This is a genomic window from Nakamurella alba, assembly GCF_009707545.1.
GTDB classification, from domain to species: Bacteria; Actinomycetota; Actinomycetes; order Mycobacteriales; family Nakamurellaceae; genus Nakamurella; species Nakamurella alba.
This window is the reverse complement of sequence record NZ_WLYK01000001.1, coordinates 1317295-1374355: the sequence shown is the minus strand read 5'-3', so window position 1 is coordinate 1374355 and position 57061 is coordinate 1317295. Positions and strand designations below refer to the sequence as shown.

Genomic DNA, 57061 nt, shown 5'->3' with positions numbered 1-57061 from the left:
TGGTGCGGGCGGCCCGCAGCGACTCGGTGAGTTCGGTGACCCGGGCGACTGCGGTGTCCACCGCCGCCTCGGCGGCCTCGTGCGCTTCGTCGAGGTCGACCTCGCCCGCATCCAGTTCGCCGACGGATCCCTGCAGGGTGTCGAACTCGGTCTGCGCCTCGCCGGCCCGCCGCCGGGCGTCCGCCACCGCGGCCGCCAGCCGGGCGACCTCGTCACCGGACGCGGCGAGCCGCGACCGCACCGCGTTGACCTGACCGGACAGTCGGGCCAACCCCTCGCGGCGGTCGGCGATCGCCCGGGTGGCGGTCATCAGTTCCTGCTCGGCGGCGCGCAGCTCCTGCTCGGACTCGGTGCGCTCGGCCACGGCGGATGCGAGCTGCTCGCGCGCTTCCTCGACCAGCTCCTGCTTCTCGATCTGGTCCTGCTCGGCCTCCTCGGCCGCCGCCTCCAGTTCCTCCGGATCCCGGCCGGTCCCGACCGGACCGGTCGGCGCCGAGAGGTTGCGGGCGCGCTCCTCGGCCAGGGAGATCGTGCCGCGGTACCGCTCGGCCAGCGAGGACAGCCCGAACCAGGTCTCCTGCGCCTCGTCCAGCGCCGGCGTCGCCGCAGCGACGGCCTCGGCGGACACCTCCGTCTCCGCGGTCACCTCCGCCAGCAGCCGCTGCACCCGCGTCCGGTTCTCCTGCGCGGCCTGCTCGTCGCGCGCCTCCTGCTCCAGGGTCCGGATCAGGTTGGCGAGGTCGTCCGCGAGCAGCCGGGCCCGGGCGTCCCGTAGGTCGGCCTGCACCCCGGCCGCGCGCCGCGCCACCTCGGCCTGCCGGCCGAGCGGCTTGAGCTGGCGACGCAGTTCCCCGGTCAGGTCGGACAGCCGGGTCAGGTTCGCCTGCATCGCATCGAGCTTGCGGAGCGCCTTCTCCTTGCGCTTGCGGTGCTTGAGGACGCCGGCGGCCTCCTCGATGAACGCCCGCCGGTCCTCTGGCCGCGCGGACAGCACCGCGTCCAGCTGCCCCTGGCCGACGATGACGTGCATCTCGCGGCCGATACCGGAATCGGACAGCAGTTCCTGGATGTCGAGCAGGCGGCAGGTCGACCCGTTGATCTCGTACTCGCCGCCGCCGTCCCGGAACATCCGGCGGGTGATCGAGACCTCGGCGTACTCGATGGGCAGGGCGCCGTCGGCGTTGTCGATGGTCAGGGTGACCTCGGCGCGGCCGAGCGGAGGCCGGTCCGCCGTGCCGGCGAAGATGACGTCCTCCATCTTGCCGCCGCGCAGCGCCTTCGCGCCCTGCTCGCCCAGCACCCAGGCGATGGCGTCGACGACGTTGGACTTACCTGACCCGTTGGGTCCGACGACGGCGGTGATGCCCTTCTCGAACCGCAGCGTGGTGGACGAGGCAAAGGACTTGAAGCCCTTGAGAGTGAGGGACTTCAGGTACACAGCTGCCCGTCCCTCCCGTTCGCCGGCATGGTTCACCGACCGGTCACGTGCCGGTCGCCCGTGGAGCCTACCCGCCGACGGTGGGCGTCCGATTCGTCACACGATGCGGTCGGCGGGACCGGAATACCTCCGACGTTGCTTGCGCTTTCAAGTACCGAACGGCCCGCATCCCGCGGGTGCGCGTCGTGAAGGAGTTGCCACCATGACCATCACCATCGCCGGCGCCGCCGGCCAGTTGGGTGCCGCTGTGATCGACGGGCTGCTGGACACCGTCCCTGCGGCCGACGTCATCGCCCTGGTCCGTACCGACGAGCGCGGCGCCGAGCTGGCGGCCCGCGGTGTCACCGTCCGGGTCGCGGACTACGACGATGCGCCCGCGGTCACCGCCGCGTTGGCCGATGCCGATCGCTTCCTGCTGATCTCCGGCAGCGCCGTGGGCCGCAGGTTCGAGCAGCACCGCCGGCTGATCGACGCAGCGGTTGCGGGTGGCGCCTCGCTGATCGCTTACACCAGCGTGCTGTCCGCCACCGGGTCGATCAACCCGGTCGCGCCGGAGCACCAGCAGACCGAGGCGTACCTGGCCGAGGTCGGCGTGCCGCACGTGCTGCTGCGCAACGGCTGGTACTCGGAGAACTACGCGCCGACCGTCGAGCAGGCCTCGGCCACCGGCGTGCTGCTGACCAGCGCCGGTGACGGCCGCGTGGCCAGTGCCTCCCGCGCCGACTACGCCGGTGCCGCGGTGGCCGTACTGACCACCGACGGACACGCCGGGCGCACCTACGAGCTCTCCGGTGACCTCGCCTGGACCCAGGACGAGCTCGCCGCCACCATTGCCGAGGTCACCGGCAAGCCTGTTGCGGTACAGCAGGTCTCGGGCGCCGAGCAGCAGGCCGCACTGGTCGCCGCCGGACTGCCGGACGGTGTGGCCGGGTTCGTCGTCGGGGTCGACGCCGCGATCGCCAAGGGCGAGCTCGGGCTCGTCACCGGTGATCTCTCCGCCCTCCTCGGTCACCCCACCACCCCCCTCGCCGACACCCTCAAGGCGGTCGTGGCCTCCTGACCCACTGCGGTTGTTTCCGTTCGGTACGGGAACGACCGACCGCGCCTTGACCGGCGCCGGCTGAGTGGGTGCCCGGATCCGGGACCGAAACCGTTGCGTGGCAATGGAAACGATCCCGGATTCGGTCATTCTGGGGTCGAACCGCCAACTGCACCCGGAAGGGGCGGGCCGGGAGGGGAGACCTGTTGCCGAGCGCTCAGATCCGGGACCGAAACCATTGCGTGGCAATGGAAACAGTCCCGGATTCGGTCGCCCTGGGGCCGAACAGCCACGCCGCCTGAAAGGCCAGCCGACCCGGTAGGCGGGCTGGTCGCCGAGGGCCGGATCCGGGACCGAAACCATTGCGTGGCAATGGAAACGGTCCCGGATTCGGTTGTTCGCGCCGGGGACGGAGATCAGCGCTCGAGGAAGCCGATCTCACCGCGGGCATTGCCCCACTGCTCGGCGACGTGGTCGACCGTGCCGGGGGTGGCGCCGCCGCGGAGAAGATCGAGCAGCGCCTCGCAGGCCTCACGTGACCCCTCGGCGACCACCTGCACCCGGCGATCGGCGAGATTCGTTGCGCTGCCGGTCAAACCGAGCTCCAGAGCCCGCGCCCTGGTCCACCAGCGGAAGCCGACGCCCTGCACACGACCGGCGACGAAGGCGGTGAGCCGGACGACCGCGGCGGGCTCTCCGCCGCCGTCGTCGGCCGGTTCCTGCTGGGCAGTCCCGCCGACCGATTCCTCGCTCACGGCCGGTAGACCGTCAGCAGCTCCGGATCGACCTCGAAGGTGATGGTGGTGGAGGCCTCGCCGACCTCGCCGTCGTGGGCCGGGATCTCCGGACCGCCGTGCGCGATGATCGTCACCTTCTCCGCGTCGACCGCGTGGAAGACCGTGCTGCGCTCGACCATGCCGATCAGCGAGTAGATGACGCCGCGGGTGCGGGCGAGCTTCTTGTCTGCGCGCAGGTACTGGACGTCGAGCAGGCCGTCGACCAGGTCCTCCCGCCACGCCGGGGCCAGCCCGCGCGGCCGGTAGACGCCGTTGCCGACGAACACCACCCACACCGGTGCCCGGTGGCCGTTGATCTCCAGGTCCATCGGCGTGTGCCGGCGCAGGGTGCGGATCAGCGCCAGCGCGGTGGCCGGCCACTTCCCCATTCGCTTCGTGTACCGGTCGCGGCGGATGACCATGTCCGGGTAGCCCCCGATGCTCGCGGTGTTGAGGAACAGGTCGCCGTTGATCCGGGCGATGTCCACCCCGCCCGCGGTGCCGGCCTCGACCGCGTCGATCGCCTGGGCGTGGGTGTTGAGCCCGAGCGCACCGGCGAAGTGGTTGAGGGTGCCGAACGGGAAGACCGCCAACGGCAGCCCGCGCTCCTGGGCGATCGTCGCCACCGATGCCACGGTGCCGTCGCCGCCGGCCACGCCGAGCGCCTTCATCCCGGTGCCAATGGCGTCCTCGAGCGACTGGTTCTCCGGATCCCACTGCACGATCCGCGCCTTCGGCAGCGCCGCTGACAGCTCGTCCTCGGCACCGTCGCTGCTGCCGGACTTCTCGTTGAGCACGATGGTCAGGCCTTCGCCCTCCGACAGCGCCGGCGCGTCAGCGGGAGCGGTGTTCGCCGGGCCCCACGGCTTCACCGGCCACAGCCAGCGACCGGCCAGCGCCACGGCGACGCCGATGGCCGCGCCGGTGATCACGTCCGAGCGGTAGTGCACGCCGACGTGCACCCGCGAGTACGCCACCGCTGCGGCGAGCGGGGCGAGCACCGGCAGCGCCGCCGGCATCTCCAGCGCCGCGCCGGTGGCGAAGGCGGCGGCGGAGGCCGAGTGCCCGCTCGGGAACGACGAGGTCCACGGGGTCTTGCCGATCCGGCGGGCGGTGACGGTGCGTTCGATGTCCGGCCGGCGGCGGCCGACCAGCGGCTTGATCACGGTGTTGGACAGGAAGCTGGACACGGCCAACGATCCGACGCCACGCAGCGCCGCCCGCCGCCCGCGCTTGCCGGTCAGCGCCCCGATCGCCGCCACTCCGAACCACAGCACGCCATGGTTCGCGCTGGTGGTGAGCAGTCGCAGGGCCTGGTCGACGGGCCGGGCCACCGGATGGGCGGCCGGCACGGTCATCGGGTCGGGGGTCTCGTCCGTGGTGCGCACGCCCCTGAGCCTACGGATGCAGAGGATCGGGTCCGTGCCCACCACGAGGGAGGAGGCGATGACCGGCGGAGAAGGCTGCCGTATCGGCGTTTTTCCGCGCGGAAGTCACCTCCGGGGAGACGATGCCTGCATGACGTTGACGTTCGGTTCGATGCTGCAGAGCGCCGACATCGATCCCGCGGCCGCGCTCGTGCTCAGGCATGCCCACGTCCAGAGCCATGACGACGGTGGACTTCCCGGTCTGCACGCCGACTCCACACCTGCGGAGATCCTGGCGTACACCGCCGAGCAGGCCAGCGATCCGCGGCTCTTCCCTGCCCAGCCACCCCCACTCTGGATCGTGTTCGTCCGGGAGGGCGGTGACCGTGCGCGACTGTGGTCCGTGCTCGAGAACCGCGGTGAGATCACGAACGACGGGAAGCTACGGACCTTCGACCTGGTTGAGTCGGACCGACTCTCCGACCTCAGGGACCGGTTGGTGATCGGTTGGCCGTCTCCCCGGAACTGGCGGATCAATGCGGGGACCGCGGCCACCTATCCGGTGCTGGAAATCGCAGATGCCGCACCACCGCGGTTTCCCGGCTTCGACAGCCTCGTCCTGGATCACGCGCGTCTCCGGGCCGTGATGCGTGAGCATCGCTACGCCGCATGGCGAACCGCTCTCGAATCGGTCATCGGCATCTACCTGATCACCGACACCAGCGACGGACGGCAGTACGTCGGGAAGGCCGACGGGCTGGATAGCATCCGGCAACGGTGGTCCGAGTACGCGACCAACGGCCACGGCGGGAACGTCGAACTCCGCGGCCTGGACCCGTCGCATTTCCGGTTCTCATTGCTGCGGGTGTTCGATCCGAGCAGTCCCCGCCGTGTCATCGACGAGGCCGAAAGCCACTTCAAGAACGCCTTGGACACCCGTCGACACGGCCTCAACCGGAACTGAGGACGGGAGCGCACGTCGTTCAGCGGCCGCGGGGCGGGCGCTGGCAGACCGGGCAGAAGAAGGAGGAGCGGTTCATGAAGGGGTCGCGGCGGATCGGGGTGCCGCAGCGATCGCAGGGTTCGTTCTCGCGGCCGTAGGCGTGCAGGGAACGGTCGAAGTAGCCGGACTCGCCGTTGACGTTGACGTAGAGCGAGTCGAAGGACGTGCCGCCGGCGGCGAGCGCGTCCTGCATGACCTCGGTCGCCGCGTTCAGCAGACCACCGGCCACCGCCTTGGTGAGGCCGCCGGTCGGCCGCGCGTAGTGCAGCTTGACCCGCCACAGGGACTCGTCGGCGTAGATGTTGCCGACCCCGGACACCACGGTCTGGTCCAGCAGCGCGCGTTTGACCTCCGTGCGCTTGGCGCGCAGCCGGGCGATGGTCAGGTCGCGGTCGAAGTCGGGGTCGAGCGGGTCGAGGGCGATGTGTGCGATCGGGTCGGGCAGCTCGGCGCCCCCGGGCACGAACTGCATCCCGCCGAAGGTGCGCTGGTCCAGGAAGTCGAGGTCCGGGCCGCCGTCGTCGAAGGTGAACCGCACCCGCAGGTGCGGGTGAACGGCCCCACCCGGCGTCCCCACCCGGAACTGGCCGCTCATCCCGAGGTGCGCCAGCACGGCGTCGCCGTCGTCGAGGGCGAACCAGAGGTACTTGCCCCGGCGGCGCAGTTCGTCGATTCGGTGACCGGTCAGCACGGCCTGGAAATCAGCGGGGCCCTCGATGTGCCGCCGCACGGCGCGGTCGTGGAAGACCTGCACGCCGGAGATGCGCCGGCCGGCCGCGTGGGCGGTCAGCCCGCGGCGCACCACCTCGACCTCGGGCAGCTCGGGCACGTCGGCTCAGGAGGCCTGTTCGTCGGAGTCGGGAACCGCGCCGTCGGCAGCATCGGCCTCGTCGCCGGGACCGGCCTGCGCGCCGCTGATCTGCTCGTAGGCGGCGGAGGCGGCCTGCTGCTCCGCCTCCTTCTTGGTGCGCCCGGCACCCTCGCCACGCTCGATGCCGCCGAGCAGCACGGTGGCGGCGAAGGTCTTGGCGTGGTCCGGGCCGTCCTCGGTGATCCGGTACTCGGGTACGCCGAGGCCCTGGGACGCGGCCAGCTCCTGCAGCGAGGTCTTCCAGTCCAGGCCCGCCCCCATCCGGGGGGCCTGGACCAGCAGCTCGCCGAACAGGCGGTGGATCACGCCGCGGGCAGGCTCCAGCCCGTGCTGGAGGTACACCGCGCCGAGGACCGCCTCGACCGCGTCGGACACGATCGACGGCTTGTCGCGACCGCCGGTCAGCTCCTCGCCACGTCCGAGCTGGAGCATCCCGCCCAGCCCGATGGCGCGGCCGACCCCGGCCAGCGCGTACATGTTCACGATCGACGCGCGCAGCTTCGCCAGCCTGCCCTCGGGCAGGTCGGGGTGGGTCCGGTACAGCGCATCGGTGATCACCACGCCGAGCACGGAGTCCCCGAGGAACTCCAGCCGCTCGTTGGTGGGCAGACCGCCGTGCTCGTACGCGTACGACCGGTGGGTCAGCGCCAGCACGACGAGCTCGGCATCGAGTTCGATGCCGAGCCGGTCGGAGAGCACAGCCGGGTCAGGACCACCCGTGCCGCCGGAGCGGCGCGAGGTCGCGTCGGACACGTCGGTCAGACGCCGACGACCTGGCGACCCTTGTACTGCCCGCAGTTCGGGCACACCGCGTGCGGCGGCTTGAGCTGACCGCAGGCGCGGTTCGGGCAGGCAGCCAGGGTGGGGACGGTCGTCTTCCACTGCGAGCGCCGGGCGCGGGTGTTGCTGCGCGACATCTTCCGCTTCGGGACAGCCACGGGTTACTTCTCCTCGGTGTTGGGGGTGGTGCGGACCGCACCGGGGACACCGCGTCGAGCGGGACCCGGAACGGGAGCGGGAACGGTGCCACCGGCCGGCCCGGAGGCCTGCTCGGTGTCTGCGCCCTCTGCGAACCGCCCGGCGAGGGCGGCCCAGCGAGGATCGATTGTCTCATGCCCGTGACCCGGTTCGAGATCATCGAACCGTTCGCCGCAGGTCGGGCAGAGGCCGGCGCAGTCGGGGGTGCACAGCGGGACCAGCGGCAGCGCCAGCACGATCTCGTCGGTGACCAGCGGGAGGATGTCGATCAGGTCGTCGACCAGCCGCGGGACCTCGTCCTCGTCGGTGGTCTCGGCGGTGGTCGAGTCCGGGTAGGCGTACAGCTCGCGCAGCGGCGCGTCGACCTCCTCGCGGACCTCGGTCAGGCAGCGGGAGCACTCCCCGACTGCCACCGCCCGGGCCGACCCGGACACCAGGACGCCCTCGGCGACGGACTCCAGCCGCAGGTCCAGCAGCACCTCGCCGCCGGCCGGGACCGCGATGACGTCCTCGATGCCGATCGGCAGGTCCACCGGGACCGTCGCCGACCAGGTCTTCATCGAGCCCGGCCGACGCCCCAACGCCCGGGTGTCGATCACCCAGGGAGAGGCGGGATTCGGGCGCGTGGAGGTCATGGCTGCTTTCCGTGTACATGCCGCGCGGGCACGAAGAAGAGGTCACCCGGTTCGGGCAACCGTTCCAGAGTAGTCGAGTTCCGCCGCTGATCCCAACCGACGGGACAACGGCGGTCAGTCCCGGTAGTCCGCCATCGCGCCGGAGCGCAGCGCGTTCCGGCCGCGGGCGACGGTGCGCAGCGTCTTGGTCAGCGTCTCCTCCATGCCGGCAAGCTTGGAGTCGATGTAGGAGTCGCAGTCCGCGCGCATCCGGTCGGCCTCGCCGTGCGCCTCGTCGACGATCCGCGCCGACTCCAGGTGCGCGGCCTGCACGACCTCGGACTGGGAGACCAGCCGCGCCTGCTCGGCCCGGCCGTCGGCGACGGACCGCTCGTAGGTGGCCCGGCCGGCGGCGACCAGCCGCTCGGCCTCGCCGTGACCGCGGGAGACCAGGGCGTCGTGCTGGTCCTGGCCGTTCTGGATGGTGCGGTCGGCGTCGGCCTGCGCCCGCGCCAGGATCGCCTCGGCGCGGGCGGTGGCCTCGTCGACCAGCCGGTCGGCCTCGGTCTGTGCGCCGGCGACGGTGGCGTCGGCCTCGGCGCGGGCGGCGGCGACCAGCCGGTGGGCCTCGTTCTGCGCGTCGGTGACGGTCCGGTCCGCGCTGTCCTTCGCCTCGGCGAGCATGCCGTCGCGGTTGTCCAGGACGTCCTGTGCGTCGTCCATCTCGCCGGGCAACGCGTCCCGGACGTCGTCGAGCAGTTCGAGGACGTCACCGCGGGGCACCACGCAGGACGCCGTCATCGGCAGACCGCGTGCTTCCTCGACGATCGTCACCAGTTCGTCGAGTGCCTCGAAAACCCGGTACACCTGAACAACTCCTCTGCGCTTCCGAACCCGGAGCCCGCCGATCCTGGTGCCGGCCCGCTCCCCCGGCCAGTCTGCCAACGGGCGGCGGCCAACCGGGTCAGGCTCGCCCGAGCTTGGCCAGCAGCGCGGTCAGCACGGGGGCCGGGACGTGCTCGCTCACGTCGCCGCCGAACTCGGCCACCTGCTTGACGAGCGAGGAGGACAGGAACGAGTACTGCGGGTTCGTCGGCAGGAACAGGGTGTCGACACCGGTCAGCCCGTGGTTCATCTGGGCCATCTGCAGTTCGTAGTCGAAGTCCGAGACGGCCCGGATGCCCTTCACGATGGCGCTGATGTCGCGCTCCCGGCAGTAGTCGACGAGCAGCCCGCTGAACGAGTCCACCCGGACGTTCGGCCACTCGGCGGTCACCCCCGCCAGCAGCTCCAGCCGCTCCGCGACCGGGAACATCCCGCTCTTGTTGGGGTTGACCAGCACGGCCACCGTCACCGTGTCGAACAGTCCGGCCACCCGGCCGATCACGTCCAGATGCCCCAGCGTGGGCGGGTCGAAGGAGCCCGGGCACACCGCGTGTGTCATGGTTCCGGACGGTAACAGGCAGGTCAGACCCCGGGTCCCCCGCCCCGGCACGGCTCCCGGCGGATCAGGCAGGCCCGACGCCCGGCGCCTCGCCCCAGTGCAGCACCGTGTCGCCGTAGCGCTTCTCGCGCCTCGCGGTCAGCGGTGGCGGCCAGTCGAGGTCCCCGGACCGCACCGACCGCTCGATGACGACATCCGCCCCCGGCGCACAGCCACCGGCGGCGACCAGAGCGGCCAGTACGGCGGTGAGGTCCGGGCCGGCCAGGTCGTAGGGCGGATCGGCCAGCACGATGTCGTACGGCTGCGGATGCGGTCCGCCGGCGAAGGCCAGCGCGGAGGCCGGGACCACCCGCACTGCATCGGCCAGGTCCAGCCGGCGCACGTTCTCCCGGGCCGCGGTCAACGCGGCCCGGTCGCTGTCCACCAGGTCGACGGACGCGGCGCCGCGGGACACCAGCTCCAGCCCGAGTGCGCCGGACCCGGCGTAGAGGTCCAGCACCCGCGCCCCGGCGAGCCCACCGGTGGACTCCAGTGCATTGCCCAGAGCCGCCCGCACCCGCTCGCTGGTAGGGCGGGTGGTGGTCCCGTTCGGGGTGCTCAGCACCCGGCCGCCGAACCGTCCGGCCACGATCCGGGTCATCTCAGCCCATCTCCAGGAAATCCTGCTGGTCGTCGCCGATCAGCGACCGGACCATGTCGGCGAGTCCCGGGTACAGCGCCAGGGACGGGTCGGCGTCGACCAGCCGGGTCGCGTCGACGCGGGCCAGCTCGATGGTCTCCCGGTGGTCCTTCAGCACCAGCTGACGTAGGCCGGAACGGTTGCCGGACTGGCTCGTCCCGATCACGTTCCCCTCCCTGCGCAGCTCGAGATCCCTCTCCGCCAGTTCGAATCCGTCCAGCGTCGAGGCCACCGCCTCCAACCGCTGCATCGCCGGCGAGCGCTGACCGTACTCGGTGATCAGCAGGCAGATGCCCGGTGCGCTCCCGCGTCCCACCCGGCCACGGAGCTGGTGCAGCTGGGACATGCCGAACCGTTCGGCGTCCAGCACCACCATCATCGTGGCGTTCGGCACGTCGACACCGACCTCGATGACGGTCGTCGACACCAGCACCTCGGTCTCGCCGTTGGTGAAAGCGCGCATGGCGGCGTCCTTCTCGGTCGGCGGCATGCGGCCGTGCAGGATCCCGATGCGCAACCCGTGCAGCGGGCCCTCGGCGAGCTCCCGCGCCACGGCGAGCACGGCCAGCGGCGGGCGCTTCTCCTCCTCACCGTTCTCGTCCGGTGGCTCGTGGGTCTCCCCGTCGTCCTCGCCCTCGTCGTCGTCACCGATTCGCGGGCACACGATGTACACCTGGTGGCCCTTGCCGACCTCTTCGTGCACCCGCTCCCAGGCCCGGTCGACCCAGCCCGGCCGGGCTTTCGCCGGCACCGCCGTGGTGGCGATCGGCGACCGCCCGCGCGGCAGCCCGATCAGGTTGGACACCTCCAGGTCCCCGTACACCGTCATCGCCACCGTGCGCGGGATCGGGGTGGCGGTCATCACCAGCACGTGCGGCGGGTTGCCCTCCGGATGCCGCTGCCGGAGCACGTTGCGCTGCTCCACACCGAACCGGTGCTGCTCGTCGATCACGATCAGCCCGAGACCGGCGAAGTAGACGCCCTCCGACAGCAGCGCATGGGTGCCGACCGCGATGCCGGCCTGCCCGGACACGATGTCCAGCAACGCCTGTCGCTTCGCCTTCGCCGTCATCGACCCGGTCAGCAGGGTGATGGCGATCGCCTCCGGCGGCGCACCGAGCTCGCCGCCGCGGGCGTACGGACCCAACACGTGCCGCAGCGACCGCGCGTGCTGCGCAGCCAGTACCTCGGTCGGCGCGAGCAGCACGGCCTGCCGGCCGTTGTCGATCACCTGGAGCATCGCGCGCAGCGCCACCACGGTCTTGCCGGACCCGACCTCCCCCTGCAGCAGCCGGTTCATCGGGTGGATGGTCGACAGGTCCTTCGTGATCTCCTCGCCCACCCCCTGTTGACCGGCGGTCAGGGTGAACGGCAGGTTCTTGTCGAACGCGGCGAGCAGGCCGTCCGGCCGCGGCGGGCACGGCTCGGCCGGGTACTGCCGGGCCAGCTCCCGGCGCCGGGCCAGCACCAGCTGGACCGACAGCGCCTCGTCGTAGCGCAGTCGCTTCTTCGCCTTCTCCAGGTCCTCGTCCGACTGCGGCCGGTGGATGTTGCGCAGCGCGGAGTCCAGACCAACCAGGTCGTGCAGCTCCCGGAACGAGGACGGCAGCGGGTCGTGGATCTCGTCGAGCTGGTCCAGGACCATACGCACCGCCGACTGCACGACCGAGATGCTGATCCCCTCGGACACCGGGTAGACCGGGATCGACCCGCCAGGAAACTCCTCGATGGTCGCCAGCTGGTCCTTGGCCTTCGAGCGACCCACCGATCGGAGATCGGGGTCGCCGAGCGTGGTGTCGTTCTCGTGCCCGACGATCATCACCTGCGGCGAGGACAGCTGGGACTCGCCGTTGAACTTCCCGACCGTCCCGGCGAACATGGCGTTCGTCCCCGGGCTGAGCTGCTTGGACATCCAGGGCTGGTTGAAGAAGGTGCAGGTGATGTCCGTCTTGCCGTCCGACACGGTCACCTTCGTGATCGACCGGACCTTGGACCCGGGTCCCGGGTATCGGGTGTCGGCCCGGCGGACCGTGCCCCAGACAGTGACCTTCTCACCCTCTTTCAGCTTGCTGATATCGGTGAGGTCACCGCGCTTGTCGTACTTGCGGGGGTAGTGGCGTAGCAGGCCCCCGACGGTGACGATCTTGAGCTTGTCCTCGAACTGGTTGGCCAGACGCGCGCCCACCACGTGCCGCAGCGGGGTGGCCATGTCGGTCGCGGAGCCCATGCGGGTCATTCTGCCGACCCCGGGCGACAGTCGGCGGCAGGCAGCGGTGCGTGTGGACGACGGAGTGGAAGGTCGGGACCGACGGGCGGTGCGATGCCCTAGGTTCGGCGGATGAACAGCACCGGGTCCGTGCTGCTCGGTCCCGCGCTGGCGGTCGTGCTCGTGGTGCTGGCCGGACTCGCCGCCCTGGTCGTGCGTTTCTCCGGGGTCGGCCGATGGCGGGACGTGCTGACCGCGGCGGTCCGCGCCGTCCTGCAGCTGGCCGCGGTCAGCGCGGTGATCGGGCTGGTGCTGCGGTCGATCTGGGCCACCGCGGGTTTCCTGCTGCTGATGACGGCCGTCGCGGCGGGCACCTCCGCGCGGCGGATCACCGGGTCGGTACGTGGTCGCGGCTGGTGGACGGCGCTACCGATCGCGGTCGCAGTGCTGCCCACACTCTCGCTGATCCTGGCCAGCGGCGCGCTCCCGCTCTCCCCCGTCGCCCTGCTGCCGTCCGCCGGGATCCTCATCGGTGGCGCGATGACAGCCACCTCGCTGGCCGGCCGCCGGCTCACCGAGGAGCTGCACGACCGGCGCGGCGAGTACGAGGCCGCGCTGTCGATCGGGTTGGTCCGGCGGGATGCGGTGCGGCTGGTCGGGCGGCCGGCCGCCGCGCTGGCGCTGGTCCCCGGCCTGGACCAGACCAGGACCGTCGGACTGGTCACCCTGCCCGGCGCGTTCGTCGGCGTGCTGCTGGCCGGCGCGTCGGCCTGGCAGGCCGGCGCGACCCAGCTGCTGGTGCTGTTCGGGCTGCTGCTGGTGCAGAGCACCGCGGTGTTGGTCACCGTGGAGCTGGTGGCCGCCGGGCTGTTGCCACCCGGCGGCACCGTCCTGCCTTCCTGAGAGCGCCTCTACTGCAACAGGTTCCCGCCGAGGCTGCGCCAGCCGACACCCGGGACTCCGGTACGGGCGTCGACCATGTACAGCGCGCCGTTGGTGCCGCGCCCGAAGGCCGCGAACCCGTAGGCGCTGGTGCCGGTGGTCAGCGCCACCGCCCCGGTGATGCCGCCGCGCAGGCCGTAGTTCATCCCGTTCTTGCCGACGTCGACGGTCCGGTCGCTGCGCACGTAGCTGCGGGCCAGGTACGCCCCGGAACCGGAGTAGCCGGGTGCCGTGCAGATGCCGAACCCGCGATCGACGAAGCCGCTGGAGGGCAGACCGTTGGCGCCGAACGTCATCTCGTACAGCTTGCCGTTCGGGTGCCGGAAACCGACGCGGGCGTTCGTGCCGGACAGCGCCCCGGGTGAGCCGGACAGGCCGCCGCCGAGTTTCGTCCACGCCGACCACGCGCTGCCGTCGAACCGCTTCATCCAGAGCGCACCGTCGGCGCCACGGGCGAAGACGTTGAGCCGGCGGTCACCGGTCGACATCGCCGCGGGGGCGCTGTACGCCTTGAACCCCAGGTTCTCCCAGGCCGACCAGGTGCTGCCGATCCGCCACCTGTGCAGCACGCTCCGGTCGCCGGCGATCGCGAACAGGTCGATGCGCTGGTTGTCCCAGCTGGTCGCGGACGGCCCGTAGATGACCTGTGCGCCCAGGTTCACGAAGGCGCCGGCGAGGTCGACGTTCTTGTAGCGCACAGTCCGGTCGGTGGCGACCACGAACGCGTAGTAGCCGGTGGCCGTACGCACCGCCCCGACCGGCGCGGTGGGCGAGGTCCGGCTGCCCAGGCAACTGCTGTCGCCGGTGGTGCGCTGCGGGACGACGCGCAGGATCTGGTCCTGCCCGTCACCGTCGGAGGTGGTCACGTACAGCGCGCCGTCCGGGCCGAGCTGCGGTGAGCGGAGGCGCCCGTAGGAATTGTCCAGCTGCGGGATCGACTGCTGCGACACGAGTGTGCCGGCGGCGGTGATGGTGAGCGCGCGCAGCGAGGTGTCCTTCAGCGCAGCGGCGACGAACGCGCCGTCCAGCGATCCCCACTGCGCACCGGTCAGCCAGGTGCCGCCGGACAGGGCCAGTGTCGGATCCCCGGTCGTGTACACCGCGGCGGTGGCGTTCGGCAGCGACAGGTCCGTCATCGGGACGCTCTCGTTGTAGCCGGGCACCGGGTTGTAGCCGTAGTTCCGGCCGGCGCCGAGCTTGTTGACCTCGTCGTCGCGCCCGGTGCCCTGCTCCACCGACCACATCTCGTTGGTGCCGGGCCGCAGGGCCAGGCCCTGCACGTTGCGGTGGCCGTAGGTGAAGATCCGCCGGGTCACCGCGTTGCTGCTGTTGTAGTACGGGTTGCCGGGGGCAGCGGCGCCGGTGGTGGTGATCCGCAGGACCTTGCCGTTCAGGACCTCGCGGTCCTGCGGCCACGTGCCGACCGCGGCGTCACCCGTGCCGATGTACAGCAGGCCGTTGCGGTCGAACCGCAGCCGGCACCCGCCGTGCCGACCACTGGTGGCGCCGATGCCGGTGAGGATCGGGTTGCCGACCCGGGAGGCGCCGGTGTAGCCGGCGTTCATCTGCCACTTGATCACCCGGACGTCGTGGTTGTCCCCGGACTCCCAGCCCTGGCAGGTGTAGAAGTACCGGTTCGTCCGGAAGCCCGGGTCGACCACCATCCCCATCAGGCCGGTCTCGCCGGACACCCACAGGTCGTCCTGGTTCATCGACACCGGGCGGGTGGTGCCGTTGGTCAGCCTCGCGCGGACCGGGCCCGACTTCTGGTTGTAGATCATCGTGCCGTCGGGGGTGAAGGTCAGGTCCCACGGCTGGTTGAGGCCGGTGATCAGCTCGGTGACCTGCAAGGCCGGCAGTGCGGCGGCGGCGGCGGGTGCGGGCTGCGGGGTGGACTCCGGGGCCGGCGGTGCCGCGAGCACCTCCGGCGAGCTGCCGAGCACCAGGGCCATCACCGCCCCGGCCGTGACTGCCGCCCGGCGCGCGCGCCGACGTCCGGGATGGATGGGGACGGATCCGGCCATGGTGAGCTCCCTGGGTCGACGGCCACACTGCCTGCCCGATCCTTACCCGGCGCGCAGCCGGGGCGAACTCACCCGGCGGCGTGTCCCCTTTCCAACTTTGCGGCCGCTGCGACAGGTGTTCAGTCGCGCAGCGTGATCCGCAGGTCGAACGGTGTCGCCATCAGATAGGCCTGCTCGACCACCGGACCCGGGTCCTCGGTGTGCAGGTGGAACAGCTGGCGGGATCCCTCCACCCACAGCTGGACCTCGGCGACCCCGGACAGCTCGACCCGCAGCGCCTCCGCCGCGGCCGGGTCGCCGTGCAGGGTGAAGGTCACCTCGGCCGGGAACGGCACGCCGCAGTTGTCGCCCGGGAAGCCGCCGCAACTGGTGGAGTCCGGACCGGTGCGGTGGCCGGCGGTCCCGGCCGCGCCGACCGCGAGCGCGCCGAGCAGCTGGGCGAGCAGCAGGTGCAGTCGCAGTTCGGGCAGGTCCTCGGTGGGCAGCCAGCCCTGCCGTGACGCCTGCTCGGCCACCCGGGCCATCTCGGTGAGATCGGCCCCGGTGATCACCGCCTCGGCGGCCGCGACGCCGGCGCGGTGCGCGGACTCGGACACCGTCGGCACGGCGCTGGCCACGGACTCACCGGTCCGCACGGCCGCGTCGGTTGACGTCGGGCCGGCACCGAGCGCGGCGGCGCCGGCGATCATCCCGGCGACCAGGTGCAGGGGCGCCGCCGTGCCGTCCTGGTACGCGTCGGTGAGGCGGGCCTGCGCGACACCGGCGACCAGACCGGTGAGGTACCGCAGCAGTCCGGATCCGCCGGCCGGATCGGCCACGATGACCTCCTGCCCGTCCAACGCGGCGAGCAGCCCGTAGCGTGCCGATTCCAGGGCCGCCCGCTCGTCGGCCGTCGGCCGGATCCGCAGGTGCGGGGCCTGGTCGGTACCGTCGAGGGCGACCTCGAACCAGCGCTGTACGGTTCCCGGGTCGAGCACGTCCACCCGACCATCGTGCCCCGCGACACCCCCGGTCGGTGGGATTTGGCCGGTCGGCGCACTGTCGGTAGTCTGGAACGGTTGCCCGGTCCCCGGCCGGGCTGCATCCATGTCTTGTACAAGTAGATGACGGACGTTCCGCCCGATGGGTCGGTGGCTCCGTCCGATGAGGAAGTGAGCCGATCGTGGCTGCCGTGTGTGACGTCTGTGGCAAGGGCCCGGGCTTCGGGATGAGCGTGTCCCACTCCCACCGTCGGACCAACCGTCGTTGGAACCCGAACATCCAGCCGGTGCGGGCGCAGGTCGCCCCCGGCACCGTGAAGAAGATCAACGCCTGCACCTCGTGCCTGAAGGCCGGCAAGGTCGTCCGGGGCTGATCCCCTTGCGGCCGCCCGTGAGGCGGCCGATCGAACGAAGAAGAGCGGCAGGTCACCGACCTGCCGCTCTTTCGTCGTCCCCGGGGTGCTGCGATTCCTCGCCCTGCCCCAGGTCGACCGACCTCCGGTGCCGTTCCGTGGCCTCGGGACGACGCTCGTTGTCGTCCGTGGAACTGCAACGGCAGATCCCCGGAGGACCTCCTCGACGGCAGCGGGAACAGCACCTCGCCGGCGGGCCGGACATGCGACCGCCCCCTGACCGATGGCCAGGGGGCGGTCGCGGTCGACTTCGCGGACCTCAGTCCAGGTGGACCATCCAGCCGTGCGGGTCGGGGCGGGTGCCGCGCTGCAGGGCGACGAGCTCCTCGCGCAGCTTGAGCGTGATCGGGCCGGTCGCGCCGCCGTTGATGTCGAAGGCACCGCCCTGGTGCTTCACCGAGCCGACCGGCGTGATCACCGCGGCCGTCCCGCAGGCGAAGACCTCGGTGAGCTCGCCGTTGGCGGCGCGCTCCGCCCACTCATCGGTGGAGATCCTGCGCTCGGTGGCCTTGTGGCCGAGGTCCTCGGCCAGCCGCAGCAGCGAGCTCCGGGTGATGCCGGGCAGCAACGACCCGGACAGCTCCGGCGTCACCACCTCGGCGTCGTCGCCCTCGCCGAAGACGAAGAACAGGTTCATCCCGCCCATCTCCTCGACGTAGCGGCGCTCGATCGCGTCGAGCCACACCACCTGGTCGCAGCCCTTCTCGGCGGCCTCGGCCTGGGCGGCGAGCGAAGCGGCGTAGTTGCCGCCGGTCTTCGCGGCGCCCATCCCACCCGGCGCGGCCCGCACGTAGTCGTGCGACCACCAGACGCTGACCGGGTTGATGCCGCCGGAGAAGTACGGACCGGCCGGCGAGGCGATCACCGAGTACAGGTATCGGTTCGACGGGCGCACCCCGAGGCCGACCTCGTTCGCGAACATGAAGGGCCGCAGGTAGAGCGAGGCCTCCTCGCCGGTGGGCACCCAGGCCCGGTCCGCCGAGACGATCTCGCGCAGCGAGGCCATGAACAGCTCCTCCGGCAGCCGCGGCATGCCGAGGCGGTCGGCCGAGGCGGCCAGCCGGGCGGCGTTGGCCTGCGGGCGGAACGAGGCGATCCGGCCGTCGGGCTGCGTGTAGGCCTTCAACCCCTCGAAGATCTCCTGCGCGTAGTGCAGCACCATCGACGCCGGGTCCAGGGTGAACGGCCCGTACGGTACGACCCGCGGATCCTGCCAGCGCCCGTCCACGTGGTCGATGAGCACCATGTGGTCGGTGAAGTACTTGCCGAAGGAGGGCGCCGCGATGATCTCGGCGCGCCGCTCGTCGGACACCGGATTGGGATGCGGGAGCCGCGCGAAGTTGGTCGATGTAGCCGTCACCCGCACAGGATAAACCCGATTCTCGGACGTCCTACTGTGTTCTTGGGCCGTGGCCGGCCGTGCCATCGGGCCGGGGCGGCCGTGCCATCGGTCGTTGCCGGCCGAACGGCTCCTCAGGATCGCGGCGAGCTGCGTCCGCCAGCCAACCTGCGGCACCCGCAGGGTCAGCCGACCGGCGTCAGCGGCTCCCCGCCGGCCAGCACCGCCAGCGCATTGTCGACGGCCTTGTCCACCATCGCGGCCCGCGTCGCCTCGGTCGCGGACCCGATGTGCGGCAGCAGCACCAGACCCGGGATCTCCTCCAGCAGCGGCGATCCCGGCACCGGCAGCGGCTCGGTGTCGAAGACGTCGAGGCCGGCCGAGTGCAGCCGCCCCGCGCGCAGCGCCTCAAGCACGGCCGCCTCGTCGACGATCCCGCCGCGGGCGGTGTTGACCAGGGTCGCCGTCGGCTTCATCCGGGCCAGTTCGGCGGCCCCGATCAGGTTCCGGGTGTCCGGCGTGCGCGGCACGGTCAGGCACAGCACGTCCGACTCGGCGAGCAGGGTGTCCATGTCGACCGCGGTCGACATGGAGTCACTCGGCGCGGACGCCCGCTGCAGGTGCAGGATCCGCATCCCGAACCCGGTGCCGCGGCGGGCCACGGCCTTGCCGATCTGCCCGTACCCGATGATCCCGAGCGTCGCGCCGTGCACGTCCTGCCCGAGGAAACCGTCCATCCGGAACCCGGTCCACTCCCCCGCGCGCAGCGCCCGCTCGGCGTCGGTCAGCCGGCGCCGGGCCGACAGCACCAGCCCGAAGGTGAGGTCGGCGGTGGTCTCGGCGAGCACGTCCGGGGTGTTCGTCAGCGCGATCCCGCGGTCCCGCAACGCCTTCCGGTCGACCAGGTCGTAGCCGGCGCCGATCACCGCGACCAGTCTCAATCCCGGGCCGGCGGCGTCGAGCAGCGCCTCGTCGACCGGGTCGGTGGGTGGCGCGAGGATCACGGTCGCGCCGGGCGCGAGTGCCTGCAGGTCGGTCGGCGACGGCGGCTCGACGATGGGCTGCACCACCTCGGCGGCGGCCAGCAGCCGGTCGAGTCCGGTGCCGGGCAGCGCACGGCGGGTGACGAGCACCCGGGGCAGGCCGGTCATCGGACGTGCGACGGGACGAAGGGCGGCTTGACCACGCGCACCGGCAGAGAGCGGCCACGTACGTCGACGGCGATCTCGTCACCCTCAGTGAGCCCGGCGACGGTATCAAGCAGCGCCAGCCCGATCCCCTGCTGCAGCGTCGGCGAGAAGGTGCCGGAGGTGGTCTCGCCGATGGCCGTGCCGGCGGCGTCGACGACCGACATGTGCGGCCGGATCACCCCGCGCCCCAGCGCCAGCAGACCCCACAGGGTGCGTACCGGGCCGTTCTCCCGCTCGGCGAGAAGCGCTGTGCGGCCGAAGAACTCGTCCTTCTTCCAACCCACCGCCCAGGAGGCGCGGGCCTGTACCGGGCTGATGTCCGGGCCGAGGTCCTGCCCGTGCAGCGGGTAGCCCATCTCGGTGCGCAGGGTGTCCCGGGCGCCCAGCCCGGCGGCCCGTCCACCGAGGTCCGCCGCCTTCTCCAGCAGCGCGTTCCACAGCGGCAGCGACACGTCCCAGGCCGGCAGCAGCTCGTAGCCGTGCTCGCCGGTGTACCCGGTGCGGCAGACCCGGACGGGCAGCCCGTCGTAGGTGCCGTCGGCCCAGCCCATGTAGTCCAGGTCGGTCGGCAGTCCGACGGCGGCGACCAGTTCCGCGGACCGCGGGCCCTGCACCGCGATCACCCCGAACTCGCGGTGCCGTCCGACCACCTCGATGCCGTCGGGCGCAGCGGCCTGCAGCACCGCGACGACCGCGGCGGTGTTCGCCGCGTTGGGCACCAGGAAGACCTCGTCGTCGGACACCACGTAGGCGATCAGGTCGTCGATCACCCCGCCCGACTCGTCACAGCAGAGCGTGTACTGCGCCTTGCCCGGGCCGATCTTGCGCAGGTCGGCGGTCAGGCAGCGGTTGACGAAGCCGGCCGCACCCGGTCCGGTGACCGTGGCCTTGCCCAGGTGGGAGACGTCGAAGACGCCGACGGCCTCGCGCACCGCGGTGTGCTCGGCGACGACGCCGCCGCCCGCGTACGAGATCGGCATCTCCCAGCCCCCGAAGGGCGCCATGGTCGCGCCGAGTGCCACGTGCGCCTCGTGCAGGGGTGAGGTGAGCAGTGCGTCCGGGGACCCTGGGGTATGCATGATGAGCACGTTATCGGCCCGGCGGCACTGTCCCCGCGTCGCGCCGACCACCCGCACCGACCCTGAAGGAGTCCTCCCCGTCATGACCGAGCTGACCCTGTCCTCCGCCGACCCGACCGCAGCGCGCGCGGATGCGCTGGTCGTCGGGCTGTACAAGGGCGAGGACGGCCCGGTCGCGACCGACGAGCGGTTCGCCGCTGCCGCGGCAGCGCTGGCCGTGGTGGGCGCGACCGGCAAGGCCGGTGAGGTGACCGTCACGGGCGGGGCGGGTGTCGTCGGCGCCGGGCGACTGGTCGGGATCGGGCTCGGCGACGCCGACGCGGCCGGGACGCCCGCCGGTGCGGAGACGGTCCGGAAGTCCGCGGGGATCGTCACCCGTTCGCTGGCCGGCCTGAAGCGGGCGGTGTCGACGCTGGGGTCCGTCGACCTCGCCGCAGCCGCGCAGGGTCACCTGCTCGGCGGGTACGTCTTCGATCGTTACAAGGAGCCGGCCAAGGCACCGGTCGGGACCGTGGTGCTGGCCGTCCCGCGCAACGACAAGGCGGCGAAGGCGGAGCTGCGGACCGCGCTGATCACCGCCGAGGCCGTGCTGCTGGCACGCGACCTGGTCAACACCGCGCCCAACGACCTGCCGCCCGAGGTGTTCGCCGCGCGCGCGTCGACCGCGGCCGGCGAGGCCGGTCTCGAGGTCACGATCTGGGACGAGAAGCAGCTGGCGGACGAAGGTTTCGGTGGGATCCTGGCCGTCGGCTCCGGATCCTCCCGGCCGCCGCGACTGGTCCGCATCGCCTACACCCCGGCCGACGCGGTCACCTCCGTGGCGCTGGTCGGCAAGGGCATCTGCTTCGACTCCGGCGGGTTGTCGATCAAGCCGGCCCAGGGCATGGAGAACATGACCAGCGACATGTCCGGCGCCGCAGCGGTGGTCGCGACGGTGATCGGCGCGGCGGCGCTGGAGCTGCCGGTCGCGGTGACCGCCTGGGCGGCGCTGGCCGAGAACCTGGTGTCCGGCACCTCCTACCGGCCCGGCGACGTGCTGCGCCACTACGGCGGGAAGACCGTGCACGTGCTGAACACCGACGCCGAGGGCCGCCTGGTGCTGGCCGACGCCATCGTCCGAGCGTCCGAGGAGGAGCCCGACTATCTCATCGAGACCTCGACGCTGACCGGCGCGCAGGTGGTGGCACTGGGCAACCGGACGATGGGGATCATGGGCGAGGAGGGGCTGCGTGACCGGGTGGCACAGATCGCCCGGGAGGTCGGGGAGGGCGGCTGGGCCATGCCGCTGCCGCCGGAGCTGCGCGAGGGACTCGACTCCCCCATCGCCGACCTGCAGAACGTCAACTGGAACCGGGTCGGCGGCATGCTGACCGCCGGCCACTACCTCGCCGCCTTCGTCCCCGACGGCCTGCCCTGGGCCCACCTCGACGTCGCCGGACCGGCCTACAACACCGGCAGCACCTACGGCTACCAGCCCCAAGGCGCCACCGGCGTCCCCGTCCGCACCCTCCTCGCGGTGCTCGAGGACCTTAGTTCCTGAGGTTCGGGTGGTCGGGGTGGGTGTGCTTCCCACTCCGACCAGCCGGGCCCGCCGGGTTCTCGAGCCGGCCTGGGGTCAGCGGGGTGGTCGGGTCAACGATCGCCCTGACCAGCGGGAATGTGCTGCGGTAGCTGGGTTCGCGAGCCGGCCTGGCGGTCAGTGAGTGGTCGGGTTCACCGATTGCCCTGACCAGCGGGAATGGCGGGCGGAGGCCAAGTTGTCGGGCCGACCTGCGGTCAGTGGGTGGTCGGGTTCAACGATCGCCCTGACCACCGGGGACCAGGTCGTCGAGCTGGCCTGCGGTCAGTGGGTGGTTGGGTTCACCGATTGCCATGACCAGCGGGAATGGCCTGCGGTGGCCGGGTTGTCGAGCCGGGATTGCGGTCGCGGCGGTCGGCTTTACCGATTGCCCTGAACCGCGGGAACGTGCTGCGGTGGCCGGGTTCTCGAGCCCGGAGGTCGGTCGGGTAAGCAGGTCGAGCTCTGTGCGATCTCCTTCCCGGTCCTTGTGGCTACACCACGTGTAGCCAGAAGGACCGCCAACGGAAGGACCTGTGGTCATCGTCCTTCCTTGGCCGTGCACGACAGGGAATCCGGCCCTGATCATCTCCGCTGCCGCTCGTTGGCCCAAATTCCGTCCGTCGCACGGATTTTCGGCCAACGAAGGCCGGGAGTGCCCGGACCCGACCCGTGGGCGGTGACATTTCGATGCCCTGGAGGAGCGCAGCGTGGAGATGGCGAGTTCCCGGTCCGCCTGGCCACACAGACGGTAGGCAGACGGCCCCGGAACCGAAACACCTGCGGAGCTGAACCCCCTCGACCGCCGGCCGGCGGACCAACCCCACCCGTTCCTACCCGCCGCTGTCCGGGCGCAGTTCAGAACACCCACGAACCGCCACCCGGCAACACGACGGCACCACCCGCCCACCGACCCTTGTCCCGGCCGCAGTTCAACACCGTCGCGAACCGTCACCCGGCCGCCCGCCGGATCGCCCGCCTACCGGCCCTGGTCTGGCCGCAATTCAACTCTGCGGCGAACCGTCACCCGGCCGCCCGTCTACCAGCTCTGGTCCGGGCGCGGTTCAGCACCAACCGGGAACCGCCGGCCGGCTGACCGACCCCGCCTGTTCGTACCGGCAGCCGTCCCGGCGCAGTTCAACTCAACACCCCTCCCGGGCAGCCACCCGGCCGCTCCACCGGACAACTGCTCCTGTCCCGGGCGCAGTTCAACTGCGTGGCGAACCGTCACCCTGCTGCCCGTCGGGCCGAAGGGACACCGTCCGGCATCTCCAACCCGGCGACGAACCCCGGATGACCGCCGACGACCTACCGCCCGTCCAACCGCTCCTGCTCGGCCCTTCGGGCGAGGAGGGTGGTGCGGCGGGAATAGTCGCGCATGCGCTGGGGATAGCCGACGACGGTCGCGTCGTAGATGGGCAGGCCGTGGTCACGGGCGAAGTCACGGGCCTTGGCGGGGGTGTCGACGAGGCGGCGGGTGAACTCCCCGTCGTGCGCGACGAGCACCATGCTGACCCCGGTCACCGCGGTCTTCGGCTCCACGAACACCTCGACGCCGCGGCGCTCCTGCACCCAGGAGTCGAGCCGCTCCCTGGTCTCCTTGCGCTCGGATCGCTTCTTGCCGAGCCCGAACATCCCCATGATTCCTCCGCCTGCCTCCGCCGCCACCGGGCGACCGCCCCTGGGATACCCGCCGTGTCCGTTGCGTCCATCTTCCCCCGGAACCACGCGGACGTGTGGCAGCCCGACCGGCAGGCGCAACGCCACCACACTTCCGGCGTACCGGAGGCCGGTTTCGCCACGAGCGCAGCGTCCGGGGTCCACCCGCTCCGCGCGTGTCGGAGCGTAGTGCCAAGATGGAGCCCGCACCCGCGTGCCCGCGATCCGGGCATCCGGGGTGGACAAGCTGCTAACGATGCGCGAGGAGTTCGGTCACCGATGTCAGACACCACGGTCGATCTTGTTGTTCTGGGCGGAGGGTCGGCCGGGTACGCGGCGGCCCTGCGCGCCTCCGAGCTGGGGTCCTCGGTGGTGCTCGTCGAGAAGGACAAGCTCGGCGGCACCTGCCTTCACCGCGGCTGCGTGCCGACGAAGTCGCTGCTGCACGCCGCCGAGGTCGCCGACGAGGCGAAGGACGGCGCGGCCCTCGGCCTGAAGACCTCCTTCGACGGCGTCGACGTCCCGGGCCTGCTGAAGTACAAGGACGGCGTCGTCACCCGCGCGTTCAAGGGCCTGACCGGCCTGGTCAAGTCTCGCGGCATCACCATCGTCGAGGGCACCGGCACCTTCGTCGGCCCGAACACCGTGGTGGTCGGCGAGGACCGCTACATCGGTACCAACGTCGTGCTGGCCACCGGTTCCTACTCGCGCAGCCTGCCCGGGCTGGCCATCGAGGGCCGGGTCATCACCAGCGAGCAGGCGCTCGGCCTCGAGTGGATCCCGGAGAAGGCGATCGTGCTGGGCGGCGGCGTCATCGGCGTCGAGTTCGCCTCCGTATGGGCCTCCTTCGGCACCGAGGTGACCATCGTCGAGGCGCTGCCGAGCCTGGTCCCGGCCGAGGACCCGTGGGCGCAGAAGCACCTGGAGCGCGCCTTCCGCAAGCGCAAGATCGGCTTCAAGACCGGCGTGAAGTTCTCCTCGGTCACCCAGGACGACTCCGGCGTCACGGTCACCCTGGAGACCGGCGAGACCCTGTCCGCCGACCTCCTGCTGGTCGCCGTCGGCCGTGGCCCATCGACCGCCGGCTGCGGCTTCGAGGAGGCCGGCGTCACCATGGACCGCGGCTTCGTCATCACCGACGAGCGGCTGCGCACCAACCTGCCCAACGTCTACGCGATCGGCGACATCGTCCCCGGCCTGCAACTGGCGCACCGCGGCTTCCAGCACGGCATCTTCGTCGCCGAGGACATCGCCGGGCTGAACCCGAAGGTCATCCCGGACGCGGACATCCCGAAGATCACCTACTGCGACCCGCAGATCGCCTCCGTCGGGCTCACCGAGGCCAAGGCGCAGGAGGTGCACGGCGAGATCGACACCTTCGTCTACGACCTGGCCGGCAACCCGAAGTCGAACATCCTCAAGACCGCGGGCGGCGTGAAGGTCGTCCGGGTGAAGAACGGGCCGATCGTGGGTATCCACGTGGTGGGTGCGCGGATGGGCGAGGTCATCGGCGAGGCGCAGCTGATCGTCGGCTGGGAGGCCTACCCGGAGGACGTCGCCCCGCTGATCCACGCCCACCCGACCCAGTACGAGGCGCTGGGCGAGGCCATGCTGGCCCTGGCCGGCAAGCCGCTGCACGTGCACAACTGACCGGCCGCCCGGAATTCTGGAAGAGGTAGCAGAGGAATGTCCCACTCCGTACAGATGCCGGCGCTCGGCGAGAGCGTCACCGAGGGCACCGTCACCCGCTGGCTGAAGGCCGTCGGTGACGAGGTCGCGGTCGACGAGCCGTTGCTCGAGGTCTCCACCGACAAGGTCGACACCGAGATCCCGTCCCCGGTGGCCGGTGTGCTCGAGAAGATCGTCGTCCAGGAGGACGAGACGGCCGAGATCGGCGCCGAGCTGGCCGTCATCGGTGACGGGTCCGGCGCAGCGGCCGAGGCGCCCGCCGCCGAGGCCCCCGCGGCCGAGCCCGAGCCGGAGCCGGAGGCCGTCCCCGAGGCGCAGGAGAGCACCCCGGCCGAGGCGCCGTCCACCGAGACCGAGGCACCGGCCGAGAAGCCCGCCGCCGGCACCGCCCCGGCCGCGTCCGGCACCGAGGTCACGCTGCCCGCGATGGGCGAGTCCGTCACCGAGGGCACAGTCACCCGCTGGCTCAAGGCCGTCGGTGACGAGGTCGCCGTGGACGAGCCGCTGGTCGAAATCTCCACCGACAAGGTCGACACCGAGGTGCCGTCGCCGGTCGCCGGCACCCTGCTGGAGATCAGCGTCGGCGAGGACGAGACCGTCGAGGTGGGCGGCAAGCTCGCTGTCATCGGCGATGCCGGTGCCGCCTCCGCGGCCGCCCCGGAGCCGAAGGCGGCAGAGCCCGCGCCGGAGCCGAAGCCCGAGCCGAAGCCGGAACCCACGCCGGCACCGAAGCCGGAGCCGAAGGCCGAGGCACCTGCTCCCGCTCCCGCTCCCGCTCCCCCGGCGCCCACCACCCAGCCCGACGCCGCCGCACCGGCAGCCGCAGCCGCCACTCCCGCAGCCGCCGCACCTGCGGCGTCCTGGCAGCCGAAGGCCGCGGAGCCGGCCGGCGTCTACGTCACCCCGGTGATCCGCAAGCTGGCGGCCGACAACGGCGTGGACCTGGGGTCGGTGAAGGGCACCGGGGTCGGTGGCCGGATCCGGCGCGAGGACGTCCTCGCCGCCGCCGAGGCGGCGAAGGCCGCGAAGGTCGCCGCCGAGACCCCGGCACCGGCCGCAGCGGCAGCCCCTGCCGCCGCACCCAAGAGCGGCGGTGCGCCGAAGCCGGACGCCGCGGCGACCGCGCTGCTCGGCACCACCCAGAAGCTGCCGCGCATCCGCCAGTCGATCGCCAAGAACATGCTGTACGGCCTGCAGACGGCCGCCCAGCTGACCACGGTGATCGAGGTCGACGTGACCCGGGTCGCGGCGCTCCGTGCCAAGGCCAAGGCCGGTTTCGAGGCCCGCGAGGGCGTCAAGCTGTCCTTCCTGCCGTTCTTCGTGAAGGCCGCGGTCGAGGCGCTCCGGGTGTACCCGGTGATCAACTCCTCGCTGTCGGACGACCTGAAGGAGATCACCTACCACGGCAACGTCAACCTGGGCATCGCGGTGGACACCCCGCGCGGCCTGGTGGTGCCGGTGGTCAAGCAGGCCGAGGACCTCAACCTCGGCGGGATCGCCCGCAAGATCGCCGATCTCGCGTCCCGCACCCGCGACAACAAGATCACCCCGGACGACCTGTCCGGCGGCACCTTCACGATCACCAACACCGGATCGGTCGGGGCACTCTTCGACACCCCGATCTTCGTGCCGCCGCAGTCGGCGATCCTCGGCACCGGCGCGATCGTCAAGCGCCCGACGGTGATCAGCGACGCCGACGGCAACGACGTCATCGCGATCCGGTCCATGGCCTACCTGGCGATGTCGTACGACCACCGGAACATCGACGGGGCGGACGCCTCCCGGTTCCTGCAGGTGGTCAAGAAGCGCATCGAGGCCGGCGAGTTCGAGGGCGACCTGGGGCTCTGAGACCGTGTCTCGCATCGTGGCGGCGGGGGTCAGCGGGTTCCTGGGGAGCCGGCTGACCTCCGCGCTGCGCGCCGCGGGGCACGACGTCGTCGAACTGGTCCGCCGCCCACCCGTTGAGGGCCAGGTGCAGTGGGACCCCGACAGCGGGTCCTTCGACGACTCGGTCCTGGACGGCGCCGCGGCGGTGGTCAACCTCTGCGGGGCCGGCGTCGGCGACAAGCGCTGGACCGACGACTACCGGCGGCTGATCCGCACCTCCCGCGTCCGGCCGACCGAACTGCTGGCCCGCGGCTGCGCCGCGCGCCGGGTCCCGGTGCTGCTCAACGCCTCGGCGGTCGGCTTCTACGGCGACCGCGGAGACGAGGTGCTGGAGGAGACGGCCGGCCCGGGATCGACGTTCCTGGCCGGGATCTGCCGCGACTGGGAGGCCGCCACCGCCCCGGCGTCCGAAGGCGGCACCCGCGTGGTGCATCTGCGCACCGGCTTGGTCATCGGCCACGAAGGCGGTGTGCTGAAACAGCTGTCGCTGGTCAGCAAGCTGTTCCTCGGCGGGAAGCTGGGCAGTGGCCGCCAGTGGTGCCCGTGGATCTCCGCCACCGACCACATCGATGCCATGCGTCACCTGCTGGTCGCGGACGTCACCGGTCCGGTGAACCTGACCGGACCGGTCCCGGTGCGGAACAAGGAGTTCGTCGCGGCCATCGGACGTGCCGTGCACCGGCCGACCCCCTGGTGGGTGCCCGGCCCGGCGCTCGAGCTGGTGCTCGGCGGCTTCGCCCAGGAACTGCTCGGCGGTCAGCGCGCGGTGCCGGTGGTGCTGGCCGACTCCGGGTTCGCCTTCACCCACCAGACCCTGCACGACGCCCTGGTGTCCGAGGTGCCCGGCGCCCGCTGACCCGGTGCGCCGCCGGTCGGCTCAGTGCTCGTTCAGATCCGACGCCTGGTCGACCGGATGTCCGAGGTGCCCGGCGCCCGCTGAGGGGAAGCCGCCGTCGGCTCAGTGCTCGTACGGATCCGACGCCTGGTCGACCGGATGTCCGAGGTGCCCGGCGCCCGCTGAGGGGAAGCCGCCGTCGGCTCAGTGCTCGTACGGATCCGAGGGCTGGTCGACCGGGGTGATCGAGGTGACCGTCACCGTCGGCACGTAGCCGTTGTCCTGCCCCGCGGTGTCCGGCACGGCGGTGACGACGGCGGTCACCCAGGTGTCGGTGGGCAGCGGGGCATCACCGTCGACGTGGATCTGCATCGGGTTGGCGTCCGCCGCGCAGCAGCTGATCACCAGCCGGGCGATCGAGTAGCCGCTGGTGAACCCGGTGCCCGCGGGGGCGATGAAACCGGTGACGGTGACCGGGGTGTCGACCACCGAGTCCTCCCCGTCGTACAGCGCGCGCAGCACGAACTCGCGCAGCGGGATCGCCGGGTCCTCACCGGTCGGCAGCGGGTCGAACTGCATGGTGGGCCGCTGCCGGGCGAACGCCTCGGTACCGACCCCGCGTCCGGATCCGTCGTTGAAGGCGTAGCCGCCACCGCCGCCGGCCGCGTCCTTGCCGCCGGTGTCGGTGTTCGCCGACGTCGAGCCGGAACCGGAGTCGGTCGCTGCCAGCTCCTCGAGTCCGGCCACCGCCTGGGACCCGGCGGACCGGGCCACCGCGTCGGCACCCAGCGCGGGCGGCGCGGCGACCAGCAGCACCAGCACCGGCGCCAGGATCAACCAGGGCGCCTTGGACCGGCTGTGGTCGTGGCCGTGATGGTGGTCCTCAGGGTCCGCCTCGACCACCGCGGCGCTGACCGGCAGCGGCTCCGGCCGCAACTCGCCCTCGTCGACCTGCCGGTGCCGGCCACCGCTGTCACCGCCGGCCCCGCCACCGTCCACTCCGGCGCTGTCGGCGGGGGTCCGCAGCACGCCGGTGAACTCGGCCATCGCGAACGGCCGGCCCTCGCGGAGCGCGGTCTCGTCGGCCGGGACCGCGGCGAGCAGCGCCTTGCGGGCCTTCTCCTTCGCGACGTCCCGGCGTACCGCGGTGACCAGCGAGACGATGCCGACGCCGATCAGGATCGCGCCGGAGATGATCAGCAGCACGCCGAACTCGGGCCGCACGTACGAGGTGTACCGGCCGCTGATGGTGATCGAGAGCAGCAGGCCGCCCATCAGGACGACGATCACCGACTGCGCTTCCTTGTTCATCCGCTCACCCGCTCCCGTTCCGTCACCATCATCCGCCCGACCAGCTGCTCACGACCAGGATCCGGGTTCACGACCAGCCGCCCCAGAACAGCAGCCCCACACCCACCGCGATCACCATCGCCACCAGGAAGGTCAGCGGCGCGAACCGCACCGCGAACCGGCGGCCGAAGGTGCCGGACTGCATCGCGAACAGCTTGATGTCCACGGCCGGGCCGACGGTCAGGAAGACAAGCTTCCCGACGACCGGGATGGTCGAGAAGGAGGCCGCGACGAACGCGTCGGACTCGGAGCACAGCGCCAGCACGACCGCGAGCAGCCCCATCACCAGCAGACTGAGCAGGATCGACGACCCGACATGCTCCATGATGCTGCGCGGCACCACGGTGTTCAGCGTGGCGGCCGCGGCCGCACCGATGACCAGGAAGCCGGCGGCCTGGGTGAAGTCGGACCGCATCGACGGCACGAGCACCTTCCAGCCGCTGCCCTGCTGCTCCTCGTCGCGGTCCCGCAGCCGCGGCTTCATCCACTCCGGTCGGCCGATCTTCTCCCAGATCAGCCCGACGACGACGGCGGTCAGCAGGCCGGCGACCAGCCGGGCCCACACCATCCGCGGCTCGGCCTGGAACGCCACCGCGGTCGCCACCAGGACGATCGGGTTGATCGCCGGCGCGGACAGCAGGAACGCCAGCGCCGCCGACGGCCGGACGCCGCGGTCCATCAGCCGGTCGGCGATCGGCACCGACCCGCACTCGCACCCGGGCAGCGCGACCCCGCAGACGCCGGCGACCGCGACCGCGGGCGCCGCCTTCTTCGGCATCACCCGCCGGAAGAACGAGGCCGGCACGAAAGCGGCGATCACCCCGGACACCAGCACGCCGAGCACCAGGAACGGGGTGGCCTGCACGCAGATCGCCACGAAGATGGTCGCCCAACTGCTGGGCAGCACCCGGTCCACGAAGTCGGCCAGCGGTCCGCGGAAGACGATGGCCAGCACCAGGACCAGCCCCAGCACCTCCAGCGATCCGGGCCGGTACGGCTTCTTCTCCGTGTCCGGCACCGCGGGGGCGCCGGTGTGCACGCCGGTCATACGGCCGTTCCTCCACTCGCGGTGTCGCCGGTCGGACCCGGCAGCACCCCGCCGAAGCGGCGTGTCCGCCCGGCGTAGATCTCGCACGCCCGCCACAGGTCACGGCGGTCGAAGTCGGGGAAGAGGGTGTCCAGGAAGACCATCTCGGCGTAGGCGGACTGCCACAGCAGGAAGTTGCTGGTCCGCTGCTCCCCCGACGACCGCAGGAACAGGTCGACATCGGGCATGTCCGGCTCGTCGAGGTGGCGGGCCAGCATCTTCTCGTCCACCTTGCGCGGGTCGATCCGGCCCTGTGCCGCCAGCTCGGCGATCGCCCTTGCGGCATCGGCGATCTCGGCCCGGCCGCCGTAGTTCACACACATGGTCAGGGTCAGCACGTCGTTGCCGGCGGTCAGCTCCTCGGCGACCTCCAGCTCGTTGATCACGCTGCGCCAGAGCCGCGGCCGGCGGCCGGCCCAGCGCACCCGGACGCCGAGCTCGTGCATGCCGTCCCGGCGCCGCCGGATCACGTCGCGGTTGAAGCCCATCAGGAAGCGGACCTCCTCGGGCGACCGCTTCCAGTTCTCGGTGGAGAAGGCGTAGGCGGACAGGTGCCGGACACCCAGCTCGATCGCGCCCTCGACCACGTCGAACAGCGCGGCCTCCCCGCGCTTGTGCCCCTCGGTGCGGGGCAGTCCGCGCTGCTTGGCCCAGCGTCCGTTGCCGTCCATCACCAGTGCGACGTGCTGCGGCACCGCATCCCGCGGGATCGCCGGCGGCACCGCGCCGGACGGGTGCGGGGTCGGCGGGCGGACGGCCCGGTTCACGGGGCCACCGGCAGGTCGAAGGCGACCTGCACGGCCGCGGCCGGCTCGACGCGGTCGATCAGCGGCAGCGACCGCAGACCGCGCTCCATGTGCCACTGCAGCAGGGCGGCCACCAGCCCGGACGCCTCCCGCCGGCACTGCCCGGTCGCCGCCTCGGCCACGGTCCAGTCCCCACCGACCAGCGCGGCCATCAGGCCGATGGTCGCCGGCGCCGGCCGCGCCACACCCGGGCCACGGCAGCCGGCGCAGAGTGCGCCGCCGGACGGGACGTGGAAGGCGGCGTGCGGGCCCGGGGTGCCGCAGCGGGCGCACTCGGTAAGCGCGGGCGCCCAACCGGCCAGCGCCATCGCGCGGAGCAGGAAGGCGTCGAGCACCAGCGACGGATCCCGGCCGGTCTCGTCCATCGCCCGCAGCGCCGACACCAGCAGCAGGTACAGCCGCAGCGCCGGCTCCTTCTCCTCCGCCGCCAGCCGCTCCGCGGTCTCCACCATCGCGGTGGCCGTGGTGTAGCGGGAGTAGTCGGCCGCGAGCCGGGCGTGGAACGGGTCGACCGTCTCCGCCTGGGTGACGATGTCGAGGTTGCGGCCGGCGTAGATCTGCAGGTCGACGTGGCTGCACGGCTCCAGCCGCGAGCCGAAACGACTCTTCGTGCGGCGCACGCCCTTCGCGACGGCCCGCACCTTTCCGGTACGACGGGTCAGCAGGGTCACGATGCGATCGGCCTCGCCGAGCTTCGTGACCCGCAGCACCACACCCGTGTCGCGGTACACCGTCACGCCCTCCATGCTCCCACCCCGCACCGTCAGGAACCGGTAACGGCCGGATGGGCGGACTGTCGGGAGGCCGGGTGCGACCGGCGCGAGCGGCGCGGGTGCAGGATGGGGGGATGTACCGCCGCGCCCCCGCCGCCGATGTCGACGAGTCGGACCTGCAGGTCACCGCCCCCGAGCACCACGCCGCCGGGATCAAGGCGGTGACCGTCGCCCTGGAACGCACCATCGGCCAGGCCGGTGTGGTGCGCACCGCACGCGCCCTGGGCCGGCTCAACCACAAGCACGGCTTCGACTGCCCGGGCTGCGCGTGGCCGGAGCCGGACGGGCTGCGGCGGCCCGCCGAGTTCTGCGAGAACGGCGCGAAGGCGGTGGCCGAGGAGACGACGCTGCGCACCGTCGGCCCGGAGTTCTTCGCCGCGCACCCGCTCGCGGAGCTGGCGACGAAGACCGACTACTGGCTCGGCAACCAGGGGCGGCTGACCCACCCGATGGTGCTGCGCGAGGGCGGCACCCACTACGAGCCGATCACCTGGGACGGCGCGTTCGGCCTGATCGCCGACCGGCTGCGGGCCACCACGCCCGACCGGGCCGTGTTCTACACCTCCGGCCGCACCTCCAACGAGGCCGCGTTCGTCTACCAGCTGCTGGCCCGCAGCCACGGCACCAACAACCTGCCCGACTGCTCCAACATGTGCCACGAGTCCAGCGGCTCCGCCCTCACCGAGACCATCGGGATCGGCAAGGGATCGGTCAGCCTGCAGGACGTGCAGGACGCCGACCTGGTGCTGGTCGTCGGCCAGAACCCGGGCACCAACCACCCGCGGATGCTGACCGCCCTCACCCACACCAAGCAGCACGGCGGGCACATCGTCGCCATCAACCCGCTGCCCGAGGCCGGCCTGTTCAACTTCCGCGACCCGCAGACCGTTCGCGGCATCCTCGGCACCGGCACCGACCTGGCCGACGACTTCCTGCAGATCCGGGTCGGCGGCGACCTGGCGCTGTTCCAGGCGCTGGGGCACCTGCTGGTGCTGGCCGAGACCGCGGCACCCGGCACCGTGGTGGATCACGACTTCGTCCGCCGGCACACCCGTGGGTACGAGCAGTACGCGCTCGCCCGGCAGGAGATCGACTGGGCCGTCACCGAGGCCGCCACCGGCCTCGGTCGGGCCGAGATCGAGGAACTGGCAGCGCGTTTCGCAAGTGCGCAGCGGATCGTCATCTGCTGGGCGATGGGGCTGACGCAGCACCAGCACTCGGTGCCGACGCTGCGTGAGGTGGTCAACGTGCTGCTGGTCCGCGGCATGATCGGCAAGCCCGGCGCCGGCGTCTGCCCGGTGCGCGGGCACTCCAACGTGCAGGGCGACCGCACCATGGGCATCTTCGAGAAGATGCCGGAGAGCTTCCTGGCCGCGCTGGACGCCGAGTTCGGCATCAGCTCGCCGCGGGAGCACGGGCACGACACCGTCGCGACCCTGCGGGCGCTCCGCGAGGACGCCGTCGACGTGTTCGTCGCGATGGGCGGCAACTTCGTCTCCGCCACCCCGGACACCCCGACCACCGAGGCGAACATGCGCCGGGTCGGGCTGACCGTGCAGGTCTCGACGAAGCTCAACCGCTCGCACGTGATGGCCGGCCGGGAGGCGCTGATCCTGCCGACCCTGGGCCGGTCCGATGCCGACACCGGTCATCCGGGCGGCGCCCAGTTCGTCAGCGTCGAGGACTCGATGTCCGCGGTGCACGCCTCCCGCGGACGGCTCACCCCGGTCTCCGACCAGCTGCTCGCGGAGCCGGTCATCGTCTGCCGGCTGGCCCGCGCCGTGCTGGGTCCGCAGCACCCGGTGGCCTGGGAGGCGATGGCCGCCGACTACGACGTCATCCGTGACCACATCGCCTCTGTGGTACCGGGTTTCGACGACTTCAACCGCCGCGTGCGGGACAAGGCCGGGTTCGTCCTGCCACATCCACCGCGCGACTCGCGCACCTTCCGGACCGCCAGCGGCAAGGCCGAGATCACCGTCAACGAACTCACCTACCCGGAGGTCCCCGCGGGCCGGCTGCTGTTGCAGACCTTGCGGTCGCACGACCAGTACAACACCACGATCTACGGCCTGGACGACCGCTATCGCGGCATCAAGGATGCCCGCCGGGTCGTACTGGTGCACCCCGACGACCTGATCGACCTGGGCCTGTCCGACCGGCAGCTGGTCGACATCGTGTCGGAGTGGCCGGACGACCCCACCGGGGTCACCGAGCGGCGCGGCGAGGAGTTCCGGGTCGTCGCCTACCCGACGGCCCGCGGCTGCGCGGCCGCGTACTACCCCGAGGCCAACGTGCTCATCCCGACCGACAAGGTGGCCGACGTATCCGGCACCCCCACGTCCAAGTCGGTGATCGTCCGGCTCGAGCCGAGCTGACCGCGGCGACACCGAACCGGACAATCCGCCAACCGGGGGACGTGCGGGGGTGCGGGATGGCACCCTCACCCCCATGACGACGCCGTACGGACAAGGACCCGGCCAGCCACAGGGCCACCCGCAGGGACAGCCCCAGGGGTCACGGGAGTCCCAGCCGTACCCGCCGGGTGGCTACGGACAGGCGGGCCAGGGCTACGGGCAGGGGGGTTCGGGCTACGCCCAACAGGGCTACCCGCAGCAGGGATACGGGCAGCAGGGCGCCGGTACGTCGGCCCCGGCCGGACAACCCGCGGCCGCCACGGCCTCCCGTCGGAGCGGTCCGCTGCTGGCCGGGATCGCCATCGGCGTGGTGGTCGCGGTGATCGCCGGGGCGGTGCTGGTGCTCACCAACGTGCTGTCGTTCGGTAGCGGCACCGACGATCCCGACACCACACCGATCGCCATGCCGGCCACCGTCGGCGGCTACGACGACCTGCTCACCGTTCAGGAGAAGAAGGGCGCCAAGGCGGAGCAGCTCGATCGGCAGCGCACCACCCAGCAGCACACCCGCGACCTGACCGTCGCGGCGTACTCGGCCGCCTTCGGCGGGGCGGGGGCGGGTTTCCAGGCCTACGGGTCCGACGACCTGATGTTCCTGCCCAGCGTGATCGCCGTCCGCGCGCACGCGCCGGGCATGGTGATCGGCCCGGTCACCGATCCGGCGGACCTCGGGCTGGCCTCCAACCGGCAGGAGGTCCAGTCCTTCGGCGAGGTGCAGTGCGTCGCGGTCAACCTCCGGACGGCGGCCGAGGGCACCGAGATGACCGACGACGACCTGGTGTGGCCGACCTGCATGCGCACCGGGGAGGAGCTGACCGTGTTCGTCAACGGCGGCAACTCCGAGGGCACCGAGGGCCGGGAGAGAATGATCGCTCTCACCAACGCGGCGTACGACGCCATCGCCGGCACCGCCTGACCTGCGACGACCGCCACCCACCCGGCAGCGGGCACCGCTCCCGCCCGGTCGCAGCGGGAGGGCTGGGACAACGCCGACTTCACTGTGCACTAGCCTGGGCAGGCATCACGGGCGGGTGGTGCCGCCGGACACCGGCGGCCCGGATCCCCTCCTGGTGCAGCGCATCACGAGTGCGCAGTGCGGCGCACACACATCAGTGTGCGATGCACCCGGGACGGAGCCGAGGAGGCCGGATTGAGCACGTACACCGTGCGGGAGGCTCGGCCGGAGGACGCCCTGGCCTTCACCGAGTGCCACGTCGCCTGCTGGCGCGAGGCCTATGCGGGCATGTGGGACGACGAGCGGCTGGCCGGGCTGGACGTGGCCAAGCTGGCCGAGCGGCGGCGGGTCGAGATCGAGTCCGGGATCGCGGTGCACATGCTCGGCGTGACCGAGAGTGGTGAGGTGATCGGGATCGCGATCGCCGGCCCGAGCCGCGACGAGAACCCGCCCGCGGAGACCGAGCTGTACGCCATCTACGTGCGGCAGAGTCAGCAGGGCAGCGGCGTCTCCGACGACCTGCTCGACGCCGTGCTCGGCGACCGGCCGGCCTCGCTCTGGGTCTACCGGGACAACCCGCGGGCCGCCGCCTTCTACGTCCACCACGACTTCATCCCGGACGGCGAGGAGCAGCTCGACGCCTCGGGCATCCTGGAGATCCGGATGGTCCGCCGCTGACGCGGTGACGCCATTGCCGGTCGCCGGCGCGTCCGGGTTGTTTCCACCCTTACACAGCCTTTACGGTGTGGGCTCACGTGGTGCTGTGGGCACCGCGGCATCAAGGGGTGGGAAATGCGTCGTGTCGCAGCGTTGATGGCTGTCGTGATCATGGGCCTGCTGGTCGCCGGGCCGGTGCAGGGGGCCGCCGCCGACCCCGGTCCGACGATGAGCACCGACAAGGAGCTCTACGATCCCTTCACCGACATCACGGTGTCCGGGACCGGGTGCCTGCCGATCGGTGACGAGCCGGTGCAGGTGATCCTGGCCGTGATCTGGGACCAGGAGCAGGGAACCGGGGACAGGGGCACATTGTTCGTGCAGCCCGCGGCGGACGGCAGCTGGAGCAAGTCCTTCGACATCAACTATGCGCACGAGGTGCACGTCCACGGGATCTGCGACCAGTACGTCGATTCCTTCCGGTATCCCATGGTGACCGTGTACGCGGAATCCTCGTCCGACGATTTCCCACCGGCAGCGACCATCGGCGACCCGGTGCTCTCCGGGTGCTCCGTGTCCGTTCCGGTGACCTGGCAATCCACGCACTACTACCAGGTCGCGCCGGTGATCACGGACGTGGCGGCGGGAACGACCGGCACCGAGAGGGTCATCGGACCGTTCGACCACCCCACCACCTTCACCTGGCCGATCAGTGCCGACGCCCTGGCGGCATCGCCGGCCGGGTTCGAGGTCCTATCGGTCGACGGAGCCGTGCTGGACAGCGTGCCGTGGAGCGCCCTGCCCGCCGCGGCCGTCGATTCCTGTCTGGCGGCGCCGACGGGCACGGCGGGTACCGGTGCCGGTGGGCCGTCGCTCGCCGCGACCGGATCACCCGTCGGCTCCATGCTCGGGTTCGCCGGTGTCGCAGCACTTCTCGGCGGCTCCCTCCTGGTGCTCGCGCGTCGGCGGCAGGTTCACTGACCCCTGAGGCCGGTCCGGCGTCCTCAGAGGCCGGCGAGGTGCTCGACGAACCGCTGCGTCTGCGCTCGCGAGCTCAATCTGACGACCGGAGTACCGGTCCGGTCGGACAGCCACGCCCGCTCCGCCTCCCGGGCCCGGCGTCGCTGGGCGCCGAAGTGCACGTGCGCCCACAGCAGGATGTTCTGTTCCGGGTCGGTGCACAGCAGGTTCCGCCACCGCTCCGTGTTGCCGTTCCACAGCTCTTCCCGGGTGGCCATCCGGCGCAGCGTGCGGGCGAGCAACTGGACCAGCACCACCGGCCGCGGCAGATCCAACGCGACCAGCAGGTCCACCCGGTCGTCGATGATCCCGGCCAGGTGGGTGCGGTAGTTGCCGTCGACGACCCAGCCGGGACCGTCGGTGAGCACCAGCACCTCGGCGCGGAAGTCGTCCGGATCCGCCGGTGTCCAGTCGGGTCCGTGGTGCAGTGCATCGAGTTCGATCCACGGCACACCGAGTGTCACCGACAGCTGGCGGGCGAGGGTGGTCTTGCCGGATCCGGAGATACCGGTGATCTTGATCCGTCGCGCGGGCACGCGGCCGATGCTACGGGCGTGCGCACCCGCCCGGCCCGCGGTTCTGGGATGCTGCAGGGGTGAGCCGAGTGATCGCGCGGGCGAAGGTCCGGCACTGGAACGGCACCGGCTTCGTCAGCCGCCCGGACAGCGTCGCGGGCGAGGAGCCGCTGGAGATCAGGGTGGCCGGCGCGCCGTTCACCGTCACCATGCGCACGCCGGGTCATGACATCGAGCTGGCCCACGGCCTGCTGCACGCCGAGGGCATCGTCGCCGGCCGTGCCGATGTGACGGTCATGCGCTACTGCGACGGGGTCGACGAGCAAGGGCGCAACACCTACAACGTGCTCGACGTCGCGCTCTCCCCCACCGCCGCCGACCCGGCCGCGGTCGCCGCTGCTGCCCGGTCGCTCACCACGACCTCGGCCTGCGGTGTCTGCGGCAGCGCCTCCATCGACGCCCTCGCGAAGCGGCAGCGGTACCCGCTGCCCGTCGACGGTCCGGTGTTCGACCCGGCCGTGCTGGCCCGGCTGCCCGAGCTGCTGCGGCCACGGCAGCAGGGGTTCCGCACTACCGGCGGTCTGCACGCCGCTGCGCTGGCCACCACCGACGGCCGCCTGGAGTTCGTGCGCGAGGACGTCGGCCGGCACAACGCGGTCGACAAGGTGATCGGCGCCGCGATGCTGGAGGGCCGGTTGCCGCTGGGCGACCGGGCGCTGCTGACCTCCTCCCGGGCGTCCTTCGAGCTGGTGCAGAAGGCGGTGCTGGCCGGGATCCCGGTGCTGGTCGCGGTGTCCGCGCCCTCCTCGCTGGCGGTGGAGCTGGCCGAGTCGACGGGCCTGACTCTCGTCGGCTTCACCCGCCACGACGGCTTCAACCTCTACACCGGCCACCACCGCGTCCGCGGCGCCTGACCGGCCCCCTTCCCTGCGTGGATCATGTCGCTCCGCAGGGACGAACCCGGCGACTCCTGTCACTTCCGTCCCGTTTCCTGCCTCCGATGACCTGCGGACGCTCTTGATCCATGCAGGGGGCGGGGCGGAAACCGGGGCGCCGGAACCGGAACACGCCCAGCAGCGACCGTGTTGCACCTGAAGGACAGTCGTACGCAGCGCCCGGAGGAGAACCCATGAGCAACCCGCAGATCGCCGGCAGCACACTCGGCTCCTCCCCGGTCCCGCTCTCGGTGCTGGACCTGGCCGGCGTCGGAACCGGGCAGACCGTGCGGGAAGCGCTGGAGAGCACCACCGCCCTCGCCGCGGCCGCGGAACGTTGGGGCTACACCCGGTTCTGGGTCGCCGAGCACCACGGGATCCCCGCGGTCGCCAGCGCCGCTCCCCCGGTGCTGCTGGCCCATCTCGGCGCCGCCACCCACTCCATCCGGCTCGGCTCCGGCGGCGTCATGCTGCCGAACCACGCGCCGCTGGCGGTCGCCGAGCAGTTCGGCACCCTGGCCGCGCTGCACCCCGGCCGGATCGATCTCGGGCTCGGCCGCGCGCCGGGCAGCGACCAGCTGACCTCCTACGCGCTGCGCCGCCGGATGCAGAACCCCGACGAGGACATGGCCGACCGGCTCACCGAGCTCCGGCATTTCCTGCGCGGCGACTTCCCCGACAACCATCCCTTCGCGGCGATCCAGGCCACCCCGGTGTCGCCGGTCCCGGTCTGGCTGCTCGGTTCCTCCGACTGGTCCGCGCGGCTCGCCGGGAAGCTGGGCCTGCCGTTCGCCTTCGCCCACCACTTCGCCGGCGCCGGCGGGAACACCCTTGCGGCGCTGGACATCTACCGGCAGTCGTTCCGGCCCTCCGACGAGCTGGACGAGCCCTACTCGATGATCGGCGTCAGCGTGGTCGCGGCCGACACCGAGGAGGAGGCGCAGTACCAGGCGCGGCCGGGTGCGCTGTCGATGCTGTTGCTGCGCCGGGGTCAGTTGCAGCGCACGCCCTCTCCGGAGGAGGCGGCCGAGTACCCCTGGACCCAGCAGGAACTCGACCTGACCGCCGCGATGCAGAGCACCGAGGTGATCGGCGATCCGCAGCAGGTGGCCGCCGGGCTCCGCGAGCTCGTCGAGGACTTCGGGGTGCAGGAGCTCATGGTGAGCACCCGGGTGCACGGCCACCAGGCCAAACTGCGCTCCTACGAGCTGGTTGCCGAGGCCTTCCGCACCGCGCCGGTCGGCGTCTGAGCGACCCGTCACGCGATGGCGTGACCGGCGGGAACTGCGCGCCCGGTGACGTGCCCGGCATCCGGCGTCCCCGGACCTGCCGTGACTGTCGCATGGTGGCCGCCGACGTGCGGACGCAGCTGAGCAGCCCTGCCGTGGTGTCGTTCCCTGGCCACCCGACAGCGCTCCCGAACGTGCCCAGCTTCCGCACTGCCCGGAACCAATGTGACCGTCGCCGGAGTGCGTCGGGAACTCCGGGCCCGACCGATCACCCCGGGCGTGACCCGGCTCACCCGTTGCATCCGTCCGGTATCACCGCCCGAGCCATCCGCTCCTGCTGCCCGGCGACACACCAGGTGTCGCAACCGCGTTCGCGACATGCACTCCTCTGTGCCGCGATTCGGCGCGGGTCCGACAGCAGATCCGGTCAGGTGTTCCAGATGCGTTTCCGTGCAGGTGTTCTCGTCCCGCTGCTGACTGCAGCACTGGTGCTCGCCGGGTGTACCGGCGGCAGTGATGCCGGCGACCCGCCACCCGGCATCGGGATCGGAGCCGGACCGATCGGCCAAGGACCCGCAACGATCGAGGACAGCACCGAACCCACCGAGGGCCCGACCGGCCCGACCGAGGAGCCGACGCAGGACACCGGCGGCGGGATCATCGGCGACCAGGGCACGTGCATGACGGTCGCCTCCGCGTACGGATCCGTCTCGGGCCTGCTGATGCAGGCCCTCTACGCCGGCGACCTGACCGGCGACTTCGACGCGGCACCGGTGCTGGTGGCCGTCGACCAGGCGATCGAGGTGCTGCCCGCCGAGCTGGCCCCGACCTTCCAGGCGCTCGGGGAGGCCGTCCGCTCCGTCGACGGGCAGCCGGTGGTCGATGCGCAGAAGGTGGTCGACGACCCGGTGATGAGCACTGCCATGCGTCAGGTCGAGGATTGGGTGGCGACCCACTGCAACGGCGGCTGACCTCGCGCGTCAGAGTGATGCCGGATGGATCGCCCGGGGTATCACCGGGTGACGGCTAACCTCTTCACCGACACGGCGCGAGCACTGCGCCGCCGACGCATCAAGGAGCCTGTCATGGCGATCCGCACCCGCCTCGTCGTCCTCGCCGCCGCGGCCGCGCTGGCGCTTACCGGTTGTTCGTCCTCGCAGAGCGGGGCGCCGACCATCGGCCTGCCGAACCTGGCCGGCAACGGCGCGGCAGCCACCGCCGGCGCCGGAGCGGCAGGATCCACCGACGCCCCCGCGCCGACCGGCGACGGCGGCGGTGCCGAGGCTCCCGGATCGACAGAGGTCACCGAGGGCGGGAGCACCGACGGCGGAGAGACCACGGACGGCGGTGAGGGTGGCGAGAGCACCGACAGCGGCGGAGCCACCGACTACACCGGGGTGCCCACGGACATGGGGATCCCCACCGATCTCGGCATCCCGACGGATCTGGGCTTCGGCGGCGACTGCCTGACCGTGGCCGGCGCGTACGCCACCATCAGCCTCTCCCTGCTCAGCCTGCTCGGCGGGACCGAGGGCACCTACGACGCCTCCGAGCTGACCGCCGCGATCGACAGCGCGATGGCCTCGGTGCCGGACGAGCTGAAGCCGGACTTCGAGGTCCTGGCGACCGCCGCGAAGAACGCCCAGGGCAAGTCGCTGGCCGAGGCCGGCGCGATCCTCGACGACCCGACGGTCACCGCGGCCACGGACAAGATCTCCGCCTGGCTCGACGCCAACTGCGCCGGCTGACGCCCGGTCGGCCCGCCCCTGCTGCCACCGGTCATCGCGACCGGCGGCACAGCGGCAGCGGCACCCGAGAAACGAGAAGAAGCCCGGCCCCGAAAGGGGCCGGGCTTCTTCGTCTGCGCTTCGTCTGGTGTTGGTCGTCCGCCGGACCTGCAAGCGGCGACCTCCCGAGGGAAGGCACTGGCTCAGGCCGACTTCTCCCGCGGCAGCTTCTTCGGCTGCTTGGGCACGATGGTCGGGTACACGTTGGACCGCACGGTCTCCGCGGTCACCACGACCCGCTCGACGTCGTCCCGGCCGGGCACCTCGTACATGGCGGGCAGCAGCACCTCTTCCATGATGGCGCGCAGACCGCGGGCACCGGTGCCGCGGAGGATCGCCTCGTCGGCGATCGCCTCCAGCGCGTCCGGCTCGAACTCCAGGGTCACGCCGTCCATGTCGAACAGCCGGACGTACTGCTTGGACAGCGCGTCCCGCGGCTCGGTCAGGATTTTGACCAGCGACTCCTTGTCCAGGTGCGTCACCGAGGCGACCACCGGGAGCCGGCCGATGAACTCCGGGATCAGCCCGAACTTGATCAGGTCCTCCGGCATGACGTCGGAGAAGATGTCCGAGGCGTCGATGTCGAACTTGCTGCGGATCTCCGCGCCGAAGCCCAGGCCGCGCTTGCCGACCCGCTCGCCGACGATCTTCTCCAGTCCGGCGAAGGCACCGGCCACGATGAACAGCACGTTCGTCGTGTCGATCTGGATGAACTCCTGGTGCGGGTGCTTGCGGCCGCCCTGCGGCGGCACCGACGCCTGCGTGCCCTCGAGGATCTTCAGCAGCGCCTGCTGCACACCCTCACCGGACACGTCGCGGGTGATCGACGGGTTCTCCGACTTGCGGGCGATCTTGTCGACCTCGTCGATGTAGACGATGCCGGTCTCGGCGCGCTTGACGTCGTAGTCGGCGGCCTGGATCAGCTTCAGCAGGATGTTCTCGACGTCCTCGCCGACGTAGCCGGCCTCCGTCAGCGCGGTGGCGTCGGCGATGGCGAACGGTACGTTCAGCATCTTCGCCAGCGTCTGTGCGAGGTAGGTCTTGCCGCAGCCGGTCGGGCCGAGCATCAGGATGTTGGACTTGGCCAGCTCCACCGGCTCGGGCCCGCGGTCCGGGCCGGCCTGGATGCGCTTGTAGTGGTTGTAGACGGCGACGGAGAGCGCGCGCTTCGCGCTGTCCTGCCCGATCACGTACTGGTCCAGGTACTCCCGGATCGCGGTGGGCTTGGGGAGCTCGTCGAGCTTGACCTCACCGGTCTCCGACAGCTCCTCCTCGATGATCTCGTTGCAGAGGTCGATGCACTCGTCGCAGATGTAGACACCGGGACCGGCGATGAGCTTCCGGACCTGCTTCTGGCTCTTCCCGCAGAAAGAACATTTCAGCAGGTCGCCCCCGTCACCGATGCGCGCCATGTGCCTCTCGATCTCACTCGTCGGAACCGAACCCGTGGCGGGTGCGTTGTCCTGTTGGGGCAGGCCGCGAACTCGTCGCGTCCGGTGCCCGGTACTGCCCGACCGTACCTGCTGTCCGCATCGGCGGCGCGGGATTGCGCGCCGCGACACGGGCCGGAAACCGGGTACCGCCCGGTCCTGCCGGTCGTCCACCAGGGTAGCGGCCGACCGCGGCGGCGGCAGGGGATATGTCCGTTGCGCCGGGTGAATCGCCACCCCGGGCGGGTGACCCGGCAGGCGTCGTCCCGCCGGTCGCACCGATCGGTACCGATGCCGTCACCCAGGGTGCCCGGCCGGCCCACCGATCGGCGGAGGCCGCACGACGCCGCCGGGAGCCCCGGCGACGTTGTGCGGCCCGCGATCCGGAACCGGATCAGACGTCGATCTTGCGGTAGGACAGCACGTCGTCCACCAGGCCGTACTCCTTGGCCTCGGCGGCCGTCAGGATCTTGTCGCGGTCGATGTCCTGGCGGACCTCCTCCGGCGACTTGTTGGAGTGGCGGGCCAGCATCTCCTCGAGGGTGGCCTTCATCCGGCCGATCTCGCGGGCCTGGATCTCCAGGTCGGACACCTGGCCGTAGACGCCCTCGGTGGCCGGCTGGTGGATCAGGATGCGCGAGTTCGGCAGCGCCAGGCGGCGTCCGGCGGAACCGGCTGCCAGCAGCACGGCGGCCGCCGAGGCCGCCTGGCCCAGGCAGACCGTCTGGATGTGCGGGCGGACGAACTGCATCGTGTCGTAGATGGCCGTCATCGAGGTGAACGAGCCACCGGGCGAGTTGATGTACATGGTGATCTCGCGATCGGGATCGCTCGACTCCAGCGTCAGCAGCTGTGCCATCACGTCGTTCGCCGAGGCGTCGTCGATCTGCACGCCGAGGAAGATGATGCGCTCCTCGAACAGCTTGTTGTACGGGTTCGACTCCTTGACGCCGTAGCTGGTGCGCTCGACGAAGGACGGCAGGATGTACCGCGACTGCGGCAGGTGCAGCGCGTGCCCGTGGGCCGCGCCGCTCGGGTAACCGGCGGGGTTGCTCATGTTCTCGGTCTCCAGCTCTCTGGTGGTCTGCGGGTCAGTTGCCGGAGTCGGGCTCGGTGGCGGCCTTCTCGGCCGCGTCCGTGCCGCCGCTCACGCTGTTCTGCGAGGCGCGGGAGACGACCTTGTCGATGAAGCCGTACTCCAGCGCCTCCTGCGCGGTGAACCAGCGGTCGCGGTCCTGGTCGACCTCGATCCGCTCGATCGGCTGGCCGGTGTGCTGCGCCTGCAGCAGGGTCAGCTCACGCTTGGACTTGGTGAGCATGTCCGCCTGGATGGCGATGTCGGCGGCGGTACCGCCGACGCCCGCGCTCGGCTGGTGCATCAGGATCCGGGTGTGCGGCAGAGCCGCACGCTTGCCGGGGGCACCGGCGGTGAGCAGGAACTGGCCCATCGAGGCGGCCAGGCCCATCGCGGTGGTGGCCACGTCCGGCTCGATCAGCATCATCGTGTCGTAGATCGCCATGCCGGCGGTCACGCTGCCACCGGGCGAGTTGATGTACAGGGTGATGTCCCGCTCCGGGTCCTCCGCCGCGAGCAGCAGCAGCTGGGCGGTGATCTCGTTCGCGTTGGTGTCCCGGACCTCGGACCCCAGGATGATGATCCGCTCGCGGAGCAGGCGCTCGGACACCGAGTCGGAGAGCGAGAGCCCGGGGGTCCCGCGCATCACGGCCCGGCCGAGCCCAGGGGCGACGGACTCGAGCGGCTCCACGGCCTGCAGGCCGTTGGGGATCTGACGATGGCTCACTGACGTCTCCTGGCTGACTCGTCGTTGCGTACTTCCGGTCCCGGCGGACCACCCTGTGGGCGAACCGGCGGGGTGCCGTGCTCACGACAGTAACGACGGGCGTCCGGCGGTGATGCCCGAACCCCTGACTGTTCGCTGACGGCGGACCCTTCCGGGCTGGTCCCGGAGCTGCGGACGGCCACGACCCCTGTGGGAATCGTGGCCGTCCGGTGCTGTGTTGCTCGGTGCTGCTCGTTGCCGATCAGGGCCGGTCAGGCCTTGGCGGCCTCGTTCTCGGTGCTCTCGGCATCCTCGGAACTGCCGGCAGCATCCTCAGCGGTCTCGACAGAGCCCTCGACCGACTCCACGGTCTCGACAGAGCCCTCGACGGTGCCGTCCTCGAGCTCCGGGGCGTCCTCGATGCCGAACAGCGCGGCCACGTCGAGGGTCGCGCCGGAGGCATCGGTGACGGTCGCCTGCTGCACGGCGGTGGCCAGGGCCTTGCCGCGCCGCACGTCGGCGATGACCGAGCCGAGCTGGTTGGCCTCCTGCAACCGGCGGAAGTAGTCGTCCGGGGCCAGGCCGAAGCGCTGCGCGTTGTAGATGATCCGCTCGGTGAACTCCTCCTGGGAGACCTGCACGGCCTGCTGGTCGGCCAGCGCGTCCAGCAGCAGCTGGGTGCGGACGGCCTGCTCCGAGGCCTCACGGGCCTCCGCGTCGAACTCCTCGCGGGTCTGCCCCTCCCCCTCGAGGTAGGCGTTGAACGCGTCCTCGTCGTGGTCGAAGGAGTGCACCGCGTCGTGCTGGCGGGCGTCGTACTCCGCCTTCACGATGCCCTCCGGGGCGGGGATGTCGGTGGCCTCGAGCAGCGCCTCCAGCACCTTGTCCCGGGCCTGGCTGCCCTGCTCGACGTTCTTCACCCGGCGGATCCGCTCGGTGAGGTCGGCGCGCATCTCCTCGACGGTGTCGAACTCGCTGGCCAGCTGGGCGAAGTCGTCGTCCACCTCGGGCAGGTTGCGCTCGGAGACACCGGTGACGGTGACGGTGACCTGGGCGTCCTCACCGGCGTGCTCCCCCGCGACCAGCTTGGTGCCGAAGGTGGTGGACTCGCCCGCGGTCAGCCCGCCGATGGCGGCGTCCAGCCCGTCGACCAGGTCGCCGGTGCCGACGGTGTAGGTCAGCCCCTCGGTCTTCGCGTCCTCGATCTCCTCCTCGCCGACGGTGGCGGAGAGGTCGATCGTGACGGTGTCGCCCTCGGCGGCGGGCCGCTCGACGGCGGTCACCGTGGCGAACCGCTCCTGCAGCGCCTCCACCTGCTCGTCGATGTCGGCGTCGGTCACCTCGATGTCGTCGACCTGCACGGTGATCGCCGAGGCGTCCGGCAGGGTGATCTCGGGGCGGACGTCGACCTCGGCGGTGAAGGCGAGCGAGTCGCCGTCCTCGATCTTGGTGACCTCGATCTCGGGCTGGCCGAGGACGGTCAGGTTGGCCTCGCTGACGGCCTCGCCGTACTTGATCGGGACGGCCTCGTTCACGACCTCGGACAGGATGGCGCCGCGGCCGAGCCGGGCGTCGAGGATCCGTGCGGGCACCTTCCCCGGCCGGAAGCCGGGGATGCGCACCTGACCGGCCAGACCCTTGTAGGCCTTGTCGAAGTGCGGGCGGAGCTCGTCGAACGGCACCTCGACGGTCAGCTTGACCCTGGTCGGGTTCAGGTGCTCGACAGTGCTCTTCACGTGCTGTGACTCCTTGATGTGGGATCGCCGGGGCGGCGGTCGGGGGTGGCCGCCGCCCTGCAGTTCCGACCCGTGCACGGCCCCGGGGCAGCACGGATCATCGGCGCAGACCACAGCGATTCTAGGCGAGAGAAAGGATGCCCCGAGCCGTCACCGGTGGTGACCGGGCAATTGCACCCGGTTGCGAAGGAACATCTGCACCTGGTTGCGACACGCCGCGGGCGGGAACCGGAGGGTGGTCCGGCCGCGCACCTACCATCGCCGGACCGATCGCCCGACGATGAAGTGAGCCTGCGCGTGAACCGAACGACCGCCCTGCCGCGATCCGGACGGCGCGGGCGCCGCGCGGTCCTGTTGCTGGTCCTCTCCCTCGTCCTGCCGCTGCTCCCGCTGCCGGCCGCCGGTACCCCGGTCCGGCCGGCCCCGGTCGTCGGCGGCCCCGGGCTCGCACCGTTGCCGCAGGTCGCGGCGGTCCAGTCGCCGGCCACCGCGGTCTCGTCCGGCGTCGCCCAGGCGCAGGCCCGCGGGGTGCGGCAGTACGTCAGTGTGATCGACCGCAGCACCGGCGCCGTGCTGTCCGAGACGGCGAACGCCCGGTCCCAGGTCGCGTCCGAGTCGATCATGAAACTGCTGCTGGCGGCCTACTACCTGGTGCTCTACGGCGGCTACAACAAGACACCGGCCGATGTCCGGGACCGGCTGGCGTACATGCTCGAGTACTCCGACGACGGCACCGCGAACTCCCTGTTCACCAGCAGCGCCATCCCGTCGATGGCCGCCCGCTACGGGATGACCGGCACCACCAACGCCACCGACCGGGTGGGCCACTGGGGCGCGGCGCGGATCACCGCCCGGGACATGACGACCTTCCTCTACCGCGCCTCGAAGGACCCGCTGGTCGGGCCGTGGCTGATCCCGGTGATGGCCCGCACCACCGCGCTCGGGTCCGACGGGTTCAACCAGGACTTCGGGCTCAACGCGTTGACCGGCGTGCACGGGTCCAAGCAGGGGTGGGGCAACGACAGCTTCTGGACCACACCGTCGAACGCCATGCACTCGGTCGGCTACACCGACCGCTACTTCGTCGCGGTGCTCACGCTCGCCGCCAGCTACGCCGATCCGGCCCGGGCCACCGCGACCACCACGGCCCGGCTGGTCCAGGCCTCCCGCGGCGGCGCCGTCCGGGACGGCGAGTTCATCCGGGTCGGCGGGTTCCGCACCATCTACCGGGTGGCCGGCGGCGCGCCGATCCCGGTGTCGGCCTGGGCGACAGTCGGTGGGGTGCAACCGGTCCGGGTCATCAGCACCACCGACTTCGCCGCGCTGAACGCCGTGCCCGCCGACGGCACGTTCCTCTCGGCCGGCCGCACCACCTACCGGGTGGCCGGCGGCGCACCGATAGTGGTGTCGTCGTGGACGCCGTTCGGCGCACCCCGGTCCACGATCCGGGTCGACCCGGCGGCGATCAGCCGGGCCGGCATCGGCGGGGACTGGAACCACCTGCGGCCGGTGCCCGCCGACGGCACCTTCGTCAACGCCGGCGGCACCGTCTACCGGATCGCCGGCGGCGCACCGATCGTCGTGTCGTCGTGGACGCCGTTCGGCGGGGTGCGGGCCGCCACCCAGATCGACCCGGCCGCGGTCCGCAACGCCGGGATCGGCGGCGACTGGAACCACCTGCGCCGGATGCCCGCGGACGGCACCTTCCTCAACGCCGGAGGCACGGTGTTCCGGGTCGCCGGCGGCGCACCGATCGTCGTGTCGTCGTGGACGACGTTCGGCGGGGTCCGCGCCGCGACCCAGATCGACCCGGCGGCGGTCCGGAACGCCGGTCGTGGCGGCGACTGGAACCACCTGCAGCAGCTGCCCGCCGACGGCACCTTTCTCAACGCCGCGGGCACGGTCTTCCGGGTGGCCGGCGGGGCGCCGCTGTACGTGTCGTCCTGGGCGGAGCTGGGTGGGGTGCGGCCGGCCACGCAGATCGACCCGGTGGCGGTCAGCCGCGCCGGCATCGGCGGCGACTGGAACCACCTGCGCTTCCACCCGGCCGACGGCACGTTCCTGCAGGCCCGGCCCAGCGGCACGATCGTCGTGGTGAACGGCGGGGCGGCCAGGTACGTGCCGTCCTGGGAGCCGTACGGCGGGGTGCAGCCGGTGGTGGCGATCAACCAGCGGACCATCGAACTGGCCGGCACCGGTGGTGCCTACGACCACCTGCGCAAGCCCTGAGCTGCCGGCCGGGGTCAGGACAGTTCGGGGATCCGCACCCAGCGGTCGGCCACGGCGTCCAGCGTGCCCTCCACCCGCAGCAGGTCGATCGCCGCGGACAGGCACGGGGTGAGCGGTGAGCCCGGTGCGAGCAGGAACCCGAACTGGCGCGACTGGGTGGTGCCGGTGTCGGGCAGGGCGCCGACCACGGTCAGGTCGGGGTCGTCGAGGGCGAGGGCGTCGTCGACGTCCATCACGACGGCGGGCACGTCCCCGGCGTCCAGGGCCGACAGCGCACCGGTCTCGTCGGTGAACCCGTCGACGGTCAGCCCGGTCTCCGCCGGCAGCCCGTTCGCGACCGCGCGCGGCGCACCCAGGGTGCCGAGCGCGGCGAGTCCGGCCAGCGAGTCGACCCCGGCCGCGGCGCTGCCGGCCCTGGCGACGACCACCACGTTCAGGGCGAAGTACCCCGAGCTGTAGTCAGCGGTGGCGGGACCGCCGGCCCCGTCCGGGATCACGAAACGGTCGATGGCGGCGTCGAACTCGCCGCTGCGGGCGGTCGCCTCGGCCGCCGGGACGACCACCCAGCGCACGGCGGATGCGGGGTAGCCCAGCGCGGCCGCCACCTCCAGCGCGATCTGCCCGTCCAGCCCCGTGCCGTCGGCCGGATCCGGCCCGAACCACGGGTCGCGGGTGGGCGACGAGGTGGCGAAGGTGAGCACACCCGCGGTGCGGGTCGGCAGCCGGTCGGACCGGCACTCCGGCAGCGGCACGGTCACGTTCCCGGCCGCGCTCGGCACAGTCGGGACGACAGAAGCGGTACCGGGGTCCACGCCCGCGCTCGGGGCCGGGACCGACGAGGACGCGGCGGACGGCGACTGCGCTGCGGAGGTGACCGCCGGCGCACCGGTGTCGGTGGCACCGACCGCGGCCCGCCCACACGCTCCGAGGACCAACAGGCCGGCCACGACGACAGCCGTGAGGCGGATCGGGGGACGACCAGGGCGGGTGGAGCGGGCAACGCTGCGCATACGGGGAACAGTGCCCTTCCCGGCGCACTTCGACGCGGCCGCCGTTCCGTCGGGACGACAGAAGTGAAAGCCGTCGGGACGACAGCAGTGAACGCTGTCGGGATGACAGGATTTGAACCTGCGACATCCTGCTCCCAAAGCAGGCGCGCTACCAAGCTGCGCTACATCCCGGTGCCGGGCCGCGCGGGCGGACCTGGCACGGATCAGGGTACCGGCTGCGTTAAGCTGTCCGCGCCGCCGGAGCAGGACCGGTCGGCCGTGCGGGCGTAGCTCAATGGTAGAGCATCAGTCTTCCAAACTGATGACGCGAGTTCGATTCTCGTCGCCCGCTCCATCAGATCGCCGCTCCCGCAACGTCTTCGGACCAGGTCCGGATGCCGACGGGTGACACCGTCCCGCACACCGGTGAGGACCACCTGTGACCTCTCCCCTGCCCGCCGCGCGGCCGTCGGTGACCGCCCCGGTGGTGGCCGGCGCGGTGACCGCGGTGGTCGGTTTCACCAGTTCGTTCGCCGTGGTGCTCACCGGGCTGGCCGCCGTCGGCGCCTCCGCCCAGCAGGCCGCCTCCGGACTGCTGGTGCTCTGCCTGACCATGGGCCTGGGCTCGCTGCTGTTCTCCTGGAAACTGCGGATGCCGGTCACCATGGCGTGGTCCACCCCGGGCGCGGCCCTGCTGGCCGCGGGATCGACGCCGGAGGGCGGGTTCTCCACCGCGGTGAGCGGGTTCCTGCTGGCCGGGATCCTGATCGCCCTCTGCGGTCTGGTCCGGCCGCTGGGCCGGCTGGTGGAGCTGATCCCCGGACCGCTGGCCCAGGCCATGCTCGCCGGTGTGCTGCTGCTGCTCTGCACCCAGCCGATCACCGCGGCCGCCCACAGCCCGGCCGCGATCCTGCCGGTACTCGCCACCTGGCTGCTGCTGATGCGGTTCGCCCGCCGGTGGGCGGTGCCGGGCGCCTTCGCCGTCGCGGTGGTGGTGATGGTCGTGTCCGGCACGTTCTCCCGGATCGACCCGACGCACCTCGCGCCGCAGCTCACGCTGATCTCCCCCGGCTGGGACCCGGCCGGCATCGTGGCGATCGGCGTCCCGCTGTTCCTGGTCACCATGACCAGCCAGAACATCCCGGGCATGGCGGTGCTGGCCACCTACGGCTACCGACCGAAGCTCGGGCCGGCCCTGCTGTACACCGGCGTCGCGACCGCCGCCGGCGCGCCGACCGGCGCACACGCCATCAACCTCGCCGCCATCTCCGCGGCACTGTCGGCCGGCCCGGGGGCCGGGCCCGATCGCGACCGGCGCTGGATCGCCGGTGTCACCTGCGGCCTGCTGTACCTGGTGGTGCTCGGTCCCGCCTCGGCCGCCGCCGTCGCGCTCACCCAGGCCGCACCGGATGGCATCATGGCGGCGATCGCGGGCCTGGCGCTGATCGCCACCTTCGCCTCCGCCGCGGCCGGCGCACTCGCCGATCCCGGCATGCGCGACGCCGCCGCCATCACCTTCCTGGTCGCCGCCTCCGGTCTCACCATCGGCGGCATCGGCGCCGCCTTCTGGGCTTTGGTCGCCGGCGGGCTCTACCTGCTCGTCACCCATCGCCGTGCGGCGCCACCCACCCCACCGGCCCCCGCGGCGCCGCCCGGGCCGGACAGCACCGACTAGATTCGTCCGCGGACCACACCCGCCCCGATCCGACCGGAAGAGGATCTGCCACATGACGGTTCGCAAGGTTGCCCTGCTCACGGCCGGCGGCTTCGCCCCCTGCCTCTCCTCCGCCGTCGGCGGGCTGATCGAGCGGTACACCGAGCTGGCCCCCGAGGTCGAGATCATCGCCTACAGGCACGGCTACCAGGGCCTGCTCTCCGGCGACTCGATCACCGTGACACCGGAGGTCCGGGCGAAGGCCGGTCTGCTGCACCGGTTCGGCGGCTCGCCGATCGGCAATTCGCGGGTGAAGCTCACCAACGTCAAGGACCTCGTCAAGCGCGGGCTGGTGGCCGAGGGCGAGGACCCGCTGAAGGCCGCCGCCGACCGGCTCACCGCCGACGGCGTCGACGTGCTGCACACCATCGGCGGCGACGACACCAACACCACCGCCGCCGATCTCGCGGCCTTCCTGGCGAAACACGACTACGCGCTGACCGTGGTCGGGCTGCCCAAGACCATCGACAACGACGTGATCCCGATCCGGCAGTCGCTGGGTGCCTGGACCGCCGCCGAGCAGGGCGCGCAGTTCGCCCGGAACATCGTGGGAGAGCACAACTCCGGCTCCCGGATGCTGATCGTGCACGAGGTGATGGGCCGGCACTGCGGCTGGCTCACCGCCGCCACCGCCCGCTCCTACCGCGAGTGGCTGGACACCCAGCAGTGGCTGCCGGAGATCGGCCTGAGCCGGGAGGCGTGGGACGTGCACGCCGTGTACGTGCCCGAGGCCGAGCTGGACATCGAGGGCGAGGCGGCCCGGCTGCGCGGGGTGATGGACACCGTCGGCAACGTGACCATCTTCCTGTCCGAGGGTGCCGGTGTGGAGACCATCGTCGCGCAGCTCGAGGCCTCCGGCGCCGAGGTGCCGCGGGACCCGTTCGGCCACGTCCGGCTGGACGACATCAATCCGGGCCAGTGGTTCGCCAAGCAGTTCGCCGCCCAGCTCGGCGCGGAGAAGGTGATGGTGCAGAAGTCCGGCTACTACTCGCGGGCCGCCGCGGCCAACGCCGAGGACCTGCGCCTGATCAAGTCGATGACGGACTACGCGGTGGACTGCGCAATGCGCGGTGAACCCGGGGTCATCGGGCACGACGAGGAGAACGGCGACCGGCTCACCGCGATCGCCTTCGACCGGATCAAGGGCGGCAAGGCCTTCGACCTCACCACGCCGTGGTTCACCGAGCTGCTCGACGGCATCGGCCAGGCCGCGCCGACGCCGGCCGCCGCGCACTGAGCTCACGACCGACACCGAAGCGGACGAGCCCGTGACCGGACCCGGGGTACCGCCGGCCGCACCGCGCCGCCGGCGGGCCGCTTCGCGCCCGGCCGGTCCGCCCGCCGCCGACGTCGCGCCGTCGGACGTGCCAGGCACCGGACCCGGGGGGCACACCGGGTCCACCGAGCAGACCGGATCCACCGGGATGTCGGCGGCGGTCCCGCCCGAGCCGGCAGACAGGAGCAGGTCGGCCGACGGAAGCGGGCCGGCCGACTCCCGACGCCGCCGGCGGCGGAGCCGGGACCGCACCCCCGACGCCGTCGCCGGCACTCCCGCAGCAGACCCGGCCACGCCGACGGTCGTCGCGGCGGGACGGGAACGGAGCCAGAACAAGCCGGGTCAGGACAAGCCCGGTCAGGACAAGCCGGGTCAGGACCGGCCGGGCGCCGACCGCCGTCAGACCGACCGCCAGACCACCGACCGGCCGTCCGGCGACCGGCGGTCCGGCGACCGGCGGCGGCGCACCGACCCGGACCGGGCACTGGCCGAGCTGGTGTCGACCCGGAGCACCCAGGTGCCGGTCGATCTCGCGCTCCGGGCGCGGGAGTACGCGCTGCCCACCGCCGAGGACATGGCCGAGGCGGAGGAGCAGGTGCAGCTGGTGCGCCGGCACTACGTGCCGCCGACCCCGTTCGCGGGTGCCCGCGGACAGTCGAAGCAGGGCCGTCGTCCGGACCGCAGGAACGGTCCGGACAAGAAGGACTGAGCCGGACGGGCCTGGCCGGAGGCAGGGCTCAGGTCGCCGGCAGCTGCTGCGGGCCGGGATCGGCCTCGTAGGCGGTGAGCATGTCGATGCGCCGCTGGTGTCGCGGATCCTCGGAGAACGGTGTGGCCAGGAAGATGTCGACGAACGAGATCGCCGTGGGCACGTCGTGCATCCGGGCGCCGACCGCCACGACGTTGGCGTTGTTGTGCTGCCGGCCGAGCGAGGCGGTCTCTTCGGACCAGGCGAGCGCGGCCCGCACCCCGTCGACCTTGTTGGCGGCGATCTGCTCGCCGTTGCCGGACCCGCCGATCACGATGCCCAGGCTGCCCGGGTCGGCCACCACCCGGCGGCCGGTCTCCAGGCAGAACGGCGGGTAGTCGTCCTGGGCGTCGTAGACGTGCGGCCCGATGTCCACCACGTCGTGACCGGACGTCGTCAGGTGCTCGACGAGGTGGGACTTGAGCTCGAAACCGGCGTGGTCGGAACCGATGTAGACGCGCATGCGGACAGTCTGACAGCAGCCCCGGATCAGGGAACGACCAGCACCGGGAACTTGTGCGCCGAGACCACCGCTCGGGACACCGAGCCCTCGGTGATCCGGTGGATCACCTCGGCGAAACCGCGGTGCCGTTTGCCGACGACGACGCATGCGGCGTCCCGCTCGTCGGCGATCCGGATCAGCTCCGTCGCGGCCTCGCCGCTGACCGACACCAGCTCCCAGTCCACGCCCACCAGGTCCGGCGAGGCCGCCAGGTCAGCCTGCAGCTGCTGCTCCACCGCCTTCTCGGCCCGCTCCCCCGACTCCAGCTCCTCGGGGATCGGCACGTAGCCCTCGACCATCGGCAGCGCCCGCTTGCGGACGTGCACCAGCACCACCTGCCGGCCGGCGGCGCGGGCCAGGAACACCGCCGCCCGCAGCGGGCGACCGCAGTTCGGCAGGTCGTCGACGCCGACGATCATCGGGCCGGACCTCATGTCCGGCGAGAGCGGCACCTTCGGTCCATCGGTCATCGTCGACTCCGTCCTGCAGCACCCGGTGTGGGCTTCCCGGTGATCATTCTGCTCCGGGGCGGGACCGCCTGTCGCGACGGGGTTTCAGCTGAAGTCCAGGCCCCCGGTGCGGGTGCGCTTGATCTCGAAGAAGTGCGGGTCGGAGGCCAGGGTGACGGTGGCGTCCCAGAGCTTGCCGGCCTCCTCGCCGCGCGGGATCTTGTTGATCACCGGGCCGAAGAAGGCGGTGTCGTTGACGTGGATGGTCGGGGTGCCGACGTCCGGGCCGACCGCGTCCATCCCGGCGTGGTGGCTCTTGCGCAGCGCCTCGTCGTAGGCGTCCGTGTCGGCGGCCTGCGCAAGCTCGGCCGGCAGGTCCAGCGCGGCCAGCGACTGCGCGATCACCTCGGGCAGGTTCTTGTTGTCCTCGTTGTGGATCCGGGTGCCCATCTCGGTGTAGAGCGGCGCCAGGATCTCGTCGCCCTTCTCCTGCGCGGCGGCGATCAGCACCCGCACCGGGCCCCACGCGGTCTTCATCATCTCCGCGTACTCGGCCGGCAGGTCCCGGCCCTCGTTCAGCACGGCCAGGCTCATCACGTGGAAGTCGACGTCGATGTCCCTCACCTTCTCCACCTCGAGGATCCACCGGGAGGTGATCCAGCAGAAGGGGCACAGCGGGTCGAACCAGAGCCCGGCCCGGTCGCGCTGCGGTGCGGTGGTCTCGGTCATCGGGAACTCCTCGGGGCTGCTGGGTGTGCTGTGTCGTCTGTGCCGTGCTCCGGCCCGCCGGCCGGACCGCCACGATTCTGCCGCCGTCGTCCCGGCCGCCCTCGTGCGGGGTCCCGCCCGGTCGGTCCGGCGCGCGTACCTGCGGCAACCGGCGCGGGACTAGGTTTGTTCCCGCGGCCGCCGACCCGGCGGGCCGCCAGTACCGGGTCCTCCCACGACCCGGGCAACGGAGCAGAAAGGCGACCCACGAATGTCGCTGCAGTACGCGCGGTCCGAGCCGCACTCCGCCGGTTCGCCGCCGAACCTGACGCGGGACCAGGCCGCCGAGCGCGCCCGGACCGTGACCGTGCAGTCCTACACGATCACCCTCGACCTCACCGACGGGGCCGGCGGCCCCGGTGAGAAGACATATGCCACCCGGAGTGTCATCGCCTTCACCGCCACCCCGGGCGCCACCACCTTCGTCGACTTCGTCGGTGACGGCATCGCCACGGCGGTGCTGAACGGCGAGCCGCTGGACGTCGGCGGCTGGACCAACCGCGGCGGGCTGGCGCTGCCCGCGCTGGCCGCGGAGAACGAGCTCGTCGTCGACGCGGTCGGGCTGTACACGAACACCGGCGAGGGCCTGCATCGCTTCGTCGACCCGGTCGACGGCGAGGTGTACCTGTACTCGCAGTTCGAGACCGCGGACGCGAAGCGGCTGTACGCCTGCTTCGACCAGCCGGACCTCAAGGCCACCTTCGACGTCACGGTCACCGCCCCGGCGTCCTGGCAGGTGGTGTCCAACGGCGCGACCACCGGTATCGACGAGGTGCCGGACGGCCCGCGGGTGCACCACTTCGCGACCACCGAGCCGATGAGCACCTATGTGACCGCGCTGGTGGCCGGGCCGTACCACGTGGTCCGGGACCGGCACGACGGCATCGATCTCGGCCTGTTCTGCCGCCGCTCGCTGGCCGAGCACCTGGACACCGAGCGCCTGTTCACCGAGACCCGGCAGGGCTTCGACTTCTTCCACTCGGTCTTCGGCATCCGCTACCCGTTCGGCAAGTACGACCAGCTCTTCGTGCCGGAGTTCAACGCCGGCGCGATGGAGAACGCCGGCGCCGTCACCTTCCGCGAGGAGTACGTCTTCCGGTCCAAGGTGACCCGCTACCTGTACGAGCGGCGCTGCGAGACGCTGCTGCACGAGATGGCGCACATGTGGTTCGGCGACCTGGTGACCATGCGCTGGTGGGACGACCTGTGGCTCAACGAGTCCTTCGCCACCTGGGCCTCCGTCGTCGCGCAGGTCGGCGCCACCGAGTACGACAACGCCTGGACGACCTTCGCCAACGTCGAGAAGTCCTGGGCCTACGTGCAGGACCAGCTGCCCTCGACGCACCCGATCGCGGCCGACATGGTCGACCTCGAGGCGGTCGAGGTGAACTTCGACGGCATCACCTACGCCAAGGGCGCCAGCGTGCTGAAGCAGCTGGCCGCCTACGTCGGGTACGAGGAGTTCCTCAAGGGCCTCAACGCGTACTTCACCGCGCACGCCTTCGGCAACGCCACCCTGGCCGACCTGCTGTCCGCGCTGGAGGACACCTCCGGCCGTGACCTGCGCTCCTGGAGCAGCGCCTGGCTGGAGACCACCGGACTGAACACCCTGCGGGTGGACTTCGAACTGGACGACGCCGGCGCGTTCACCGCGTTCCGGGTGCTGCAGGAGGGTGCCGCCCCGGGCGCCGGCGAGCTGCGGCCGCACCGGCTGGCGATCGGCCTGTACGACGACGTCGACGGCAAGCTGGTCCGGGTGCACCGGGTCGAGCTGGACGTCGACGGCCCGAGCACCGACGTGCCGGACCTGGTCGGCCGGCACCGCGGGGCCCTGGTGCTGCTCAACGACGACGACCTCACCTACTGCAAGCTGCTGCTGGATCCCGACTCGCTGACCA

Annotated in this window: 51 protein-coding genes and 2 tRNA genes (2 of these 53 running past the window's edge); 22 read left to right on the top strand and 31 right to left on the bottom strand. The window is 71.8% G+C overall.

All coding sequences use genetic code 11. The annotated features are described in order from the left end of the window. Positions 1–1438, bottom strand: partial view of a chromosome segregation protein SMC gene (gene smc / locus GIS00_RS06170; RefSeq protein WP_322097576.1) — the beginning only. The gene continues 2174 nt to the left of window position 1, outside the view; 1438 of the gene's 3612 nt are visible here — the first part of the coding sequence; its start codon is at positions 1436–1438; its stop codon lies off the left edge, out of view. Between the two features lie 202 nt (positions 1439–1640). Here smc and GIS00_RS06165 point away from each other — a divergent pair, with 202 nt between their 5' ends. Then, positions 1641–2498 (top strand): SDR family oxidoreductase, encoded by an 858-nt coding sequence (locus GIS00_RS06165; protein ID WP_154767368.1) that lies wholly within the window; start codon positions 1641–1643, stop codon positions 2496–2498. Positions 2499–2893: 395 nt separating this feature from the next. Here the strand turns inward: GIS00_RS06165 and GIS00_RS06160 are convergent, their stop codons facing one another. Beyond that, positions 2894–3232, bottom strand: a complete 339-nt coding sequence (locus GIS00_RS06160) for an acylphosphatase (RefSeq protein ID WP_322097575.1) — start codon at positions 3230–3232, stop codon at positions 2894–2896. Further along, positions 3229–4641, bottom strand: a complete 1413-nt coding sequence (locus tag GIS00_RS06155) for a bifunctional phosphatase PAP2/diacylglycerol kinase family protein (RefSeq protein ID WP_322097574.1) — start codon at positions 4639–4641, stop codon at positions 3229–3231. Before GIS00_RS06155 ends, GIS00_RS06160 begins: the two co-directional genes overlap by 4 nt. Positions 4642–4771: 130 nt before the next feature. Here GIS00_RS06155 and GIS00_RS06150 point away from each other — a divergent pair, with 130 nt between their 5' ends. Next, a complete protein-coding gene (locus GIS00_RS06150) occupies positions 4772–5584 on the top strand; it encodes a GIY-YIG nuclease family protein (RefSeq protein ID WP_154767367.1) in 813 nt (270 codons plus the stop codon). A gap of 19 nt (positions 5585–5603) precedes the next feature. Here GIS00_RS06150 and mutM read toward each other — a convergent pair whose 3' ends face one another. The 8 genes from mutM to recG all read right to left on the bottom strand — a co-directional run bounded on the left by mutM (position 5604) and on the right by recG (position 12436). After that, positions 5604–6452 (bottom strand): bifunctional DNA-formamidopyrimidine glycosylase/DNA-(apurinic or apyrimidinic site) lyase, encoded by an 849-nt coding sequence (mutM, locus tag GIS00_RS06145; RefSeq protein ID WP_322097573.1) that lies wholly within the window; start codon positions 6450–6452, stop codon positions 5604–5606. A 6-nt stretch (positions 6453–6458) separates the two neighbouring features. Next, on the bottom strand, positions 6459–7247 hold the full coding sequence (rnc, locus tag GIS00_RS06140) for a ribonuclease III (protein ID WP_322097572.1): 789 nt from the start codon (positions 7245–7247) through the stop codon (positions 6459–6461). 5 nt (positions 7248–7252) lie between these two features. Continuing rightward, positions 7253–7432, bottom strand: coding sequence for a 50S ribosomal protein L32 (rpmF, locus tag GIS00_RS06135; RefSeq protein WP_322097571.1), 180 nt, complete (start codon positions 7430–7432; stop codon positions 7253–7255). 3 nt (positions 7433–7435) lie between these two features. After that, positions 7436–8107 carry a YceD family protein gene (locus GIS00_RS06130; protein WP_154767366.1) on the bottom strand — a complete coding sequence of 224 codons (672 nt, stop codon included), beginning with the start codon at positions 8105–8107 and terminating at the stop codon, positions 7436–7438. Positions 8108–8221: 114 nt separating this feature from the next. Further along, positions 8222–8953: a DivIVA domain-containing protein gene (locus GIS00_RS06125; RefSeq protein WP_322097570.1), complete on the bottom strand. Its 732-nt coding sequence runs from the start codon at positions 8951–8953 to the stop codon at positions 8222–8224. Positions 8954–9050: 97 nt separating this feature from the next. Then, the gene (gene coaD / locus GIS00_RS06120) at positions 9051–9530 is read right to left on the bottom strand and encodes a pantetheine-phosphate adenylyltransferase (protein WP_154767365.1); all 480 of its coding nucleotides are present in this window, start codon (positions 9528–9530) and stop codon (positions 9051–9053) included. A 64-nt stretch (positions 9531–9594) separates the two neighbouring features. Then, the gene (locus GIS00_RS06115; protein ID WP_154767364.1) at positions 9595–10170 is read right to left on the bottom strand and encodes an RsmD family RNA methyltransferase; all 576 of its coding nucleotides are present in this window, start codon (positions 10168–10170) and stop codon (positions 9595–9597) included. A 1-nt stretch (position 10171) separates the two neighbouring features. Continuing rightward, the gene (recG, locus tag GIS00_RS06110; RefSeq protein WP_230312814.1) at positions 10172–12436 is read right to left on the bottom strand and encodes an ATP-dependent DNA helicase RecG; all 2265 of its coding nucleotides are present in this window, start codon (positions 12434–12436) and stop codon (positions 10172–10174) included. A gap of 111 nt (positions 12437–12547) precedes the next feature. On the opposite strand from recG, the gene GIS00_RS06105 reads away from it, so the two are divergent. Beyond that, the gene (locus GIS00_RS06105) at positions 12548–13318 is read left to right on the top strand and encodes an ABC transporter permease (RefSeq protein WP_154767362.1); all 771 of its coding nucleotides are present in this window, start codon (positions 12548–12550) and stop codon (positions 13316–13318) included. Positions 13319–13326: 8 nt separating this feature from the next. On the opposite strand, the gene GIS00_RS06100 is transcribed toward GIS00_RS06105, so the two are convergent. Next, entirely contained in the window at positions 13327–15381 is a 2055-nt protein-coding gene (locus tag GIS00_RS06100) for a PQQ-dependent sugar dehydrogenase (protein ID WP_154767361.1), read from the bottom strand. Between the two features lie 119 nt (positions 15382–15500). After that, positions 15501–16364 carry a hypothetical protein gene (locus GIS00_RS06095; protein WP_154767360.1) on the bottom strand — a complete coding sequence of 288 codons (864 nt, stop codon included), beginning with the start codon at positions 16362–16364 and terminating at the stop codon, positions 15501–15503. A 179-nt stretch (positions 16365–16543) separates the two neighbouring features. Here GIS00_RS06095 and rpmB point away from each other — a divergent pair, with 179 nt between their 5' ends. Further along, on the top strand, positions 16544–16735 hold the full coding sequence (gene rpmB, locus GIS00_RS06090) for a 50S ribosomal protein L28 (protein ID WP_322097569.1): 192 nt from the start codon (positions 16544–16546) through the stop codon (positions 16733–16735). Between the two features lie 298 nt (positions 16736–17033). On the opposite strand, the gene GIS00_RS06085 is transcribed toward rpmB, so the two are convergent. The 3 genes from GIS00_RS06085 to gcvT all read right to left on the bottom strand — a co-directional run bounded on the left by GIS00_RS06085 (position 17034) and on the right by gcvT (position 20382). Next, positions 17034–18134, bottom strand: coding sequence for a branched-chain amino acid aminotransferase (locus GIS00_RS06085; protein ID WP_322097568.1), 1101 nt, complete (start codon positions 18132–18134; stop codon positions 17034–17036). A 164-nt stretch (positions 18135–18298) separates the two neighbouring features. After that, complete coding sequence (locus tag GIS00_RS06080) at positions 18299–19264, bottom strand: 2-hydroxyacid dehydrogenase (protein WP_154767357.1); 966 nt, start codon at positions 19262–19264, stop codon at positions 18299–18301. Next, on the bottom strand, positions 19261–20382 hold the full coding sequence (gene gcvT, locus GIS00_RS06075) for a glycine cleavage system aminomethyltransferase GcvT (protein WP_154767356.1): 1122 nt from the start codon (positions 20380–20382) through the stop codon (positions 19261–19263). Before gcvT ends, GIS00_RS06080 begins: the two co-directional genes overlap by 4 nt. Before the next feature lie 82 nt (positions 20383–20464). On the opposite strand from gcvT, the gene GIS00_RS06070 reads away from it, so the two are divergent. Continuing rightward, complete coding sequence (locus tag GIS00_RS06070; protein WP_154767355.1) at positions 20465–21922, top strand: leucyl aminopeptidase; 1458 nt, start codon at positions 20465–20467, stop codon at positions 21920–21922. Between the two features lie 1326 nt (positions 21923–23248). On the opposite strand, the gene GIS00_RS06065 is transcribed toward GIS00_RS06070, so the two are convergent. Then, positions 23249–23581 carry an oxidoreductase gene (locus GIS00_RS06065; protein WP_154767354.1) on the bottom strand — a complete coding sequence of 111 codons (333 nt, stop codon included), beginning with the start codon at positions 23579–23581 and terminating at the stop codon, positions 23249–23251. A 297-nt stretch (positions 23582–23878) separates the two neighbouring features. On the opposite strand from GIS00_RS06065, the gene lpdA reads away from it, so the two are divergent. Genes lpdA through GIS00_RS06050 form a run of 3 tightly spaced genes read left to right on the top strand, consistent with a single transcriptional unit; the run spans position 23879 to position 28031 of the window. Beyond that, on the top strand, positions 23879–25249 hold the full coding sequence (gene lpdA / locus GIS00_RS06060; protein WP_154767353.1) for a dihydrolipoyl dehydrogenase: 1371 nt from the start codon (positions 23879–23881) through the stop codon (positions 25247–25249). Between the two features lie 36 nt (positions 25250–25285). Continuing rightward, the gene (gene sucB / locus GIS00_RS06055) at positions 25286–27136 is read left to right on the top strand and encodes a 2-oxoglutarate dehydrogenase, E2 component, dihydrolipoamide succinyltransferase (protein ID WP_154767352.1); all 1851 of its coding nucleotides are present in this window, start codon (positions 25286–25288) and stop codon (positions 27134–27136) included. A gap of 4 nt (positions 27137–27140) precedes the next feature. Continuing rightward, positions 27141–28031, top strand: coding sequence for a TIGR01777 family oxidoreductase (locus GIS00_RS06050; RefSeq protein ID WP_322097567.1), 891 nt, complete (start codon positions 27141–27143; stop codon positions 28029–28031). A gap of 183 nt (positions 28032–28214) precedes the next feature. On the opposite strand, the gene GIS00_RS06045 is transcribed toward GIS00_RS06050, so the two are convergent. The 4 genes from GIS00_RS06045 to recO all read right to left on the bottom strand — a co-directional run bounded on the left by GIS00_RS06045 (position 28215) and on the right by recO (position 31999). After that, positions 28215–29321, bottom strand: coding sequence for a TIGR03943 family putative permease subunit (locus GIS00_RS06045; protein WP_154767351.1), 1107 nt, complete (start codon positions 29319–29321; stop codon positions 28215–28217). A gap of 67 nt (positions 29322–29388) precedes the next feature. Continuing rightward, complete coding sequence (locus GIS00_RS06040; RefSeq protein ID WP_154767350.1) at positions 29389–30408, bottom strand: permease; 1020 nt, start codon at positions 30406–30408, stop codon at positions 29389–29391. After that, positions 30405–31214, bottom strand: a complete 810-nt coding sequence (locus GIS00_RS06035) for an isoprenyl transferase (protein ID WP_322097566.1) — start codon at positions 31212–31214, stop codon at positions 30405–30407. Before GIS00_RS06035 ends, GIS00_RS06040 begins: the two co-directional genes overlap by 4 nt. After that, positions 31211–31999, bottom strand: a complete 789-nt coding sequence (recO, locus tag GIS00_RS27320) for a DNA repair protein RecO (RefSeq protein ID WP_154767349.1) — start codon at positions 31997–31999, stop codon at positions 31211–31213. The genes GIS00_RS06035 and recO overlap by 4 nt, the downstream gene beginning before the upstream one ends. Positions 32000–32100: 101 nt before the next feature. On the opposite strand from recO, the gene GIS00_RS06025 reads away from it, so the two are divergent. From GIS00_RS06025 to GIS00_RS06010, 4 genes are all read left to right on the top strand, one after another. Further along, positions 32101–34404, top strand: coding sequence for an FdhF/YdeP family oxidoreductase (locus tag GIS00_RS06025; RefSeq protein WP_154767348.1), 2304 nt, complete (start codon positions 32101–32103; stop codon positions 34402–34404). A gap of 73 nt (positions 34405–34477) precedes the next feature. After that, complete coding sequence (locus tag GIS00_RS06020) at positions 34478–35359, top strand: hypothetical protein (RefSeq protein ID WP_154767347.1); 882 nt, start codon at positions 34478–34480, stop codon at positions 35357–35359. 234 nt (positions 35360–35593) lie between these two features. Beyond that, a complete protein-coding gene (locus tag GIS00_RS06015) occupies positions 35594–36076 on the top strand; it encodes a GNAT family N-acetyltransferase (protein WP_230312806.1) in 483 nt (160 codons plus the stop codon). 114 nt (positions 36077–36190) lie between these two features. Then, complete coding sequence (locus tag GIS00_RS06010) at positions 36191–37036, top strand: hypothetical protein (protein ID WP_154767346.1); 846 nt, start codon at positions 36191–36193, stop codon at positions 37034–37036. 23 nt (positions 37037–37059) lie between these two features. Here GIS00_RS06010 and GIS00_RS06005 read toward each other — a convergent pair whose 3' ends face one another. Then, positions 37060–37611 carry a P-loop NTPase family protein gene (locus tag GIS00_RS06005; RefSeq protein WP_196073140.1) on the bottom strand — a complete coding sequence of 184 codons (552 nt, stop codon included), beginning with the start codon at positions 37609–37611 and terminating at the stop codon, positions 37060–37062. Between the two features lie 59 nt (positions 37612–37670). Between GIS00_RS06005 and fdhD the strand changes: the two genes are divergently transcribed. The 4 genes from fdhD to GIS00_RS05985 all read left to right on the top strand — a co-directional run bounded on the left by fdhD (position 37671) and on the right by GIS00_RS05985 (position 41502). Then, positions 37671–38504 carry a formate dehydrogenase accessory sulfurtransferase FdhD gene (gene fdhD / locus GIS00_RS06000; protein WP_322097564.1) on the top strand — a complete coding sequence of 278 codons (834 nt, stop codon included), beginning with the start codon at positions 37671–37673 and terminating at the stop codon, positions 38502–38504. Positions 38505–38719: 215 nt separating this feature from the next. Continuing rightward, positions 38720–39775, top strand: coding sequence for an LLM class flavin-dependent oxidoreductase (locus GIS00_RS05995; protein ID WP_154767345.1), 1056 nt, complete (start codon positions 38720–38722; stop codon positions 39773–39775). A 419-nt stretch (positions 39776–40194) separates the two neighbouring features. Continuing rightward, positions 40195–40725 (top strand): hypothetical protein, encoded by a 531-nt coding sequence (locus tag GIS00_RS05990; protein WP_154767344.1) that lies wholly within the window; start codon positions 40195–40197, stop codon positions 40723–40725. A gap of 114 nt (positions 40726–40839) precedes the next feature. Further along, positions 40840–41502, top strand: coding sequence for a hypothetical protein (locus GIS00_RS05985; protein ID WP_154767343.1), 663 nt, complete (start codon positions 40840–40842; stop codon positions 41500–41502). Between the two features lie 182 nt (positions 41503–41684). On the opposite strand, the gene clpX is transcribed toward GIS00_RS05985, so the two are convergent. From clpX to tig, 4 genes are all read right to left on the bottom strand, one after another. Beyond that, on the bottom strand, positions 41685–42953 hold the full coding sequence (gene clpX / locus GIS00_RS05980) for an ATP-dependent Clp protease ATP-binding subunit ClpX (RefSeq protein ID WP_154767342.1): 1269 nt from the start codon (positions 42951–42953) through the stop codon (positions 41685–41687). A gap of 412 nt (positions 42954–43365) precedes the next feature. Beyond that, positions 43366–44028 carry an ATP-dependent Clp protease proteolytic subunit gene (locus GIS00_RS05975; protein ID WP_154767341.1) on the bottom strand — a complete coding sequence of 221 codons (663 nt, stop codon included), beginning with the start codon at positions 44026–44028 and terminating at the stop codon, positions 43366–43368. Positions 44029–44062: 34 nt separating this feature from the next. After that, a complete protein-coding gene (locus GIS00_RS05970) occupies positions 44063–44692 on the bottom strand; it encodes an ATP-dependent Clp protease proteolytic subunit (protein ID WP_154767950.1) in 630 nt (209 codons plus the stop codon). A 332-nt stretch (positions 44693–45024) separates the two neighbouring features. Then, the gene (tig, locus tag GIS00_RS05965) at positions 45025–46488 is read right to left on the bottom strand and encodes a trigger factor (RefSeq protein WP_322097563.1); all 1464 of its coding nucleotides are present in this window, start codon (positions 46486–46488) and stop codon (positions 45025–45027) included. Between the two features lie 297 nt (positions 46489–46785). Here tig and GIS00_RS05960 point away from each other — a divergent pair, with 297 nt between their 5' ends. Continuing rightward, entirely contained in the window at positions 46786–48717 is a 1932-nt protein-coding gene (locus GIS00_RS05960) for a hypothetical protein (protein ID WP_154767340.1), read from the top strand. A gap of 14 nt (positions 48718–48731) precedes the next feature. On the opposite strand, the gene GIS00_RS05955 is transcribed toward GIS00_RS05960, so the two are convergent. Together GIS00_RS05955 and GIS00_RS05950 are read right to left on the bottom strand one after the other, a co-directional pair. Next, the gene (locus GIS00_RS05955; protein ID WP_154767339.1) at positions 48732–49727 is read right to left on the bottom strand and encodes a type 2 periplasmic-binding domain-containing protein; all 996 of its coding nucleotides are present in this window, start codon (positions 49725–49727) and stop codon (positions 48732–48734) included. A gap of 97 nt (positions 49728–49824) precedes the next feature. Then, positions 49825–49898 (bottom strand) — tRNA-Pro (locus tag GIS00_RS05950). 89 nt (positions 49899–49987) lie between these two features. On the opposite strand from GIS00_RS05950, the gene GIS00_RS05945 reads away from it, so the two are divergent. From GIS00_RS05945 to GIS00_RS05930, 4 genes are all read left to right on the top strand, one after another. Next, positions 49988–50061 (top strand) — tRNA-Gly (locus tag GIS00_RS05945). 84 nt (positions 50062–50145) lie between these two features. Continuing rightward, positions 50146–51381, top strand: a complete 1236-nt coding sequence (locus GIS00_RS05940; protein ID WP_322097561.1) for a benzoate/H(+) symporter BenE family transporter — start codon at positions 50146–50148, stop codon at positions 51379–51381. Between the two features lie 52 nt (positions 51382–51433). Further along, positions 51434–52657 (top strand): pyrophosphate--fructose-6-phosphate 1-phosphotransferase, encoded by a 1224-nt coding sequence (locus GIS00_RS05935; protein WP_154767338.1) that lies wholly within the window; start codon positions 51434–51436, stop codon positions 52655–52657. Positions 52658–52688: 31 nt separating this feature from the next. Further along, complete coding sequence (locus GIS00_RS05930) at positions 52689–53405, top strand: hypothetical protein (protein ID WP_154767337.1); 717 nt, start codon at positions 52689–52691, stop codon at positions 53403–53405. Between the two features lie 28 nt (positions 53406–53433). Here the strand turns inward: GIS00_RS05930 and GIS00_RS05925 are convergent, their stop codons facing one another. From GIS00_RS05925 to GIS00_RS05915, 3 genes are all read right to left on the bottom strand, one after another. Further along, positions 53434–53907 (bottom strand): ribose-5-phosphate isomerase, encoded by a 474-nt coding sequence (locus GIS00_RS05925; protein ID WP_154767336.1) that lies wholly within the window; start codon positions 53905–53907, stop codon positions 53434–53436. 26 nt (positions 53908–53933) lie between these two features. Continuing rightward, the gene (locus tag GIS00_RS05920; RefSeq protein ID WP_154767335.1) at positions 53934–54416 is read right to left on the bottom strand and encodes a universal stress protein; all 483 of its coding nucleotides are present in this window, start codon (positions 54414–54416) and stop codon (positions 53934–53936) included. 84 nt (positions 54417–54500) lie between these two features. Continuing rightward, entirely contained in the window at positions 54501–55124 is a 624-nt protein-coding gene (locus GIS00_RS05915; protein ID WP_154767334.1) for a mycothiol-dependent nitroreductase Rv2466c family protein, read from the bottom strand. Between the two features lie 250 nt (positions 55125–55374). Between GIS00_RS05915 and pepN the strand changes: the two genes are divergently transcribed. Then, positions 55375–57061: the 5' portion of an aminopeptidase N gene (gene pepN, locus GIS00_RS05910; protein ID WP_154767333.1), read on the top strand. The gene runs 899 nt beyond the window's last position; 1687 of the gene's 2586 nt are visible here — the first part of the coding sequence; the start codon lies at positions 55375–55377; its stop codon lies off the right edge, out of view.

Excerpts from the sequence above, each read along its gene's own strand:
- sucB (WP_154767352.1), top strand. The coding sequence starts at position 25,286 with ATGTCCCACTCCGTACAGATGCCGGCGCTCGGCGAGAGCGTCACCGAG.
- GIS00_RS05935 (WP_154767338.1), top strand. The coding sequence starts at position 51,434 with ATGACGGTTCGCAAGGTTGCCCTGCTCACGGCCGGCGGCTTCGCCCCC.
- gcvT (WP_154767356.1), bottom strand. The coding sequence starts at position 20,382 with ATGCATACCCCAGGGTCCCCGGACGCACTGCTCACCTCACCCCTGCAC.
- GIS00_RS06130 (WP_154767366.1), bottom strand. The coding sequence starts at position 8,107 with ATGACCTCCACGCGCCCGAATCCCGCCTCTCCCTGGGTGATCGACACC.
- GIS00_RS06115 (WP_154767364.1), bottom strand. The coding sequence starts at position 10,170 with ATGACCCGGATCGTGGCCGGACGGTTCGGCGGCCGGGTGCTGAGCACC.
- GIS00_RS05985 (WP_154767343.1), top strand. The coding sequence starts at position 40,840 with ATGGCGATCCGCACCCGCCTCGTCGTCCTCGCCGCCGCGGCCGCGCTG.
- GIS00_RS06105 (WP_154767362.1), top strand. The coding sequence starts at position 12,548 with ATGAACAGCACCGGGTCCGTGCTGCTCGGTCCCGCGCTGGCGGTCGTG.
- GIS00_RS06100 (WP_154767361.1), bottom strand. The coding sequence starts at position 15,381 with ATGGCCGGATCCGTCCCCATCCATCCCGGACGTCGGCGCGCGCGCCGG.
- lpdA (WP_154767353.1), top strand. The coding sequence starts at position 23,879 with ATGTCAGACACCACGGTCGATCTTGTTGTTCTGGGCGGAGGGTCGGCC.
- GIS00_RS05995 (WP_154767345.1), top strand. The coding sequence starts at position 38,720 with ATGAGCAACCCGCAGATCGCCGGCAGCACACTCGGCTCCTCCCCGGTC.
- recO (WP_154767349.1), bottom strand. The coding sequence starts at position 31,999 with ATGGAGGGCGTGACGGTGTACCGCGACACGGGTGTGGTGCTGCGGGTC.
- recG (WP_230312814.1), bottom strand. The coding sequence starts at position 12,436 with ATGGGCTCCGCGACCGACATGGCCACCCCGCTGCGGCACGTGGTGGGC.
- GIS00_RS06020 (WP_154767347.1), top strand. The coding sequence starts at position 34,478 with ATGACGACGCCGTACGGACAAGGACCCGGCCAGCCACAGGGCCACCCG.
- coaD (WP_154767365.1), bottom strand. The coding sequence starts at position 9,530 with ATGACACACGCGGTGTGCCCGGGCTCCTTCGACCCGCCCACGCTGGGG.
- GIS00_RS05955 (WP_154767339.1), bottom strand. The coding sequence starts at position 49,727 with ATGCGCAGCGTTGCCCGCTCCACCCGCCCTGGTCGTCCCCCGATCCGC.
- GIS00_RS05925 (WP_154767336.1), bottom strand. The coding sequence starts at position 53,907 with ATGCGCGTCTACATCGGTTCCGACCACGCCGGTTTCGAGCTCAAGTCC.
- GIS00_RS06010 (WP_154767346.1), top strand. The coding sequence starts at position 36,191 with ATGCGTCGTGTCGCAGCGTTGATGGCTGTCGTGATCATGGGCCTGCTG.
- GIS00_RS06150 (WP_154767367.1), top strand. The coding sequence starts at position 4,772 with ATGACGTTGACGTTCGGTTCGATGCTGCAGAGCGCCGACATCGATCCC.
- GIS00_RS06165 (WP_154767368.1), top strand. The coding sequence starts at position 1,641 with ATGACCATCACCATCGCCGGCGCCGCCGGCCAGTTGGGTGCCGCTGTG.
- GIS00_RS05970 (WP_154767950.1), bottom strand. The coding sequence starts at position 44,692 with ATGCGCGGGACCCCCGGGCTCTCGCTCTCCGACTCGGTGTCCGAGCGC.
- GIS00_RS06065 (WP_154767354.1), bottom strand. The coding sequence starts at position 23,581 with ATGGGGATGTTCGGGCTCGGCAAGAAGCGATCCGAGCGCAAGGAGACC.
- GIS00_RS06045 (WP_154767351.1), bottom strand. The coding sequence starts at position 29,321 with ATGAACAAGGAAGCGCAGTCGGTGATCGTCGTCCTGATGGGCGGCCTG.
- GIS00_RS06080 (WP_154767357.1), bottom strand. The coding sequence starts at position 19,264 with ATGACCGGCCTGCCCCGGGTGCTCGTCACCCGCCGTGCGCTGCCCGGC.
- GIS00_RS05920 (WP_154767335.1), bottom strand. The coding sequence starts at position 54,416 with ATGACCGATGGACCGAAGGTGCCGCTCTCGCCGGACATGAGGTCCGGC.
- GIS00_RS05990 (WP_154767344.1), top strand. The coding sequence starts at position 40,195 with ATGCGTTTCCGTGCAGGTGTTCTCGTCCCGCTGCTGACTGCAGCACTG.
- clpX (WP_154767342.1), bottom strand. The coding sequence starts at position 42,953 with ATGGCGCGCATCGGTGACGGGGGCGACCTGCTGAAATGTTCTTTCTGC.
- GIS00_RS05915 (WP_154767334.1), bottom strand. The coding sequence starts at position 55,124 with ATGACCGAGACCACCGCACCGCAGCGCGACCGGGCCGGGCTCTGGTTC.
- GIS00_RS06070 (WP_154767355.1), top strand. The coding sequence starts at position 20,465 with ATGACCGAGCTGACCCTGTCCTCCGCCGACCCGACCGCAGCGCGCGCG.
- GIS00_RS06025 (WP_154767348.1), top strand. The coding sequence starts at position 32,101 with ATGTACCGCCGCGCCCCCGCCGCCGATGTCGACGAGTCGGACCTGCAG.
- GIS00_RS06040 (WP_154767350.1), bottom strand. The coding sequence starts at position 30,408 with ATGACCGGCGTGCACACCGGCGCCCCCGCGGTGCCGGACACGGAGAAG.
- GIS00_RS05975 (WP_154767341.1), bottom strand. The coding sequence starts at position 44,028 with ATGAGCAACCCCGCCGGTTACCCGAGCGGCGCGGCCCACGGGCACGCG.